Here is a 43929-nt window from a genome sequence, read left to right as displayed (position 1 = left end):
CCGCTGCCCGCTGCCCGCTGCCCGCTGCCCGCTGCGTTGCCGCTGGCCACTGCCCTTGCCTGCCCTCGCTGTTGTCCTCGGCGCTGCTGCTGCTCTCGCCGTTGGCTCGGCGCATGCGCCGCTTCGCCGCCGCTGCCTCAGTCGAGCGCAGGATCCCCTGACACCGGTGCGGGCGCCGGCGCCGGCACCGGATCGCGACCGAACACCCACGGGGCGAGGACGAGGTGCCAGCCGTCCGGGTCCTCGAAGAGGGTGGCGCCGCGGGTGGGCCAGTAGGGGTTGGCGGCGGCGACGGGGCGGTGGCCGCGTGAGGTGAGGTGGGCGACGGCGCGGTCGTGCGCGGCCGGGTCCGCCAGGTAGAGGACCAGTTGGTTCTCGGGGTGGGGCTCGGGGATGCGGGGTGGGGCGCCGTGCCGGGTGAGCTCCATGTGGACGGGGGTGCCGGGCAGTCCGAGGACGAGGCCGTCGTAGCCCGCGTGGCCGCGCCACTCCGCGAGGACGGGCAGGCCCAGGTCGTCGGCGTAGAAGGCGCGTACGGCGTCGAAGCGCGCGGTCGGGCGGGCGAACCGTACCGCGCCGACGGAGAGATGGTCCGGCCAGAGGGCGGCCGGACTGTCGGCAGGGAGGCGATCCGGTCGGCGGTCGGGGCGGGGCGGCGTGTCCATGTGCGGTCACGGTGCCAGGCCGGGAAGGGGGCGGCCTCCGTCCAGCGGACCGCCGCGTCTCGGCCATGGGGACCAGGACCCCCGCTCCCGCGACACCACCAAATATCTCTTTGACGGTCCCAGGCGCGTGCCGCACACTCCTCGCGTGACCACTGATCTGCCCGGCCCCGCCGACGGAACCCACCGCACCGTGCTGCGCACACTCCTGCGCCGGCGCGCCTTCCGCGGGCTCGCGCTCGGGCGCGCCCTCACGTTCTTCGGGAACGCGATGGCGCCCGTCGTCCTCGCCTTCGCGGTACTGGACGCGGGCGGCTCCGCGGTCGAGGTGGGGCTCGTCGTCGGCGCACGGTCGGTCAGCAACGTGGTGCTGCTCCTCCTCGGCGGGCTCCTCGCCGACCGGTTGCCCCGGGCGCTGGTGCTCCAGGGCGCGGCCCTCACTGCCGCGCTGGTGCAGGGCGGGGTGGGGCTCGCGGTCGTGACGGGTCGGGCACCCATGGGGGTGCTGGTGGCTCTCAGCGTGGTGCAGGGCGCGGTGGCGGCCGTCTCCGTACCGGCGTCGGCGGCGCTCATCCCGCGGACCGTGCCGGCCGGCCGACTCCGGCCGGCCAACGCGCTGTCCCGGATGGGGGTGAACGCGGGGATGATCGCCGGAACGTCGTCGGGCGGGCTGCTGGCCGCCGTGGCGGGCCCCGGCTGGGGCATGGCCCTCGACGGGGTGGCCTTCCTGGGAGCCGCCCTCGCCTACCGGGCGGCAGGGCGGGCGCTCACCCCGTCCCGGGCGGCCGACGGGCAGGGGAAGGGGAGCGCACAGGAGGCGGCCGTCGCGTCGGCGGGCCCGTGGCGGGAACTGCGCGAGGGCTGGTCCGAGCTCGTCTCCCGGCCCTGGGTGTGGGTGGTCGTGAGCCAGTTCTTCGTGGTGAACGCGGTGGCGGCCGGGGGCATCCAGGTGCTGGGGCCGACCGTCGCCGATGCGACGTTCGGCCGTACGGTGTGGGGGTTCGTGCTGGCCACCCAGATGGCTGGGGCGCTGGCCGGCGGACTGCTGGTGGCCCGCTCCCGGGCACGGCACGCCCTGCGGATCGGTGTCGCCGTCGTCGCGCTGGACGCGTTGCCGCTGCTCGCGCTGGCGCAACCGTCCGGTGTGGCGGTCCTGTTGGCGGCGATGTTCGTCAACGGGCTGGCCATCGAGCAGTTCGGGGTGGCCTGGGACCTCTCGTTGCAGGAGAACATCCCGCAGGAGAAGCTGGCCCGCGTCTACTCCTACGACGCGCTCGGCTCCACCCTCGCCCTCCCGCTGGGGGAGATGGCCGCCGGGCCGCTCGCCGAACGGTACGGGCCGCGCGCGACGTTGGTGGCCGGCACCGTGCTGGTCGCGCTGGTGACCGCCGGCGCCCTGTGCAGCCGCCAGGTGCGGAGCCTGACGACGGGGACGCCGCGTGCGGTGACCGGTGCGCCGGAGCCGTCGCCGTCCGGGCCCGCCGCGGAGGGGTCCGGTGCGGCGGGGACCGGTGCGGACGGGGCCGCGGCGCGGTGAGGGAAACTGGCCCGATGCCCTCTCCACCCCGCCGACGGCTCCGAACCGGTGCAGAGACCGGAGCCGGTGCACAGGCCGAACCCGAGCCCCGCCCCGGAGCGGAGGCCGCAAACGGGACCGGAAGCGGAACCGGTACCGCTTCGAGCACCGGCTCCGAGGTGTCCGGGGTGCCGGACGGGACCTCGGTCGCGGATCTGCGGGTGCTCGCCCATCCGCTGCGGTTGCGCCTGCTGTCCCTGCTGACGGGCCAGGCCCACAGCGCGGCCGAGGCGGCGCGGGTTCTCGGGCAGTCGCAGGCCAACGTCAGCTACCACCTGCGCCGGCTGCACCGGGCGGGGCTCGTCGAGGCGGCGGGGGAGGTCGCGGTGCGGGGCGGCAGGGCCAAGCGGTACCGGCACGATCCCGACAGCGGCGAACGGCTCGGTGGGGGCGCCCCGCAGGGGGTCGACGCCTACCTCTCGCTGGCCGGTGCCCTCGGTGAGGAGTTGCGGCGGCGCACGGCGCGGCGCGACACGTCCGTACGGGGAGAGATGACGGACGCCGAGGTCTGGTTGCCGCCGCAGGTGTGGGCCGAGGTGCGCGAGGGCGCCCGGGAGTTGAGTGAGGTGCTGCACCGTCAGGCCCTTCCGCCGGGGACGCGGGAGGCGGTCCGGGTCAGCGCGACCATGGTGCTGTTCGCGATGGAGAGCGACGACTCGGTCGTCGATTCGGCCGGCTCGGCCGACTGACGTCAGGGCATCGACGGCGGCGGTGCCGGAGGGGTCCGGCCCCCGGTGTGTCCTCAGATGTGGGGGCTCTGAGCAGGGTCTCATCACATCGGGTGAAACTTTGGCCGACCGTTGCGGCCAACAACCCTCTGTTGCCAAGCTGTTGCTGACCGTCAGCATTACGTTGTACGACCCAGCTCATGCTGGTCAGGCCGGAACGGGGAGGGCACGCGTGCCATTCGGTGAACAGCCCGCATATCTGCGTGTGGCGTCGGACCTCCGCAAGAAGATCACCGACGGCTCCCTCCCTCCGCACGCCCGCCTCCCCTCGCAGGCCCGCATCCGGGCGGAGTACGGCGTCTCCGACACGGTCGCACTGGAGGCCCGCAAGGTGTTGATGGCCGAGGGGCTGGTCGAGGGCCGCTCCGGCTCGGGCACCTACGTGCGTCCGCTGCCGTCGGCGCGCCGGGTCGCCCGCACGGGGTACCGGACGCTGGGGGAGTGCACCCCCTTCCGTCAGGAGCAGTCCGACGAGCTGGTGCAGGGCACCTGGGAGTCGCAGAGCGAACAGCAGGAGGCGTCCTGCGAGGTGGCCGAGCGGCTGTTCATCGAGGCGGGCGACAAGGTGATGCGTACCCGGTACGTCTTCCAGGTGGAGGGGGAGGCGGTGATGCTCTCCACCTCGTTCGAGCCGCTGGCGGTGACGGGGCGGACGCCGGTGATGCTGCCGGAGGAGGGCCCCTTGGGGGGCCGCGGTGTGGTGGAGCGGATGGCGGCGATCGACCTGGTGGTCGACAACGTCACCGAGGAGGTCGGCTCCCGGCCCGGCAGGGCGGAGGAGATGACGGCGCTGGGCGGAGTCCCCGGGCACGCGGTACTGGTGGTCGCCCGTACGTACTTCGCGGGTAAGCGGCCGGTGGAGACGGCGGACGTGGTGGTGCCGGCCGACCGCTTCAAGCTCTCCTACCACTTGCCGGTGAGGTGACGGGGTCACTGCCGCGGGTGCCCGTCCGGGCTCCTTCTCCCGTCCTTCTGTCGTCGCTGTCCGTCACCGTCAGGCGGTGCTCTCCCGGGGGTGCCGGGTCCGGGGAGGCGAACAGACGGCCGAAAATGTTGGCCCATTGTGCAAACCTGAATGCACTGAGTGAGGGCCCCGCGTAAGCTCCGGCATATGCGAAGTGCGAGCGGTGACAGCGAGGCGGTGCGGCCCTGGCAGCTCATACGCCAGGACTGCCACGGCAACCGCTACCGCGTCGGCAGCTACGCCACCCGGGCGGAGGCCGAGCACCTCGCGGAGCGGTTGGCGGAGCGGGGCGAGGGCTATCTGGTGGAGCACCACAGGGCCGACGAGCCCTAGCGCGCCGTCAGCAGGCGATCGGCCGACGGTCATGGGGATAATTGCCCCACCTTGACCGGTACCGCCCGGATCCCCAGCGCCGGGCCCGGCGACCGGCCGAGCCTGCCATCCGGATCCCGACCAGGGGCGTGGGCCGTGAGCACCGAAGGCGCCGACGGGGCGAGAAGGGCGACCTCGCTCCTGGACACTCTCCGCATCGGGATCGTCATGCTCGACGGGCGAGGCGCCGTCCTGCTGTGGAGCCCCACCACCGAGGACATCCTGGGCTGGTCCGCCGCGGAGATGATCGGGCGCCCCATCGAGGAGATCATCGAGAGCAGCGCCGACGAGCGCCTGGCACGCCGGGAAGCGCTGCGCCGCACGCACACCTGGCGCGGCAACCTGGCGATCCGGCACCGGAACGGGCAGTCCGTCGAGGTCGAGGGCCGCGGCGCGCTGCTGCGGGACACCGACCGCAACCGCTTCGTCCTCGCCAACATCATGGAGACCAGCCGGCTGCGCGCGGTCGAGCACGACCTGGCGGCGCTGGACGCGGTGTTCGCCTCCTCACCGCTGGGCATCGCCCTCTTCGACACCGACCGGCGCTTCGTCCGCTTCAACGACGCCCTGCTGCGGCTGACCGGCGCGCGGGACGGCCACCTGCACGGCCGCCGTGTCGGCGCCCTGCTGCCCGCCGCCGCGGCCGAGGAGGTCGAGCAGATCCAGGCCGGCGTGCTGGAGACGGGGCGCTCCGTCGTCGACGTCGTCCTCCCGGCGCCGGACGGGCGCGGCGTCCACTCCGTCTCGTTCGCGCGGCTCACCGACCGTGGCGGCCAGGTGCTCGGGGTGAGCTGCACCGTCGTGGACGTCACCGAGCGGCTGGAGGCGCTCAACAAGGCGGAGGCGGCGCGCGGACGGCTGGCGCTGCTGGACGATCTCGGAGTGGCGCTGGGCGACCGGCTCGACGTGCGGGCCATCGCGCAGTCGCTCGCCGCAGCCCTGGTGCCGCGCTTCGCCGACTACGCGACCGTCCTGCTGCGCGGCGAGGTCGCCGCAGGCGGAGACCTGCCCGAGCCGGTCATCCCCGTCGGTACGCCCCTCCACCAGCTCGGGTTCGCCTCCCGGCACACCGGGGAGGCGGTGGAGCGGCTGCTGCGGCTCGGCAGCGAGATCGTCCACGAGCGCGACTCGCTGCTCGGCCGGGCGCTGGACAGCGGCGAGGTCCAGCTCGCCGACTCGCCCGAGGAGATCCGGCGGATCACCCGGCCCGGCGACCCGAGGACCGCCGCCACTGTCGAGCTGGGCGTGCACTCGCTGATGGCCGTACCGCTGCGGGCCCGCGGCACCGGGCTCGGGCTGCTCCTGGTCAGCCGCACCGGCGACCGGGCGCCCTACGTGGACGACGACCGTGCGCTCGCCGTCGAGCTGGCCGAGCGCTCCGCCACCTTCCTCGACAACGCGCGCCTGTACGCGCGCGAGCGCGAGGGTGCGCTGATGCTCCAGCGCAGCCTGCTGCCCCAGCGGATCCCCGAGCCGCCCGGCGTCGTGCTGGCGTACCGCTACGTGCCCGGCAGCAGCGGCACGGAGGTGGGCGGCGACTGGTTCGACGTCATCCCGCTGCCCGGCGGGCGGGTCGCCTTCGTGGTGGGCGACGTGATGGGCCACGGGCTGCACTCGGCCGTCACCATGGGCCGGCTGCGCACCGCCGTACGGACCCTTGCCGGGCTCGATCTGCCGCCGGACGAACTGCTCGCCCGCGTCAGCACCGTCGGCGAGGACCTCTCCCACGGGCCGGACGAACCGCTGATGGCCACCTGTCTGTACGCCGTCTACGAGCCGGCACCCACCTCGGCGGGCAAGCGCTGCGGGGTGCTCACCCTGGCCAGCGCCGGGCACGTGCCGCCGCTGCTGGTCACGCCCGAGCAGGACGGCGGCTGCCGGGTGCGGCCCCTCGACCTCCCCTCCGGCACCCCGCTCGGCGTCGGCGGTCCCGCCCTCGGCGGAGGGTACGAACTGGCCGAGACGGAGGTGCTGGAGGGCAGCGTGCTCGTCCTCTACACCGACGGACTCGTCGAGAGCCGGGGCGAGGACATCACCGCGGGCATCGACCGGGTGTGCGGGCTGCTGGCCGGCCCCCGGCACCGCCGCACCGGGCCCGGCTCCGGCGGGCCCGGCGCGGGGTCCGACCAGGACTGCGGGTCCTTCGTATCGCCGGGCCCCGTCGAGGACACCGGCTGCGGCGGCATCGAGAACGCGTGCGACACCCTCATCGGGTCGCTGCGCGCGCAGGGCGGGCGGGTCAACGGCCAACTCAGTACCGGGGACGACGTGGCGCTGCTGATGGCACGGCTCGGCGGGCTGCCGGGCGACACCGCCGCCTCCTGGTCGTACACCGCGGAGAGCTACGCGGTGCGGCGCGCCCGTGAGGACGTACGGCAGACGCTGCGCGAATGGGGCATCGCCGATCTGGAGGACACCTGTGTCCTGCTGGTGAGCGAGTTGGTGACGAACGCGCTGCGGTACGCGCACGGTCCCGTCGGGGTGCGCATCGTGCGCGACACCGGGCGGGAGGGCCTCGCGCAGGAGCGGCTGCTGGTGGTGGAGGTCTCCGATCCGATGCCCGAGCCGCCGCGCGAGCGGGTGGTCACGGAGGAGCAGGAGGGCGGCCGGGGTATCCAGTTGGTGGCCATCCAGGCCCACCGCTGGGGCACCCGGCTCGGGCCCGAGGGCAAGACCGTGTGGTTCGAACTGCTGCTCCCCTGACGGCGCTTCACCGCGTTCGGCCCCGGTGGCGTGGGGTGATGCCGGAGGAGTACGCGGACGGCCTGCGGTTCGGGCAGCTCTCCTGGGGTTCGACACCCCTCCGGCTGGTTAGGAGACAGGGGTGGCCCTCGTGGACAGCGGGGGGTATGCGCATGGTGCCTCGTCGCGGCAAGGAGACTTGTTGTGGTGATCGGAAAGAGCGGGCTCCGGATTCCCCTCCGAGCTGCCAGACTGCTCGGACCGGAGGCGAGCACCGGCAGTGGAAGGGGCGGCATTGAGCGATATCCCGGTGGAGGCGGCCGGTAAGCAGGACGACGTACGTCGTGCCCTGGCGCTGCTGAACGCCGCAGGCGCGCGGATCGGCAACTCACTGGACCTGGAGACCACGGCGCGCGAACTGCTGGACGTGGCCGTGCCGCAGTTCTGCGACCTGGCGTCCGTCGATCTGTACGAGAGCGTGCTGGCGGGGGACGAGCCCCGCCCCGTCGGCCCCCCCGGCCCCGACGACGCGGACGGCTTCGGCGACACCGCCGCGGGCACCGGTACGGTCGTGCACCCCGCCACCGCAGGAGACACCGCCACAGGCGGGACCACCCCCACGGACACAGCCACCGCCTCCGGTACGGACGCCGCGGCCGCGGTGCCGGCACCCGCCCGCCGCACCGGGCTGCCCCGGCGGCGGCGCAGCCCGCTCGGGGCCCCCCGCGGCGAACTGCGCAGAGTGGCCTTCGCCAGCGCCGTCGCCGACGCCCCGTACGCCCTCGGCCTCCCGGAGGAGAGCGCCCGGGCGGAGGACGAGCGGAGCGCCGGCGCGGCCGGTGCCACCGGCTCCGCCCCCACGGGCGGCCCGCAGCCGGGACAGCCCGCCGAGGTCGGCTCCACCCACTGCTACGCCGAGCACTCCCCGTACGCCACCGCGCTGCGCACCGGGCGGGTGCAGAACATCGCGGGGCAGGACGGCAGCGTGCCCGCCCAGTTCGGTGCCGTCGTCCAGTCGACGCTCGCCGTCCCCATGGTGGCCCGCGACCGGGTGCTGGGACTGGCGCAGTTCTCCCGCGCCAAGGGCAGCGAACCGTTCGGCGAGCGCGACGGCGCGCTGGCCGCCGAACTGGCCGCCCGCGCGGCCGTCTGCATCGACAACGCCCGCCTTTACCGCAGGGAGCACGAGCGCGCCCTGATACTGCAGCGCAGCCTCCTGCCGCCGGGTGACCCGGAGGCGGCCGGGCTGGAGATCGCCTGCCGGTACCTGCCGGGCAACCCGGCCACCGAGGTGGGCGGCGACTGGTTCGACGTCATCGAACTGCCCGGGCACCGCACCGCCATCGTCGTCGGCGACGTGATGGGACGCGGGCTGCGCGCGGCCGTCGCCATGGGCGAACTCCGCACCGCCGTCCGCACGCTGGCGCTGACCGACATGGAGCCCGCCGAAGTCCTCGGCGCCCTCGACGAGATCGCCCGCGGCCTCGGTGACGCCCGCCGCCAGCAGCACACCCAGCGCGCCTACCGCGGTGCCGACGCCGACCTGTCCGAGGTCTACCTGGCCACCTGCATCTACGCCGTCTACGACCCCGTCTCGGGGCGCTGCACCTTCGCCAACGCCGGCCACCTGCCGCCCATCCTGCTGGAGCCGGGCGAGCCCGCGCTGCTGCTGGAGGTCCCCAAGGGGGTGCCGCTGGGGGTCGGCGGGGAACCGTTCGAGGAGGTGGAGGTCGAACTGCGCGAGGGCGCGATGCTCGCCCTCTACACCGACGGCCTGGTCGAGTCCCGCGATCACCCGCTGGACGAGGGCCTGGACCGCTTCCGTTCGGCCCTCACGGACGCCGCCGAGCCGTTGGAGGACGCCGCCGACCGGGTCCTGCGCACCCTCAACGTGCACCACGGCGAGGACGACATCGCGCTGCTGGTCGCCCGCGTGGAGGGGCTGGACGGCGCCCAGGTCGGCGACTGGACGCTGCCGCCCGAGCCGCGCTCGGTGGCCCGCGCCCGCGAACTGGCCCGCGAACAGCTCGCCGCCTGGGACCTGGACGCCCTGGGGGACACCACCGAACTGCTGGTGAGCGAACTGGTCACCAACGCGCTGCGGTACGGCGAGGGCAACATCCGCCTCCGCCTGCTGCTGGAGCGCACGCTGGTGTGCGAGGTGTGGGACGCCGGACAGGTGCAGCCGCGCCGCCGCCGCGCCCACGACACCGACGAGGGGGGCCGCGGTCTGCAACTGGTCGACCTGCTCAGCACCGGCTGGGGCAGCCGCCGGGTGCCCTCCGGCAAGGCCGTGTGGTTCCAGCTCCCCCGCCCCGAGTCCGGTGCCGTGGCCCCGGACCCCACCGAGGCCCTGCTCAATCTCTTCTGAGAGCTGTTTCGGGGGCGTGCCCGCCCGGGCGGCCCACCGGAGCCGGCCGTCGGCTTCCTCGCGGCGCCGCGCGGGGAGCTGACGGCCCCGGCCCCGGAGCGGTTGCCCGGGGCCGGACGGGACGTCATCCCTGGCGTCGGCGGATCTTGTTGCCGAGCCAGACCAGCGGGTCGTACTTGCGGTCGGCGGCCCGCTCCTTGAGGGGGATGAGCGCGTTGTCGGTGATGCGGATGTGCTCCGGGCACACCTCGGTGCAGCACTTGGTGATGTTGCAGTAGCCGAGCCCGTGCTCGTCCTGCGCGGTGGCCTTGCGGTCCAGCCCCTCCCGGTCGGCTGCGTCCAGCGGGTGCATGTCCAACTCGGCGACCCGCATCAGGAAGCGCGGCCCGGCGAAGGCCGCCTTGTTCTCCTCGTGGTCGCGGACCACATGGCAGGTGTCCTGGCACAGGAAGCACTCGATGCACTTGCGGAACTCCTGCGAGCGCCCGACGTCCTCCTGCTGCATCCGGTACTCGCCGGGCCCCAGGTCCTGCGGCGGGACGAAGGCGGGCACCTCCCGGGCCTTGCGGTAGTTGAAGCCGACGTCGGTGACCAGGTCCCGCACCACGGGGAAGGCCCGCAGCGGGGTCACGGTGATGGTCTCGGCGCGGTCGAAGACCGACATGCGGGTCATGCACAGCAGCCGCGGCCGCCCGTTGATCTCGGCGCTGCACGAGCCGCACTTGCCCGCCTTGCAGTTCCAGCGGACCGCCAGGTCGGGTGCCTGGGTGGCCTGGAGGCGGTGGATGATGTCGAGGACGACCTCGCCCTCGTTGACCTCGACGGTGAAGTCCTCCAGACCGCCGCCGTCCACATCGCCGCGCCAGACCTTGAAGTGCGCGTCGTAGCTCGTCGTGTCCGGTGCGGTAGTCACTCGCTCGTCAGCTCCTCGTCGGTCAGGTACTTGATCAACTCCTCCTTCTCGAACAGCTCAAGGAGGTCCTTGCGGATCGGCGGCATCTCGCGGCGGCGCAGGCTGATCCGGTCGGCGCGGCCGGCCTCGTCCTGGGCGGCCAGCGTGCAGACGAGGTTGGCGCGGCGCCACTCGCGGTCCATCTCGGGGTGGTCGTCGCGGGTGTGCCCGCCGCGCGACTCGGTCCGGTTGAGCGCGGCGCGGGCCACGCACTCGCTGACCAGCAGCATGTTGCGCAGGTCCAGCGCCAGGTGCCAGCCGGGGTTGAACTGGCGGTGCCCTTCCACCTGGAGGCGGCGCGCCCTCTCCCGCAGTTCGGCGAGGCGTTCGAGGGCCTCGCTCATCTCCTCCTCGCGCCGGATGATGCCGACCAGGTCGTTCATGGACTGCTGGAGCGCCTGGTGGACGGCGTACGGGTTCTCCCCGGCCCGCTCCTGGCCGGAGCCCGCGTGGTCCGCCTCGTCCGCCGCCTGTGTCCCGAAGGGGAGCACCGCCTCGGCCGCCGCCGCGTCGATCTGCGCGGCGTCGACCGTGGGGCGCTTCTCCGCGCACGCCCGCGCGTACTCCGCGGCGTGCAGGCCCGCCCGGCGGCCGAAGACCAGCAGGTCGGACAGCGAGTTGCCGCCCAGCCGGTTGGAGCCGTGCATACCGCCCGCCACCTCGCCGGCCGCGAACAGCCCCGGCACCCCGTGTGCCGCCGCGGTGTCCGAGTCGACGTCGACGCCGCCCATCACGTAGTGGCAGGTGGGCCCGACCTCCATCGGCTCGGCCGTGATGTCCACGTCCGCCAGCTCGCGGAACTGGTGGTGCATCGAGGGCAGCCGCCGCTTGATCGTCTCCGCGGGCATGCGGGTGGACACGTCCAGGAAGACGCCGCCGTGCGGGGAGCCGCGCCCCGCCTTCACCTCGGCGTTGATGGCGCGGGCCACCTCGTCGCGGGGCAGCAGCTCGGGCGGGCGGCGGTGGTTGTCGGGGTCCTCGTACCAGCCGTCGGCCTCCTGCTCGGACTCGGCGTACTGCTCCTTGAAGACGGCCGGTACGTAGTCGAACATGAACCGCTTGCCCTCGGAGTTGCGCAGCACCCCGCCGTCGCCGCGCACCGACTCGGTGACCAGGATCCCCTTCACCGACGGCGGCCAGACCATCCCGGTGGGGTGGAACTGCACGAACTCCATGTTGATCAGCGAGGCGCCGGCCAGCAGCGCCAGCGCGTGCCCGTCACCGGTGTACTCCCAGGAGTTGGAGGTCACCTTGAACGACTTGCCGATGCCGCCGGTCGCCAGCACCACCGCCGGTGCCTCCAGCACGAAGAAGCGGCCGCTCTCGCGCTCGTAGCAGAACGCGCCGCTCACTCTGCCGCCACCGTCGCCGCTGTCGCCGCCGTCCCCGCCGTTCACGTCTTTCAGGACCCGCGTGACGGTGCACTCCTGGAAGACTTTGATGCGCGCCTCGTAGTCGCCGCTCTCCTTGAAGTCCTCCTGCTGGAGGGAGACGACCTTCTGCTGGAGCGTACGGATCAGCTCCAGCCCCGTGCGGTCGCCGACGTGGGCCAGGCGCGGGTACTCGTGGCCGCCGAAGTTGCGCTGCGAGATCCGCCCGTCCTTCGTACGGTCGAACAGGGCGCCCCAGGTCTCCAGCTCCCACACCCTCTCCGGGGCCTCGCGGGCGTGGAGCTCGGCCATGCGCCACTGGTTCAGGAACTTGCCGCCGCGCATGGTGTCGCGGAAGTGGACCTGCCAGTTGTCGCCCTCGTTGACGTTGCCCATGCTGGCGGCGATCCCGCCCTCGGCCATCACCGTGTGGGCCTTGCCGAAGAGGGACTTGCAGATCACCGCGGTGCGCAGCCCCTGTTCGCGGGCCTCGATCGCGGCGCGCAGACCTGCTCCGCCCGCACCGATGATGACGACGTCCCACTGCTGGCGTTCGACGTGTGCCATGTCGCTGATTTCCCTCTCAGATCCTCAGAAGAAGCGCGGGTCGCTGAAGGCGCCGGTGGCCAGCAGATAGACGTAGAAGTCCGCGAGCGCCACGCTGATCAACGAGGCCCAGGCGAGCAGCATGTGCCGCTCGTTGAGCTTTCCGACCCAGCCCCACATGCGGTAGCGCACCGGGTGCCGGGAGAAGTGCCGCAGCCTGCCGCCCACGATGTGGCGGCAGGAGTGGCACGAGAGGGTGTACGCCCAGATCAGCACGATGTTGACGAGGAAGACCAGGGTGCCCAGGCCCATGTGCCCCCACGCGTACTCCTCGTTGCGGAAGCCGAGCAGGGTGTCCCAGGTGAGCACGAGCGCGACGAGCAGCGCCGCGTAGAAGAAGTAGCGGTGGATGTTCTGCAGGATCAGGGGGAAGCGCGTCTCACCGGTGTACTTCTTGTGCGGCTCGGCCACCGCACAGGCCGGGGGAGAGGCCCAGAACCCGCGGTAGTAGGCCTTGCGGTAGTAGTAGCAGGTGAGCCGGAAGCCCAGCGGGAAGATCAGGATGAGCAGCGCCGGTGAGAGCCCCCACCACTCGCCGAACAGCGCCCAGTTGGGCCCGCCCCGCATCGTCGTGCAGTTGTCCGCCAGGCAGGGTGAGTAGAACGGCGAGACGTAGGGCGCGTGGTAGTAGTCGGTGTTCGCGAACGCGCGCCACGTGGAGTAGACGACGAACGCCAGCAGCCCGGCGGCGGTCGCCGCGGGGGCGAGCCACCAGCGGTCCTTGCGCAGATGGGGCGCGGCGATGTCCGCGCGGGTGCTGGAGCGCACCCCGGTGGCTCGGGGGCCCGCGAGGGGGCGGGGCCCCGTGTTCTGTTGGGGTTCGGTGCCAGTGGCCAACGGAATCTCCGGAAGAGACGACAGGGGTCAGGGCGGCAAGGGCCTGCCGTGGTGGACTCGCAGTATCCACCGCATCACGGTGCGTGCCGGTCGCGCGCCCCGAGCCCCTCGTCGTCGACGTCCGTCCACAGGCCCGGGTCGTAGGGCTGGTCGGAGATCGTCACCATCCCGGCATGCGGCTCGACGGCCTGCCGCGGCGCGGTGGCTCTCAGCAGGGAGAGCGACTCCTTCAGGTGCTCGGTGTCGCTGCGCACCCGCCGGATCTCCAGTCCGCTCCCGAGGTGCGTCTCCAGTCGGCTGACACAGCGGGCGAGATCGTCCAGACAGCGCTGAGCGGCCGTCAGATCGTCGTGCAGAGACATGAGTTGCCCACCTCCGCAGGGTGGCGGTCGGCTGTGGTCCATGCGCCTGGTGAGTGTTGCGCGTCACACTCCCCGTTGTGAAGAGTGCGGCACGCCTTTCCGTCCGTACGAGTCACACCTGGGGGAACGCCACCTTGACCCGTACGGGTCGAAGCCTTCCTGTGCCGGGCGCGCGGATCGCCCGCACTGCGGGGCCGCCGGGATCGCGAGCAGCCCCCGTCGGCTGGCCGGCCACGGAGGGTGAGGGTCGGCCATGAGGCGGGGGGCTGCCGGGATCCGCCCGGCAGGACGAGTTCTGTGTGTGCCCCGGCCCGGCCCGGCCAGTCCCGCCCCGCCGTGACTCGTCCCGTTCCGGCCTGTCCTGTCCCGGTCCCTCTCTCGGGGAGTGGCCGCCGGCGGCGCGTGCCGTCCCCCGTGCTCCGCACGGGTGGCATGCGGGGGTCCATGTGCGGGGGTCGGGGGTGTCGGGGGTTTGGGCGGCCGGAGAGTGGGGCGAAAAGATGTGATGAACCGCAAAAACCGCCGAAAGAGGATGTAGCGGGCGCGCGGTCAGCCCCGGAGGTTTCAAGCATGCGAGCCGTCCCAGCCGAGTCAGCGCGGCCCCCGAGGCCGTCACAGCCAGTGGAGCCCCTCCGCCAGCGGCCCGGGGGCCAGGACACCCGTGGCCGCCGGAGCCGCGGCGGGGCCCGGCGATGGGTCGCCGCCGCGGTCGCCGGGGTGCTGCTGCCCCTGCCGCTCGCCGCGTGCGGCGCGGGCTCGGACGGGGAGGACGGCGAGGCCGGGTCGGGTATCGGCAAGCACTCGGCGGACGCCAACGGCGACGTCCACGGCACCGACCGGCAGCAGGTCTCCTCCGGCGGCACCGTGCGCTGGGCGGTGGACGCCGCTCCCACCACCTTCAACGTCTTCCAGCCGGACGCCAACGAGGCCACCAAACGGGCCGCCGGGGCGGCGCTGCCCACGCTCTTCGCCCTGGACGAGCACGGGAAGCCGCAGGTGGACACCGACTTCCTCGGCAGCGCCGAGGTCACCGGGACCGAGCCGCGCCAGACGGTCGTCTACAAGCTCAACCCGAAGGCGCGCTGGAGCGACGGCCGCCGCATCTCGGCGGCCGACTTCCAGGCCCAGTGGAAGGCGCTGCGCGGCAAGGACAACGCGTACTGGACGGCGCGGAACGCCGGATACGACCGGATCAGGTCGGTCGCCCGCGGGGACGGCGCGGACGAGGTGAAGGTGGTCTTCGCCAAGCCGTACGCGGACTGGCGCTCGCTGTTCACCCCGCTCTACCCGGCACAGGCGATGAGCAGCCCGCACGCCTTCAACGACGGCTCCCGCACCGGCCTGGCCGCCTCCGCGGGACCGTTCCAGGTCGCCAAGGCGGGCAAGGACCGCGCCCGCACCGTCCTGACGCGCAACCCCCGCTGGTGGGGCGGGCGCGCGAAGCTGGACCGCCTCGTGCTGACGGCGGTGCCCCGCGACAAGCGGGCCGAGGCGCTGACCGCGGGACAGGTGGACGTCGCCGACATCAGCGGCTCCGCGGCGAAGCGGATCGGCACCGCGAACGGACTCGGCGGCCCCGGGCAGCCCGGCGGGAAGCGCGCGGGCAAGTCCGACAAGCAGCAGGCCGAGCTGCGCGAGGCACGCCGCCGCAAGGCCCGTAAGGAGCTGGGCGCGGCGACGGCCAAGCAGCTGGGCTCCTACGAGGTGCGCCGCGCGCTCGATCCCGCCTACACCCAGCTCGCCCTCAACGGCTCCCGCGGGCCGCTGGCCGACGAGCGGGTGCGCCGCGCGGTGGCCCGCGCCCTGGACCGCGGCAAGCTGGCCGAGCAGGCGCTGAAGGACACCGGGCTGCCCCACGACGCGCTCGGCAGCCATCTGCGGATGACCAACCAGGACGGCTACCAGGACAACAGCGCCGCGTCGGGCGGGAAGGACGTCGACTCCGCGCAGTCCCTGCTGGCCGACGCCGGGTGGAAGAACGGCGGCTCCCTCGTCCAGGGCGAGGGCAAGCAGGGCGGCGGCAAGCCCCCGCAGGGGCAGGGCGCGAAGTCCGGCGAGGGCGCCGGGGCCCACGGGGGCGGGGGCACCAGGAGCGAGGGCAGTGACGGGAACAGGGAGGACGAGGGGCAGGGCGGGCCCGCGGAGCCACCCGCCGCCGGGCCCCCGCAGGCGGGGGCCCGCGCGCCCTACCGGGCCGAGGCCGAAGCCTCCGTCGCCAGGCTGTCGGCGGCGCAGATCGCCCAGGTCGTCGACAAGCCGCTGAGCCTGACCGCCTCCACCACCACCCAGCGCGGCGCCCTGCTCACCCAGGCCGCGCACGCGCGCCTGGCGGAGGCGGAGCAGTCCGGCTCCGAGCTGAAGCTGAGCCGGGCGAAGGCGGCGCTCAAGACGGCGGAGAAGGTGCAGGCCACCGCGGCGGAGATGCGGGCGCTGAGGGCGGACCCGGCCGGTGCGGTCCGCAGCAAGGGCGGCAAGCCCCTCGCACTGCGGTTCGTCCTGCCCCAGGGCGAGGGCTCTGCACAGTTGCGGTCCACCGGTGAGCGCATCGCGCGGATGCTGGACGAGGTCGGCATCCGTACGCAGATCAAGGAAGTGCCCGGCGACAGCTTCTTCAAGGACCACGTCGCCACCGGCGACTACGACCTGGCGCTGTACTCGTGGCCGGCGACGGCGTTCCCCGCGACCGAGGCGAGGCCGATCTTCGCCAAACCGCGGCCCGCCTCCGACGGCTCGCTGCTGGTCGAGCAGAACTACGCGCGGGTGGGTACCGACCAGATCGACCAGCTCTTCGAGCAGGCCGCCGGAGAGCTGGACGACGGGAAGCGCAGGGAGCTGATGGAGAAGGCGGACTCCCGGATCTGGGCGGTCGCCGGCGCCCTGCCGCTCTACCAGCGTCCGCAGCAGGTGGCGGTCAAGCGGAACCTGGCCAACGTGGGCGCCTTCGGCTTCAGCACCCCCCGCTACCAGGACATCGGCTACCGCGGCTGACCGGACCGGCACCGCAGGCCCACCCCGCGCGCAGCGCCGGACGGGAGCCCCGCAGCGGCCCCGTCCGGCGCTCGGCGTCGCGGCCCGTACCATGGTTGACGAGGCCGCGGCGAGCCGAGCCCGGCGTCAGGGCCCGCAGCCCGGCCCTCACCAGGGCTGGGGAGCGCCCGGCCGGTGGCCGGGGAGCGCCCGATCCGTCAACCCGGGAGACACCTCGCAGTGCCCACGCGCCACGACATCCGCAACGTCGCCATCGTCGCCCACGTCGACCACGGCAAGACGACTCTCGTCGACGCCATGCTCCGGCAGTCCGGAGCCTTCGCGGCCCACCAGCTCGAATCCGTCGACGACCGGGTGATGGACTCCAACGACCTGGAGCGCGAGAAGGGCATCACCATTCTCGCGAAGAACACCGCGGTCCGGTACCACCCCAAGGACGGCGGCGATCCCGTCACCATCAACATCATCGACACCCCCGGCCACGCCGACTTCGGTGGCGAGGTCGAGCGCGGGCTGTCGATGGTGGACGCCGTCGTGCTGCTCGTCGACGCCTCCGAGGGCCCCCTGCCGCAGACGCGCTTCGTGCTGCGCAAGGCGCTCCAGGCGCGGCTTCCGGTCATCCTCTGCGTCAACAAGACCGACCGGTCCGACGCCCGTATCTCCGAGGTCGTGGACGAGACCTACGACCTCTTCCTCGACCTGGACGCGGACGAGGAGCAGATCGAGTTCCCGATCGTCTACGCCTGCGCACGCGACGGCATCGCCTCGCTGACGCAGCCGGCCGACGGCACGGTGCCCGCGGACAGCGACAGCGTGGAGCCGTTCTTCACTACGCTGCTGGAGACGGTGCCCGCGCCCGCCTACGAGGAGAACGCGCCGCTCCAGGCGCACGTCACCAACCTCGACGCCGACAACTTCCTCGGCCGGATCGCGCTGCTGCGCGTGGAGGCGGGCGAGCTGAAGAAGGGCCAGACCGTGGCCTGGATGAAGCGCGACGGCTCCGTGCAGAACGTGCGGATCACCGAGCTGATGATGACCGAGGCGCTGACCCGCAAACCGGCCGAGAAGGCGGGCCCCGGCGACATCTGCGCGGTGGCCGGCATCCCGGACATCATGATCGGTGAGACGCTCGCCGACCCGGAGAACCCGGTCGCGCTGCCGCTGATCACCGTGGACGAGCCCGCGATCTCCATGACGATCGGCACCAACAACTCGCCGCTGGTCGGCAAGGGCGGCAAGGGTCACAAGGTCACCGCGCGGCTGGTGAAGGACCGGCTGGACCGCGAGCTGATCGGTAACGTCTCGCTGCGCGTGCTGCCTACCGAGCGCCCCGACACCTGGGAGGTGCAGGGCCGCGGCGAGCTGGCGCTGGCCATCCTGGTCGAGACGATGCGCCGGGAGGGCTTCGAGCTGACCGTGGGCAAGCCGGAGGTCGTCACCCGCGAGATCGACGGCAAGACGCACGAGCCGGTCGAGCGCATGACGATCGACGCCCCGGAGGAGCACCTGGGCGCGATCACCCAGCTCATGGCCGCCCGCAAGGGCCGCATGGAGACCATGACCAACCACGGATCCGGCTGGGTGCGGATGGAGTGGCTGGTCCCGGCGCGCGGCCTGATCGGCTTCCGCACCGAGTTCCTGACCGAGACCCGGGGCACCGGTATCGCGCACTCGATCTTCGAGGGGCACGAGCCGTGGTTCGGCGAGCTGCGTACGCGGCGCAGCGGGTCGCTCGTCGCGGACCGGGCGGGCAAGGCGACGCCGTTCGCGATGATGAACCTCCAGGAGCGCGGCACCATCTTCATCGAGCCCGGCACCGAGGTGTACGAGGGCATGCTGGTCGGCGAGAACTCCCGTTCCGACGACATGGATGTCAACATCACCAAGGAAAAGAAGATGACCAACATGCGCGCGGCCTCCGCCGACACGACGGAGAACCTGGTGCCGCCGCGGAAGCTGTCGCTGGAGCAGTCCCTGGAGTTCTGCCGCGAGGACGAGTGCATCGAGGTGACCCCGGAGACGGTACGGATCCGCAAGGTCAACCTCGACATGAAGGAGCGGGCCCGCGCAGCGGCGCGCGCCAAGCGGTGACGGAGCGTCGTCGTTCCGCCCGTCCGTGACACGGCCGGGCGTGAGACAGGGGGCGGTACCCGCCGGGGTGCCGCCCCCTGGGTGTTCTCCTCTGTCCGGATAACGGGTGTGCAACCCGGTTTTCTGCCCGTATTGACCGCATTCCCACCGCGCTTCTCATCGGTTAACGGACAAGCGGATGTAGGTGTAATCAAACCGAGACTCTTCACATCTGGTCCACACGGGGGGTGAGGGCGGATAGTGAGTGCATCAAGCTCGGGTACAAGGGTCACGCACCGTCATGTGGGCGCCGACTCAGCGAGCGTGGGGGCGTGTTGCGACGGTTCGGCGTGTTCGTCGGCCAGGCACCGCCCCCTCTCCCTTGGTGAACGACTCTGAGGAGGTCGCTCCATGCGTGGTGCGAAGACGATGCAGTGGTCCGCTTTGGCGGCGTCCGTGGCGCTGGCCGCCACGGCGTGCGGTGGCGGCTCGGGTGACAGCGGCAATGCGGCGGGGAAGCCTGCGGGGTACGTCTCGATCGACGTCACCGAGCCGCAGAAACCTCTGGTGCCGGGCAACACCAACGAGACGCAGGGCGCCTACGTCATCAACTCCCTCTTCACCGGCCTGGTGAAGTACGACTCCAAGGGCAAGCTGCAGAACGCGAACGCCGAGTCGGTCACCTCCGAGGACTCCAAGACCTGGACGGTCAAGCTCAAGAAGGGCTGGAAGTTCCACAACGGCGAGGACGTGACGGCGCAGTCGTACGTCGACGCGTGGAACTGGGTCGCCAACATCAAGAACAACCAGCAGAACAGCTTCTGGTTCGACGACATCAAGGGCTACGAGGACGTCCACCCGGACAAGGGCGACGCCAAGAGCGAGAAGATGTCGGGGCTGAAGGTCAAGGACGACCACACCTTCACCATCGAGCTCAAGCACCCGGTCTCCTACTTCAAGCAGAAGCTCGGCTACTACACCTGGGCCCCGCTGCCCAAGGCCTTCTACAAGGACCCCAAGAAGTTCGGCCAGAAGCCGGTCGGCAACGGCCCGTACACCTTCCAGAAGTGGACCCACAAGAAGCTCATCCAGGTCAAGGCCTGGAAGGGCTACAAGGGCTACAACAAGGCCAAGAACAAGGGCCTCCAGTTCAAGAACTACTCCGGCTACGAGGGCGCCTACCAGGACGTGCTCTCCCACACGCTGGACATCAGCCCCCAGGTCGCGCCGAAGGACCTGCCCAAGCGCAAGAGCGACTTCGGTGGCCGCGCGATCGACCAGCCGTTCGCGGCGACGCAGACCATCACGCCGGCGTTCTACTCGAAGTCCTTCAAGGACGTCGACCCGAAGGTGCTGCAGGGCCTGTCGATGGCGATCGACCGCAAGACGATCACCAAGACCGTGCTCAACGGCACCCGCGTCCCGGCGACCGGCTTCATGCCGCCGATGGTGAAGGGCTACCAGAAGCTCGACACCGACATCTTCGACTACAACCCGAAGAAGGCGAAGAAGCTCATCAAGGAAGGCGGCGGCGTTCCGGACAACAAGGTCTCGATCCAGTTCAACGCCGACGGCGGCCACAAGGAGTGGGTGACCGCGGTGTGCGGCTCGATCCGCAAGGCCACCGGCGTCAAGTGCGTGGGCGACTCCAAGCCGGACTTCCAGACGGACCTGGACGCCCGTGACGCCAAGCAGGTCAAGTCCTTCTACCGCGGCGGCTGGGTGGCCGACTACCCGCTGAACGTCAACTTCCTCAAGGAGCTGTACAAGACGGGCGCCCAGACGAACTACGGCTACTTCTCCGACAAGGAGATCGACGGCCTGTTCGACAAGGGCGACAAGGCCAAGGACCTCGGCAGCACCGTCAAGACCTACCAGGAGGCCGAGCGCAAGCTCGTGGACAAGATGCCCTCCATCCCGATGTGGGACTACGCGGCCAACGTCGTCCACACCGACGGTGTCGACAACGTCAAGGTCAACTACAAGGGCGACGTCGAGCTCTCGGACGTCACCGTCAAGTAAGCCCGCGCGCCCGCGTTCCCCGGACCGCCGCCCCGCCCTTCGGGCGGCGGTCCGGGGCGCGAGTTCCGTAGATTCGTAACGGAGGCACTATGGGGCGCTATGTCGCGCGGCGACTGCTCCAGATGATCCCGGTCTTCATCGGGTCGACCCTGCTGATCTTCTGCATGATGTTCGCGCTCCCCGGAGACCCGGTGCGCGCCCTGTGGGGCGAGCAGTCCGCTGACCCGGCGCAGATGGCGGCGATGAAGCACAAGCTCGGCCTCGACCTGCCGCTGTGGCACCAGTACTGGAACTACCTCACCGGCCTGTTCCAGGGCGACTTCGGTACCCAGATCGCCAGCCAGCGGCCGGTGGCCGACGTGATCGCGCAGGCGTTCCCGGTGACCATCCGGCTGACCCTCTTCGCGTTCGTCTTCACCGTCGTCGCCGGCATCCTGCTCGGTCTCCTCTCGGGGCTGCGGGCGGACAAGATGTTCGACCGGGTGGTGCTGTTCTTCACCCTGCTGCTGATCTCGGTGCCCAGCTTCGTGCTCGGCTTCCTCTTCCAGTACCTGTTCGCCTTCCAGCTCGGCTGGGTCACCCCCACCGTGCAGGACTCGGAGAGTCTGGGGCAGTTGCTGCTGCCGGCGGTGGTGCTCGCCGCCCTGTCGCTGGCGTACGTCACCCGGCTGACCCGGACGTCCGTGGCGGAGAACCTGCGAGCCGACTACATCCGCACCGCGATCGCCAAGGGACTGCCGCGCCGCCGGGTGGTCGGCGTCCACCTGCTGCGCAACTCGCTCATCCCCGTGGTGACCTTCCTCGGCACCGACATCGGCTCGCTGATGGCGGGCGCCGTCGTCACCGAAGGCATCTTCAACGTTCCGGGCGTCGGCAACGCCGTCTACGAGGCGCTCAACCGGCGCGAGGGCTCGACGGTCGTCGGCATCGTCACGCTGATCGTCATCGTCTACCTCGTCGCAAGCCTGCTCGTCGACCTGCTTTACGCGGTCCTGGACCCGAGGATCCGTTATGACTGAGACCCTGAACGTGCCCTCGGCAGCGCCCGCGGGGCTCCCGGACCCCTCGGGCAAGGACGCGAAGAACACCGGCGACGCCAAGGCCCGCAGCCTGTGGAACGACGCGTGGCACGACCTGCGCCGCAAGCCGCTGTTCCTCGTCTCGGCGGTGCTGATCGCGGTGCTGGTCCTCATGGTGGCCTTCCCCGGGCTGTTCACCTCGGCCTCGCCCACCGCAGCCGACCTGACGCAGCACTACCAGGGAGAGCCGCACTACTCGCACCTGTTCGCGGAGGACTGGTTCGGCTACGACGGACAGGGCCGTTCCGTGTGGGCCCGCATGGTCTACGGCGCGCGCGCCTCCGTGCTCGTCGGCGTGCTGGTGACGCTCTTCGTGACGGTGCTGGGCGGCATCGTCGGACTGGTCGCCGGCTACTTCGGCGGCTGGATGGACAGCCTCCTGTCCCGGATCACCGACATCTTCCAGGGCATCCCGTTCCTGCTGGGCTCCATGGTCGTGCTGACCACCTTCGCCGAGCGCAGCGTGTGGGTCGTCATCGCGGCGCTGCTCTTCCTGGGGTGGACCCAGATCGCCCGCGTCGCCCGCGGTGCGGTGATCACCGTCAAGCAGAGCGACTACGTGCACGCGGCGCAGTCCCTGGGCGCGAGTACGCGGCGCATCATGTTCCGGCACATCGTGCCGAACGCGCTGGCGCCGGTCATCGTCGTCGCCACCACCGCGCTCGGCGGATACATCGCAGCGGAGGCCACGCTCTCCTACCTGGGCATCGGCCTGGCCGACCCGACGGTGTCCTGGGGCATCGACGTCTCCGCCGGCAAGGACTCCCTGCGCACGGCCCCCCATGCGCTCATTTCCCCCGCTGTCATGGTTTCCCTGACCGTGCTGGCGTTCATCATGCTCGGCGATGCGGTCCGCAACGCCCTCGATCCCAAGAGCCGTTGAGGGAGGCGCGCCCCACATGACCCTGCTCGAAGTGCGGGACCTGCACGTCGATTTCCACACCCGGGACGGCATCGTCAAGGCCGTCAACGGCGTGAACTACAGCGTCGAGCCGGGCGAGACCCTCGCCGTGCTCGGCGAGTCCGGCTCCGGCAAGTCGGTGACCGCGCAGGCGGTCATGGGCATCCTCGACATGCCGCCCGGACGCATCCCCAAGGGGGAGATCCTCTTCCACGGCCAGGACATGCTCACCATGTCCAAGGAGGAGCGCCGCAAGATCCGCGGCGCGCGCATCTCGATGATCTTCCAGGACGCGCTCTCCTCCCTCAACCCGGTGCTGACCGTGGGATACCAGCTCGCGGAGATGTTCCGCGTGCACCAGGGCGCCTCCCGCAAGGAGGCCAAGGCCAAGGCCGTCGAGCTGATGGACCGGGTGAAGATCCCCGCCGCCAAGGCCCGGGTGGGGGACTATCCGCACCAGTTCAGCGGCGGCATGCGGCAGCGCATCATGATCGCGATGGCGCTGGCGCTGGAGCCGGATCTGATCATCGCGGACGAGCCGACGACGGCGCTGGACGTCACGGTGCAGGCCCAGGTGATGGAGCTGCTGTCGGATCTGCAGCGGGAGTACGACATGGGGCTCATCCTGATCACCCATGACCTGGGCGTGGTGGCGGACGTGGCGGACAAGATCGCCGTGATGTACGCGGGCCGCATCGTGGAGACGGCTCCGGTCAAGGAGCTGTACAGGGCGCCGGCCCACCCGTACACCAAGGGCCTGCTCGACTCCATCCCCCGGCTGGATCAGAAGGGCAAGGAGCTCTACGCGATCCAGGGCCTGCCGCCCAACATGGCCAAGGTGCCCGACGGCTGCGCCTTCCATCCGCGCTGCCCGGTGGCCCGGGACGTCTGCCGCAGCGAACTGCCGCCGCTCGCCGAGGTCGGCGAGGGCCGCGGCAGCGCGTGCCACTTCTGGAAGGAGACCATCGATGGCTGAGCAGGCCGAGCAGGCTGCACGGCGCGAGCCGATCCTGGAGGTGCGGGACCTGGTCAAGCACTTCCCGCTGACCCAGGGGGTCGTCCTCAAGCGGCAGGTGGGCGCGGTCAAGGCCGTCGACGGCATCTCCTTCGACCTCTACCCGGGCGAGACGCTGGGCATCGTCGGCGAGTCGGGCTGCGGCAAGTCGACCGTGGCCAAGCTGTTGATGAACCTCGAAACCCCGACGTCGGGGACGATCCGCTACAAGGGCGAGGACATCACCAAGCTGTCCGGCCGTGCGTTGAAGGCGGTGCGGCGGAACATCCAGATGGTGTTCCAGGACCCGTACACGTCGTTGAACCCCCGGATGACGGTGGGCGACATCATCGGGGAGCCCTTCGACATCCACCCGGAGGTGGCGCCGAAGGGGGACCGGCGGCGCAAGGTGCAGGAACTGCTGGACGTGGTGGGACTGAACCCCGAGTACGTGAACCGGTATCCGCACCAGTTCAGCGGGGGTCAGCGCCAGCGGATCGGGATCGCGCGGGGGCTGGCGTTGCGGCCGGAGATCATCGTGGCGGACGAGCCGGTCTCGGCGCTGGACGTCTCGGTGCAGGCGCAGGTCGTCAACCTGATGGAACGCCTCCAGGACGAGTTCGGCCTCTCCTACATGTTCATCGCGCACGACCTGTCCATCGTGCGGCACATCTCCGACCGGGTCGGCGTAATGTACCTGGGCAAGATGGCGGAGATCGGCTCCGACCAGGAGATCTACGAGCATCCGACGCATCCCTACACGCAGGCGCTGCTCTCGGCGGTGCCGGTGCCCGACCCGGAGGCGGAGGGCCGACGGGAGCGGATCGTGCTGGAGGGCGACGTGCCCTCGCCGGCCAACCCGCCCTCCGGCTGCCGGTTCCGCACCCGCTGCTGGAAGGCGGAGGCACGCTGCGCTCAGGAGGTGCCCCTGCTGGCGGTGCCCTCGGTGTACGAGGGCTCGGACGGGGGAGTGGCCCACCCGTCGGCCTGCCACTTCGCCCAGGAGCGCAGCGCGGTCGTCGCGGCCTGAGCCTGCCCGCGGGCGTGGCGGGGAGCCCGCGGGCAGGTGGGGCCGGTTCCGCCGAACGGGTTCCGGGCCGGCGGGGCCGGGCACGGCAGCCAGGCATATGGTGACAAAAGGTGTTAAGTGGGTCGGAGTCGGACTCGGACCCACCGCGCACCCAGGAGGCACCCATGCGTGGAGCCACCCGCGTCACCATGACCAGGAGAGCGCTCGCCGCTGCCGGGGCGGTCGCCCTCACGGCCACTGCCTGCGGTGGCGGGTCCAGCGCCGGCGGCGCCGGTGGTGGGGCGCAGGACGGGGTGGTCCGCGCCTTCTGGACCGACCCGGAGCACCCGGTCGAGCCCGCGAACACCAACGAGGTGCAGGGCGGCAAGGTCCTCGACATGATCATGCGGGGGCTGAAGAAGTACGACCCGGCCACGGGTGAGGCCGAGAACGCCGTCGCCAAGTCGATCACCACAAACGACCAGCGCAACTTCACCATCAAGCTGAAGAAGGGCTGGAAGTTCTCCGACGGCACGCCCGTGACGGCGCAGTCGTTCGTGGACGCGTGGAACTACGGCGCGCTGGTGACCAACAAGCAGGTCAACTCCTACTTCTTCCAGTACATCGACGGCTACGACGACGTCCACCCGGAGAAGGGGAAACCCGCGGCGAAGAAGCTGTCCGGGCTGAAGGTGAAGAACGACCACGCCTTCACCGTGCGGCTCAACCAGAAGTTCTCCCTCTGGCCGCAGACGCTCGGATACAGCGCCTACGCGCCGCTGCCGAAATCCTTCTTCACCGACCACGACGGCTGGTTGAAGAAACCCGTCGGAAACGGCCCCTACAAGGTGGACTCCTACACCCGCGGCCAGTCGATGCAGCTGTCCCGCAACACCCACTACAAAGGTGCCGACAAGCCGCAGAACAAGGGCGTCGAACTGCGGGTCTACACCGACCAGAACACCGGCTACACCGACCTTCAGGCCGGCAACCTCGACGTCGTCGACGAGCTTCCGGCCGGGCAGCTCAAGAACGCCAAGCGGGACCTGAAGGGGCGCTACATCAACCAGCCCGCCGGTATCACCCAGGCGGTCTCCTTCCCGATGTACGACAAGAAGTGGCAGACCGACAAGGCGGCGCTGGTGCGGCGCGGGCTGTCCAAGGCGGTCAACCGGAAAGAGGTGACCGAGGAGATCTACCACGGCACCCGGGAGCCGGCCACGGACCTGACCTCGCCGGTGCTGAAGAAGGCCGGCGGCTACCGGCCCGGGTTGTGCGGCAGCGACTGCGAGTACGACCCCAAGGAGGCCAGGAAGCTCATCCAGCAGGGCGGCGGTCTGCCCGGCGGGAAGATCACGCTGACCTCGAACGTGGACACCGGCTCCCACCGGCAGTGGATGGAAGCCGTGTGCAACAGCATCAACCGCACCCTGGACAAGAACAACGCCTGCACCGTCAATCCGGTGCCGACGTTCAGCGAGTTCCGCTCAGACATCAGCGACAAGAAGATGACGGGCATGTTCCGTACGGGGTGGCAGATGGACTACCCGCTGATCCAGAACTTCATCCAGCCCATGTACTACACCGACGCCTCCTCCAACGACTCCGGCTTCTCCGACCCCCAGGTCGACAAGCTCATCGACAAGGCCAACGCGGCCTCCGGGCAGAAGCAGGCGGTCGGCCTCTTCCAGCAGGCGGAGCAGCAGATCCTGAAGAAGTTCCCGTCGATCCCGCTGTGGTACCAGAACGGCAACGCCGGATATTCCGAGCGGGTGAGCAACGTGAAACTCAATCCCTTCTCCGTGCCGGTCTTCACCGACATCAAGGTCAAGTGAGCCGGCGTGGGGCGCTACGTCATCCGACGACTGCTCCAGATGGTCCCGGTCTTCATCGGGACGACCTTTCTCATCTTCCTGATGGTCTACACCGTCGGGGACCCGGTGAACGCCATGTTCGGGGACCGGGCCCCCGACCCGGCGACGGCGGCCCAACTGCGCGCCCAGTTCAACCTCGACAAGCCCGTCTGGCAGCAGTACGGGCTCTACATGGGCAAGATCTTCACCGGTGACTTCGGGAACGCCTTCAACGGGCAACCGGTGACGGAGCTGATGCGGACCGCCTTTCCGCTCACCGTCCGGCTCGCGATCGTCGCCATCGTCTTCGAGATCGTCATCGGGCTCGTGCTCGGCGTGCTCACCGGCCTGCGGCGCGGCCGGCCCGTCGATTCCGGGGTGCTGATGCTGACGCTGCTCGTCATCTCCGTTCCGACGTTCGTGACCGGCACCGTCTTCCAGTACCTGCTCGGGGTCCGCTGGGGCCTGATCGCCCCCGCCGTCTCCCCGGCGGCGCCCGTGGGGGAGCTGCTGCTGCCCGGTCTGGTGCTCGCCCTGGTCTCGCTGGCCTACGTCACGCGGCTGACCCGCACGTCCATCGCGGAGAACGGCCGCGCCGACTACGTCAGGACCGCCGTCGCCAAAGGGCTGGCGCGCCGCCGGGTGACCGTGCGGCACCTGCTGCGCAACTCGCTGATCCCCGTGGTCACCTTCCTCGGCACCGACGTGGGCAACCTGATGGCGGGCGCGCTGGTGACCGAGCGGATCTTCAACATCCACGGCGTCGGCTTCCAACTGTGGCAGGGCATCGTCCGGCAGAACTCGCCGACCGTGGTCGGCTTCGTGACCGTCCTCGTCATCGTCTTCCTCCTCGCGAACCTGCTCGTCGACCTGTTGTACGCCGTGCTCGACCCGAGGATCCGCTATGCGTGACGCACCCCCGCGCCCCGACGCCGCCGGCCGCCGGAGGGCCGCACGGTGAGCGGGACGTCGGCATTCGAGGGGCCGCGCCAGGGTATGGAGGCGGTCGACGTCGCAGGCGGGGGCGCCGAGGGCGCCCAGTCGCCGACCCCACCGGGCGGTCCCTCCCGGGAGCGGAGCCGCAGCCTGTGGTCCGACGCCTGGCACGATCTGCGCCGCAACCCGGTCTTCCTGATCGCCGGCCTGCTCATCGCGTTCCTGGTGCTGATCTCCGTCTGGCCCAGCCTGATCGCCTCCCAGGACCCGCTCTCCTGCCGGCTCGGCCGCTCGCTGGAACCGTCCTCGGCCGGGCACTGGTTCGGCTTCGACACCCAGGGCTGCGACGTGTACACGCGGGTGGTGTACGGCGCCCGCACCTCGGTGACCGTCGGCGTCTGCGCCACGCTGGGGGTGGCCGTGGTGGGGAGCGTCCTCGGCGGGCTCGCCGGCTTCTTCGGCGGGATGGGGGACGCGCTCCTCTCCCGGCTGACCGACATCTTCTTCGGCATCCCGATGATCCTCGGCGGCCTGGTGTTCCTGTCCATGACCGGGAGCCGCTCGGTATGGACGGTGGTGTCGTTCATCGTGCTGCTCGGCTGGCCGCAGGTGGCCCGCATCGCGCGCGGCTCGGTGATCACGGTCAAGCAGAACGACTACGTCCTGGCGGCCCGCGCGCTGGGTGCGGGGAACGCGCGGATGATGGTGCGGCACATCCTGCCGAACGCGGTCGCCCCCGTGATCGTGACCGCGACCATCGCGCTGGGCACCTACATCTCGCTGGAGGCCACGCTCAGCTTCCTCGGCGTCGGGCTCCAGCCGCCCACCGTCTCCTGGGGAGCCGACATCTCGGCAGCGTCCCAGGGCATGCAGTTCCGCAACGCGCCGCACATCCTGCTGTACCCGGCCGCCGCGCTCAGCCTCACCGTGCTGGCCTTCATCATGCTCGGCGATGCGGTGCGCGACGCCCTCGACCCGAAGCTGAGGTGAGCACCCGTGGGCCTGCTCGAAGTGCGCGACCTCCAGGTGGAGTTCCACACCCGGGACGGGGTGGCCCAGGCCGTAGGCGGTGTCAGCTTCGCCGTCGAGGCGGGGGAGACCCTGGCCGTGCTCGGCGAGTCGGGGTCGGGCAAGTCGGTGACGGCGCAGGCGGTCATGGGCATCCTCGACACGCCACCGGGGCGGATCACCGGCGGTGAGGTCGTCTTCCAGGGGCAGGACCTGCTGACCCTGGGCCGCGAGGAACGGCGGCGGATCCGCGGCGCCAGGATGGCGATGATCTTCCAGGACGCGCTCTCCTCCCTCAACCCGGTGCTGACGGTGGGATACCAGCTCGCGGAGATGTTCCGCGTGCACCAGGGCGTCTCCCGCAAGGCGGCCAGGGCCAGGGCGGTGGAGCTGATGGAACGCGTCCGCATCCCGGCGGCGCGGCAGCGGGTGGGGGACTATCCGCACCAGTTCAGCGGCGGCATGCGGCAGCGCATCATGATCGCGATGGCGCTGGCGCTGGAGCCGGATCTGATCATCGCGGACGAGCCGACGACGGCGCTGGACGTCACGGTGCAGGCCCAGGTGATGGAGCTGCTGTCGGATCTGCAGCGGGAGTACGACATGGGGCTCATCCTGATCACCCATGACCTGGGCGTGGTGGCGGACGTGGCGGACAGGATCGCGGTGATGTACGCGGGCCGCATCGTGGAGACGGCCCCGGTCAAGGAGCTGTACAAGGCGCCGGCCCACCCGTACACCAAGGGCCTGCTCGACTCCATCCCCCGCCTCGACCAGAAGGGCGGGCAGCTCGACGTCATCCGGGGCATGCCGCCCAACCTGTTGCAGATCCCGCCGGGTTGCGCCTACAACCCGCGCTGCCCCATGGCGCGCGCCACCTGCCGCACCGACGAGCCGCCGCTGTACGAGGTCTCCGGCCGGCGGGCCAGCGCCTGCCACTTCTGGGAGGAGATGTGCGATGCACGGTGAGGGGTCGAGCCGCAAGGTGGCCAGGGAGGAGCTCATCCAGGCGCGCAAGCTGCTGGCCACCTCGCGCGCCGAGCGGGCGTTCGCGGCGGACGAGCCGATCCTCCAGGTGCGGGACCTGGTCAAGCACTTCCCGCTGACCCAGGGGGTCGTCCTCAAGCGGCAGGTGGGCGCGGTCAAGGCCGTCGACGGGGTCTCCTTCGACCTGCGGAAGGGGGAGACGCTGGGCATCGTCGGCGAGTCGGGCTGCGGCAAGTCGACCGTGGCCAAGCTCGTCACCCACCTGGAGCGGCCGACGTCGGGCAGCATCCACTACAAGGGCAACGACGTCACCCGGGCCTCGGGCCGTGCGTTGAAGGCGGTGCGGCGGAACATCCAGATGGTGTTCCAGGACCCGTACACGTCGTTGAATCCGCGGATGACGGTGGGCGACATCGTCGGGGAGCCCTTCGACATCCACCCGGAGGTGGCGCCGAAGGGGGACCGGCGGCGCAGGGTGCAGGAACTGCTGGACGTGGTGGGACTGGATCCGGAGTACGTGAACCGGTATCCGCACCAGTTCAGCGGGGGTCAGCGCCAGCGGATCGGGATCGCGCGTGGGCTGGCGCTGCGGCCGGAGATCATCGTGGCGGACGAGCCGGTCTCGGCGCTGGACGTCTCGGTGCAGGCGCAGGTCGTCAACCTGATGGAACGCCTCCAGGACGAGTTCGAGCTCTCCTACGTCTTCATCGCGCACGACCTGTCCATCGTGCGGCACATCTCCGACCGGATCGGGGTCATGTATCTCGGCAAGCTCGTCGAGATCGGTACGGAGACCGAGATCTACGAGCATCCGACGCACCCCTACACGCAGGCGCTGCTCTCGGCGGTGCCGGTGCCCGACCCGGAGGCGGAGGGTCGGCGGGAGCGGATCGTGCTGGAGGGCGACGTGCCCTCGCCGGCCAACCCGCCCTCCGGCTGCCACTTCCGCACCCGCTGCTGGAAGGCGGAGCCGCGCTGCGCTCAGGAGGAGCCGCCGCTCGCCGTCCCGGAGAACTACGCCGGGACCCGGCCCGAGGAACCCGTCCACCACCCGTCGGCCTGCCACTTCGCGGCCGAGCGCGCCGCGGTGGTACGGCCCGCGGAGGCGTGAGGGCCACCGGGGCGCGGGAGCGTGCGGGTCATCCGGCCTGCGGGGGCAATCCGTAGGGGACCGGGTCGGCCGCGGGGCAGGGCCCGGGTTGCGGGGTGTGCCGGCGGCCGTATGCCAGCGCCAGCAGCACGGCGGCGCCCGCCACGGTCTCGAAGATGTCGGTGAGCACGTGGAGCTGGTATTCGATGCCCAGGTCGCCGAAGCGCTCCAGCACCTCGCTCTTGATGTCGAAGGCGAGGGCGAACGCGCCGATCGCCAGCAGGGGCGCGGCCACGATCAGCCCGAGGGGACGGGCGAAGGGGGCGTCCGCCAGCGCCGTGACCCCGGCGACCAGGGAGAGAAGGACGACGGCCCACACGACCCAGCCGCTGGGGGAGTCCAGCAGCCGCAGGATGGAGCGCTCCCCGGTGAGGGTCCTCTCGTAGCGGTCCCAGCCGAACTGCTGCATCGTGCGTATCTCCCACGCGACGAGCACCGATGCGACGGCGCCCAGAGCGACGAAGGCGGCCACGGCGCCGCCCCGCGTGGGCCTGGCCGGCGGCGGCTGCGCGGTGGCGTGCTGCCGGGCGCCTTCACCGTGGCCGTCCGTGTCCTGGGCGGCCGAGGCGGGACGCCGCCCGACGCAGGCGGTGACGACCAGGACGGCGCCGGCGACGACGGTCCCGATGGTGCTGAAGAGCACCGAGCTGAGCAGGTCGTCGGGGACGCCCTGCATCCAGTCGGCGTTCAGGTTCCACAGTCCGGGAGCGCGCAGCACGATCGTGAGCACTCCGGTGCAGGTGAGTATCGCCGCGGACGAGGAGGAGCGGTATGCGGCGGAGGCGGCGACGGCGTACGTCAGCAGCAGCGTCGGCTCCAGGAAGGAGGTGACCCACACCCCGTCCTCGGCGCGGGCCGGCAGCCCGGCCCAGTTCCACCACACGTCGACGACGTCGTAGGCCTTGGTGAAGTCCCGGATGATCCAGCCGAGGCTGACCAGCGCGAGCGCGGACAGCAGCAGCGATCCGAAGATGCGCGCTCCGCGCGCGAGCGTCCTGTCCCGGCCCATGGCTCGGCCCCCCGTGTCGTGCGTGTCGCAACCTTGTGGACCTTCCCGTGTCTACTCGCGTGCCCCGTCCGGCAACAAGCGCGCGGCGTGGCCGTGCGCGGTGCGGTGGCGGGGCACGCGTGTTCGCACGATGTCCACCGTACGTGCCCGGGAGCGCCACGGGACCGCCCCCGTACGGACGTCAGGGACGCACCGTAGTTCGGAACGGTTGCTTCGGATATCGAGAAGAAGTCGGCCGTGTTGCGAGAGCATTAAGGAAATTCCTCACCTTTTTTGCTCCTATGTCTGCCTGCCTGTTGCGGTGTCAAGCACGTTGCGACCTCGATCTGCGCAACGTTCGCTCAAGAAAGCCCCCGGCCGCCGGGAGCCTCGTCAACACCCCTTGACTGGCAGGTAATTGGCTTGCGAAAGTCCGGCTCGACCCACCCGCATCACGCCCCAACGATTCGGGTTCCGGCGAGTCCTTGAGCGCGGGAGCACACACGCGATGACGAGTCCTTCCCAGGCCGCTGCGGTCGGAGCCGACACCCCTGGTCCCGACACGGAAGCGGGCCCGAGTTCTACGCGAGTTGCCCAGGACGGCGACCTCGCGGGCCGGTCGCCCGGCCGGCTCATGTGGATCCGCTTCAAGCGGGACCGCACGGGCGTGATCTCGGCGTGTGTCGTGCTCGCCTTCTTCCTGATCGCCGCGCTGGCGCCGGTGATCTCCTGGCTGTACGGCAAGGACCCCTACACCCGCTACGGCGAGCTCGATCCCACGCTGCTGAACGACAACTCCTACCCGGTGAAGCCCAACGGCGGCATCGACGGCGACTTCTGGTTCGGGCTGGAGCCGGGGCTCGGCCGGGACGTGTTCATGCAGCTGGTCTACGGGATCCGCACCTCGCTCTCGCTCGCCCTGGTGGTCACCCTCCTGTCGATGATCACCGCCATCGTCATCGGCGTCGCGGGCGGTTACTTCGGCGGGAAGGTCGACTACTTCCTGGGCCGGATCACCGACCTGATGATGTCCTTCCCCAACCAGCTGTTCTTCGTGGCCTTCACCCCGGTGGTCGGCGCCCTGCTCGTGGACCCGCAGGACGAGATGCCCACCTGGCTCCGCTCCTGCGTGATCATCTACGTGATGTGGCTGCTCGGCTGGATGACGCTGGCGCGACTGCTGCGCGGCCAGACCCTCTCCCTGCGGGAGCGGGAGTTCGTCGAGGCGGCACGGGTCGCGGGGACGCCGCCGGGCCGGATCGTCCGCAAGGAGCTGCTGCCGAACCTGGTCACGCCGATCCTGGTGCAGTCCACCTACATGCTGCCGAACAACGTCACCGCCATCGCGGGGCTCTCCTTCCTCGGCGTCGGGCTGATCGACCCCACCCCGGACTGGGGCCGGATGTTCGCGAAGGGCGCCGAGGTCTACCAGAGCGACATCACCTACATGTTCTTCCCGGGCGGCGCGATGGTGATCTTCATCCTCGCGTTCAACCTGCTCGGAGACTCGGTCAGGGACGCGTTCGACCCGAAGTCGGGCCGATGAGGGCCAGGCGCGACCGAGTGGTGGGGGGTGCTGCCACCCCGTACGGCATCAGTCAGGCAGCGACGGACAACCGACAGGCAGGTGCAGACACCACCATGAGCAGAGTGAGCATACGCACAGCGCGTGCGTCCCTCGCGGCACTGGCCGCCGGCGCGCTGTTCCTCACCGGCTGCAGCAGCGGCGGAGGCGGTGGGGACAGCGAGGACGCCAAGGCCAAGAAGCAGGGCGCCGACGTCTCCTACAGCTTCGCCGACGAGGCGGCCTCCAAGGGTCCGGCGCCCGAGGTGAAGGGCGGCCGCAAGGGCGGCACCCTCAAGGTCCTCCAGCGTGACAGCTACGCGCACCTGGACCCCGCCCAGATCTACGTCAGCGACGAGGGCTCCCTCGCCACGCTGATCCACCGCGGTCTGACCACCTACAAGCGCTCCAGCGGCGACAAGTACGACGTCGTCGGCGACCTGGCCACCGACAGCGGCAAGAAGTCGGACGGCGGCAAGACCTGGACCTACACGCTCAAGGACGGCATCAAGTTCGAGGACGGCTCCGCCATCACCTCGAAGGACGTGCGGCACTCCATCGAGCGGATGTTCGCCCCCTTCATCACCGAGGGTCCCACCTTCATCCAGCAGTGGCTGGCCGACACGGGCGGCACCGACTACCGCAAGCTGCTCAAGGACGGCCCCTTCAAGGGCAAGCACCTGCCGGACAGCGTCCTGGAGACGCCGGACGACAAGACGGTCATCTTCCACTTCAAGCAGCCGCAGGCAGAACTGCCCTACGCGCTTGCCATGCAGGGCTACTCCGTGGTGTCGGAGAAGAAGGACACCAAGGAGAAGTACGACAAGACCCCGCTGTGCACCGGCCCGTACAAGATCGCCTCGTTCAAGTCGGGCAAGAGCATGAAGCTCGTCCGCAACCCCGAGTGGGACCCCAAGACCGACCCGAAGCGGCACCAGTACCCGGACGCCTTCAACATCCAGTTCGGTGTCTCCTTCGAGGACTCCACCAAGCGGCTGATGTCCGACGCGGGTGAGAACCAGACGGCCACCAGCTTCACCAACAGCGTCGACGCCTCCAGCATGCAGAAGGTGCGCAGCGACCCGGGAATCAAGAAGCGCTCCCTCTCGGGCTACCAGTCGTACGTCAGCTACATGAACATCAACGTGGACCGGATCAAGGACAAGAAGGTCCGCCAGGCCATCGCCTACGCGATGCCCAACCAGTCGATCGTCTCCGCGTTCGGCGGCGCGGGCGGCGGCGAGATGGCCGGCAACTACGTCAGCCCGACGCTGGTGGGCCAGAAGCCGAGCGATCCGTTCGGCAAGCTGAAGAAGCCGCAGGGCGACGTGAAGAAGGCGGCCAAGCTCCTGAAGGAGTCCGGCAAGAAGGGCATGAAGCTCACCTTCGCCTTCCAGAACGCGCCCGAGTGGCAGCAGTTCTCCGTCGCCGCGACCCAGAACCTCCAGAAGGCCGGGTTCAACGTCCAGAAGAAGGACATCATCGCGGACACGTACTACGACCAGATCGGCAAGATCAAGAACAACTACGACATCTACCACAACTCGTGGGGTGCCGACTGGCCGAGCGGCTCGACCGTCGTTCCGAACCTGTTCGACGGCCGTCAGGTCCAGGACGGTGCGGCGAACTACTCGCACCACAAGAACCCCAAGTTCGAGAAGGAGATGGACCGGATTCGCAAGATGACGAACCCGGACCAGGCCGCCAAGGAGTGGATGAAGCTCGCGGACAAGATCCTCGTCGAGGACGTTCCCGCGGTGCCCATGCACTACTACAAGACGATCCAGCTCTCCGGGTCGAAGGTCGGCGGCGGCTACTTCGACGAACAGCTGCACGACATCCAGCCGACGTCGCTGTACGTCAAGAAGTGACGCCCTTGCGGCGCTGACCTCCGCCGCCCGGCCGGTCCGGCCGGGCGGCGGAGCCCAGGGCGCCATCCGCTGCCCCTCCCGCACGTCTCGATCCCGCTGTCGCACGAGAGCTGCTCTCCGTCATGCTGCGATTTCTTCTCCGCCGGTCGCTCGGCGCCCTGGTGATCCTGCTGATCATCAGCGCCGTCACCTTCTTCCTCTTCTACGCCGTCCCCCGGGACCCGGCGATGCTGGCCTGCGGCAAGAACTGCACGCCGGACGCGCTCGCGGTCATCCGCAAGAACATGGGGATCGACGAGCCGGTACCGGTCCAGTACTGGCATTTCATGATCGGCATCGTCGCCGGGCGTGACTTCGCCGCCGGCCCGTGCCCGGCGCCCTGTTTCGGCTACTCCTTCGCCAACCAGGACCCGGTCTGGCAGACCATCCTGGACCGGTTCCCCACCACCGTCTCGCTGACCGTCGGCGGCGCCGTGGTGTTCCTGTTCATCGGCCTGGGCGCCGGCATGATCGCCGCCTGGAAGAAGGGCACCCTGCTCGACAAGGTGTTCAGCTCCCTGTCGCTGGTGCTCTCTTCCATGCAGATCTACTTCATCGGTCCGCTCGTCCTGGCGCTGGTGGTCTACAACCTGCAACTGCTCGACCAGCCCCAGTACGTGCCGCTGACCGAGGATCCGGTCGGCTGGTTCACGGGGCTGTTGATCCCCTGGCTGGTCGTGCAGATCATCTTCACCGCGAACTACACCCGTCTGTCCCGCTCGTCGATGATCGAGCAGCTCCAGGAGGACCACGTCAAAGCCGCGCGGGCCAAGGGGATGTCGGGGAAGTACGTCTTCTTCCGCTACGCCTGGCGGGGCTCGCTCATCCCCATCGTCACCATCTTCGGCGTGGACCTGGGCTCCCTGTTCGGCGGCGCGATGATCACCGAGTGGACGTTCTCGCTCCCGGGCCTGGGCACGCTCGCGGTCAACTCCGTGAAGAACACCGACCTGCCCATGGTGATGGGCGTGATGCTCTTCGCGGCGACCTTCATCATCCTGTTCAACATCATCGTGGACGCCGCCTACGCGTTCATCGACCCGCGCGTGCGGCTGTCCTAGGAGAAGTACGGCCATGACCACCCTGACCAAGGAAGCGGACGTCCCCGCCCCCCGCGACGCGGACGACGCGGACGCCTTCCTCTCGGTGCGCGACCTGTACGTGCACTTCGACACCGAGGACGGCACCGTCAAGGCCGTCGACGGGCTCTCCTTCGACGTCGAGCGCGGTCGCACCCTCGGCATCGTCGGCGAGTCCGGCTCCGGCAAGTCCGTCACCAACCTGTCGATCCTCGGGCTGCACAACCCGCGCACGACCGACGTCTCGGGCAAGATCCTGCTGGACGGCCAGGAGCTGACCGGCGCCCGCGAGCGGACGCTGGAGTCGCTGCGCGGCAACAAGATGGCGATGATCTTCCAGGACGCGCTGACCGCGCTGTCGCCGTACTACACGATCGGGCGGCAGATCGCCGAGCCGTACCGCAAGCACATGGGGGTCTCCCGGCGCGAGGCGCACCTGCGGGCCGTCGAGATGCTCGACAAGGTGGGCATCCCGAACGCGAAGACGCGGGTGAACGACTACCCGCACCAGTTCTCCGGCGGCATGCGGCAGCGCGCGATGATCGCCATGGCGCTGGTGTGCGACCCGGACCTGCTGATCGCCGACGAGCCCACCACCGCCCTCGACGTGACCGTCCAGGCGCAGATCCTCGACCTGCTCAAGGACCTCCAGCAGGAGTTCGGCTCCGCGATCGTCTTCATCACCCACGACCTCGGCGTCATCGCCAACGTCGCCGACGACATCCTGGTGATGTACGGCGGGCGGGCCGTGGAGCGGGGCAGTGTCGAGGAGGTGCTGCGCAGCCCTCAACATCCCTACACCTGGGGCCTGCTGACCTCCATGCCGCGGCTGACCGGCGACGTGAACGAGGAGCTCTCGCCGATCCACGGCACTCCGCCCAGTCTGCTGGCCCCGCCGCCGGGCTGCCCCTTCCATCCGCGCTGCGCCTTCCAGGACGAGGTCGGCGGCGCGTCCTGCACCGCCGACCGGCCGACGCTGCCGCACGGGCGCGGCGCCGCCTGCCACCTGACGGCGGAGCAGAAGCGCACGTTCTTCATCGAGCAGATCAAGCCCAGGCTGAGCTAGGACAGGCAGAGGGAGAACCGGACCAATGAGCGATGACCTCACCCTGACCGAGCCGGACGCGGGCGCTCCACGGGAGGCGGGGCCCGCCCGTACGGGCGAGCCGCTGCTGAAGGCGGAGAACCTGGCCAAACACTTCCCGATCATGGGGGGCTTCCCCTTCAAACGGAAGGTGGGGGAGGTCCAGGCCGTCTCCGGTGTCGATCTGCACGTCCACGCGGGGGAGAGCTTCGGCCTGGTCGGCGAGTCGGGCTGCGGCAAGTCGACCACGGGGCGGCTGCTGACCCGGCTGCTGGAGCCCACCGGCGGCACGATCACCTACGCGGGCCAGGAGATCACCCACGCCACCCGCAAGCAGCTGGCGCCGATCCGCTCCGAGATCCAGATGATCTTCCAGGATCCGTACTCGTCGCTCAACCCGCGGCACACGGTCGGCACCATCATCGGCGGCCCGATGGAGGTCAACGGCATCAACCCGCCCGGCGGCCGGGAGAAGCGGATCCGGGAGCTGCTGGAGACCGTCGGTCTCAACCCCGAGCACTACAACCGCTTCCCGCACGAGTTCTCCGGCGGCCAGCGCCAGCGCATCGGCGTCGCCCGGGCCCTGGCGCTGGAGCCGAAGCTGATCGTGGCCGACGAGCCGGTCTCCGCGCTGGACGTCTCCATCCAGGCGCAGGTGGTCAACCTGCTCCAGCAGGTGCAGCGGGAGATGGGCATCGCGTTCGTCTTCATCGCCCACGACCTGGCGATCGTGCGGCACTTCTCCGAGCGGGTGGCCGTGATGTACCTGGGCAAGGTCGTCGAGGTGGGGGAGCGGGAGGCGATCTACAACCGCCCCCGCCACCCGTACACCCACGCGCTGCTGTCGGCCGTGCCGGAGGCCGTCCTGCTGGAGGCGGAGGAGGCGGGGGCGGACCGGGAGCGCATCCGGCTGGCGGGCGACGTGCCCTCGCCGATCAACCCGCCCTCGGGCTGCCGCTTCCGCACCCGCTGCTGGAAGGCGCAGGACAAGTGCGCCACCCAGGAGCCGCCGCTGGTCCAGATCCCCGGCAACACCGCGGGACACCTGACGGCCTGTCATTTCCCGGAGGAGCCGACCACCGAGGCCCGCGGCGAGGACATCGTGCTCGACAAGGCGCTGCGTCAGATGGAGGAGGGCCCGGAGGAGCCGGCCAGGACGCACTGAGGCGGAGTCCCCGGGCGGCTCCGCCCTCCGCCCTCCTGCCTCCTGAGCCGCCTCAGCCGCCGATCCCCAGGGACCGCTTCAGGAACCCGACCTGGAGCAGCAGCAGGTTCTCCGCCACCGTGGCGTCGCTCGCCATGTGCGTCACGCCGGAGAGCGGCAGCACCTCGTGGGGCCGCCCGGCTGCCAGCAGGCCGGAGGAGAGCCGCAGGGCGTGGGCGACCACGACGTTGTCGTCGGCCAGACCATGGATGATCATCATCGGGCGGTGCGGCCCGTCCTCGGCCACACCGGACAGCCCCTCGTCGGTGAGCAGCGAGTTGGTCGCGTAGACCTCGGGGTCGGCCTGCGGGGTTCCGCAGTACCGCTCCGTGTAGTGGGTGTCGTAGAGCCGCCAGTCGGTCACCGGGGCACCGGCGATGCCCGCGTGGAAGACGTCGGGCCGCCGCAGCACGGCCAGCGCCGCCAGGTAGCCGCCGTAGGACCAGCCGCGGATGCCGACCCGGGAGGTGTCGAGCGGGAAGTCGGCGGCGAGCGCGTGCAGCGCCTCCACCTGGTCGTCCAGCGTGACGGGGGCGAGCCGGCGGGCGACGGCCTTCTCCCAGCAGGGGCTGTGCCCCGGGGTGCCCCGCCCGTCCGCGGTGACGACGGCGAAGCCCTGGTCGGCGAACCACTGGGCGGTCAGGTGCGCGTTGTGGGCGGCGACGACGCGCTGCCCGTGGGGCCCGCCGTAGGGGTCCATCAGCACCGGCAGCGGACCGTCCCCTTCCCGGTAGCCGGTGGGCAGGACGACGGCAGCGGGGATGCGCCGCGCACCGGCCAGCAGCAGGCGGGGCGCCGTGGCCAGCACGGGCTGCTCCGCGTACGAGTCGAGGGTGCCGAGCCGCGTCCCGTCGTCCTGCCGCAGCAGCGTGACCCGCGCTCCGGCCCTGTCCAGGGTCGCGGTCGAGAGCACCACGACCCCGCCGCCGCGCACCGCGGAGGCCAGATGGGGCTCGTCCGTGTCCGCGAGCCGCACCGGGGCGCCGCCCGCCAACGGGACGCGGTAGACGCCGATCTCGCCCGGCGCCGCCCGGCGCGAGGGGTCGCCGCCGTCCCCCGCTGAGGCGGTGAACAGGACGTCGTCGGCGCCGATGTCCAGCACCGCCCGGACGTGGAGTGCGGCGTCCGTGAGCCGCCGTGCGCCCGCCATGAGCACCCGTGCGCTCTTCTCGTCCGCCGCGTCCCGAGGCCCCTCGTCCACGATCCGCACGAGGCTGCCGTCGGGGGCCCATGCCGGGACCCCGCCGAAGAGTTCCAGCCAGATTCGATCTTCCTCGGTGAGTGTGACGGACGTCTCTCCCGTCGCGACGTCCACGCTCAGGTACGCCGCCTCACGCTGGTCACGGCTGTGGACGAGCAGCAGCGGCGGACCGGCGGCCGACCAGTGGACGCGGGCCAGGTACGGGTAGCGCCCGCGGTCCCAGCGCACCTCGTTGCGCGTACCGCCGAGCCCGAGCAGATGCAGCGTGACCTCGGCGTTGGGCGTCCCGGCCGCCGGGTAGGCGACGCGGGCGGGCGTGTCCTGCGGGTTGGCCGGGTCGGCGATGGACCAGCGGCGCACGGGGGCGTCGTCGGCGCGGGCGACCAGCAGCGCGTCGGAGTCGGGCGACCACCAGTGGCCGCGGGTGCGGGACATCTCCTCGGCGGCGACGAACTCCGCCAGTCCCCAGGTGACCGACGCGGTCTCCGGCCGGGCCAGCGCCCGGTCCTGCTCGCCGGAGGCCGCCACGACCCGCAGCGCACCGCCCGCCACGTACGCGACGTGCTGTCCGTCGGGCGACGGGCGGGGGTCGACGACCGGGTGCGGCGTGGTCAGTTCGCGCGCCTGCCCGGTCAGCAGATCGGTGACGAACAGCCGCCCCGAGAGAGCGAAAGCGGCCGTCCGCACGCACGTGTCGGTGGCATATCCGACCACTCCGGCCGTGCCCTCGCGGCTCCTCTCCCGCCGCGCGCGCTCCTCCGCGGACAACTCCTCGGCCGCTCCGCCCAGCAGCGCCGCCGGATCGGCGGCGATACGCTCCTCGCCGCTGACCAGGTCCCGCACCTGGAGGACGTGGGCCAGGTCGGAGCCGTCACCGGAGCGCAGGAAGACGACGCGTGAGCCGTCCGGGGCCACGGTGAAGGACCGGGGAGCGCCGAGTGTGAATCTGTGGGTACGGGCGTGCTGCTGGGGGAAAGTCGTAGCCATGCGGCTGACCGTACTGCGCAGGGCCCGCAGGTGATCCCCGCCGGGGGCCGCCGGGGGCCGGTGCCCGGCGCGCCGGGTGGCCGGCGGCCGCTGCCGCCGGGAGGATCGTCAGGTCGTCTGCGGTTGGCTGGAACTGAATATGCGCCCCTCGTCTGCTCCCGTGCACCGAGCCGTGCGGTCGCCCGGATAATTATGATCCGTTGCGCATGGCGGGTGCTGGGTATGAAGCCGGTGGCTCCTCCGTGCCGGAGGCGCGCTGCCGTGTCCGTGTGACCCGTTCGATCCCGAACCGACTGTGCGTACTTGGAGGTGAGCCGCCGTGGCACTCTCGATTTCGGCGGTGGTGCTGCTGGCGATCATCGTCATCCTGCTCGTCAGGAAATCCGGGCTCAAGGCCGGACACGCGGTGGTCTGCGTGCTGTTGGGTTTCTACCTCGCCAGTTCGTCGGTCGCTCCGACGATCAACGACCTGACCTCCAACGTCGCCGGCATGCTCGGCCAGCTCAAATTCTGAGAGCGGCGGTCGCGCCCCGGCCGCCCGTACCCCCGGCGGCCGTCCCGCCTGCCGCGGGCCCGCTCCGCCCCCTCGCTTCGCCGGGCGGCCGGGCGCCCGTCGTAGGCTCGGGGCATGACCGCTGCGTATCCCCCCAGGGCGGCTCCGGGGCCACCGGCCGCCGACCGGCGCCGCCTGCTGCTGGTGCACGCGCACCCGGACGACGAGTCGATCACCACCGGCGCCACCATGGCCGAGTACGCGGCGCGGGGCGCACACGTCACCCTCGTCACCTGCACCCTGGGTGAGGAGGGGGAGGTCGTCCCCGACGGGCTCGCCCATCTCGCGCCCGACCAGGACGACACCCTCGGACCGCACCGCATCGGTGAACTGGCCGCCGCCATGCGGGCGTTGGGCGTCACCGACCACCGCTTCCTCGGCGGCCCCGGCCGCTACCGCGACTCCGGCATGAGGGGCGCGGCGACCAACGACCGCCCCCACTGCCTCTGGCAGGCCGATCTGGACGAGGCCGCCCGGCTGCTCGCCGCCGTGATACGCGAGGTGCGGCCCCAGGTGGTCGTCACCTACGGCCCCGACGGCGGCTACGGCCACCCCGACCACATCAAGGCCCACCGCGTCACCATGCGCGCCGTCGAGCTCGCCGCCGACGAGGGCGGCCGGCTCGGCGGCGCGCCGCACCGGGTGCAGCGCGTCTACTGGAACGTCGTCCCCCGGCCCGTCCTCGACGAGGGCTTCGCCCGGCTGCACGCGGCAGCCGAGGACGGGGAGGTCTTCCCCTTCCCCGGCTTCCTGCACGACACCGGCTTCGCCCGCCCCGACGACGTCCCCGGCGTGGTCGACAGCGCCGACGAGGTCGACGTCACCGTCGACGCCCGCTCCCACCTCGCCGCCAAAGCGGCGGCCATGGCCGCCCACGAGACGCAGATCTCGGTACGTGAGACGTCCCGCGGCCCCTTCTTCGCCCTGTCCAACGGGCTCGGCCAGCCGCTGCTCGGCACCGAGTACTTCCAGCGCGCGGACCGCGGCCCCGGGGCTCCCCCCGCGGGCCTGACCGACCTGTTCGCGGAGGTGCAGGTATGAGCGCCACGTCTCCGACCACGCCACAGAGCGCCGAGTGGGGCCCTTGCCCGCGCGGGCAAGGGCCCCGGGCCGCGGTGTACGCGGCCCTCGCCGTTCTGGGACTGCTGACCGGTGCCGCCGGAACCCTCGTCCAGGGCGGCTGGTTCCCGCTCGGCCTGCTGCTGGGGCTCGCCGCCGCCGTCGGTCTTTTCTGGGGCGGCGCCAAGCTCTGCCGTACCAAGGCGGGTGCGGGTGTGCCCGGCGCCGCATGGGCGGTGGCGGTGCTGCTGATGACGACCTCGCGCCCCGAGGGCGACTTCCTGTTCGCCGCCGGCCTCCCCAGCTATGTCTACCTGTTCGGCGGCATGCTCGCGGCTGTGATGTGTACCACCATCGCCCTGCCCACGCCCCCCGTTCCCGGACGAAAGAACCGCTGAGAGGGGCGTACGAGGGGCGATTCGGTGGTCGCGGGGCCCGGACCCGGTGCCCCCAGTACAGTGGTGCGCGCCGGCGAGCCGCCTTCGGGCCAACGGGAAGACGGCGAATCCATCCGGGAGTACCTGCTTTGAGTCGTGAAACTGACAGTTCGTCCTCCGGGCCCACGCGGCGCGGCGGTTCGCCGTACCCCTCGGGGACGGAGCCGTACGGCACCCCGGGCCCCGGCGCGGACCAGGAGGACCGGGAAGCCGAACCGGCCGCCGGTTCCAAGCCGGACGAGCCGAAGACGGAGACGACGCTCACCACCCGCATCCGCATCAACATCCCCGGGTCGCGGCCCATCCCCCCTGTGGTGATGCGCACGCCGGTCGGCGACGAGAACGAGGCCGACAGGCCCGCAGCCGGGGGCGACAAGGGCATCGCCAAGGGCGACAGGCCCGGCACGCCGGGGACGGGGGCGGGCAAACGGGCGACCGGCGGCGCCGGTTCCGCTGCCGTGCCACCGCGGTCCGCACCGGGCAGCGGCGGCGGTGCCGCACCGGCTGCCCCGTCCGGCGCCCCCCGCCCGGCCGGCCCCGCCGGCGGGGCCGGCGGCAGCTCCGAGGCGTCCCCCGCCTCCGCAGGCGCCGGGGACTCCGGGGAGCAGGAGCAGTTCACCCAGCAGACCAGCGACTGGTTCTCCCCGCGCAAGCCGCCCCGCAGCGCGCCGCCCGGTGGCACCTCGGGCGGTCCCGCTGCGCCGGGAGCCGGGACGACGGGCGCCCACGGGATGCCGGGCCCCGGGGACACCCCGGCGCAGGGCACCCCGCAGGTGGGGCCCGCGGGTCCCACCACGGGCCCGGTCAGCGGGGACATGGCCGTCCCCCCGGCACCCGGGGCCACCCCCGGCCCCCTCGCCGCCCCCGCCGCGGGGCAGGGGTCCGGTACGGGTGGTCCGTTCGGGACCGGCCGGTTCCCTGCGCCCCAGGGGCCGTTCGGAGCGGGAACCGGAGCGGGAAGGGGCACGGACTCCGACCGGAGCGCCTCCGGGCCGGACGCCTTCGACAGCGGTGCGGGCGGCGGCGGCCACGGGCCGCGGGGCCAAGGTGCGCCCCCCTCCCGGGACTTCGGCACGACTGCCGCCGGCCCGGGCCAGGCTGCCACCGGCCACGACACGGGCTCCTTCGAGGCCGTCCCGGGCCACGACACGGGCTCCTTCGAGGCCGTCCCGGGCCACGACACGGGCTCCTTCGAGGCCGTCCCCGGTTACGACACCGGCTCCTTCGACGCCGTTCCCGGCCCGCACGACACGGGTTCCTACGAGGCGGTGCCCGGTTACGGCACGGGTGACGGCTCCCGGCCGGGCGGTGCGGCGACGGGACCGGCGGGCACGCCCCCGGCCGGAATTCCGGCCGTACCCGGTGCCGACGCCCCCGGGGCGCC

Annotated in this window: 34 protein-coding genes (1 of these 34 only partly in view); 27 read left to right on the top strand and 7 right to left on the bottom strand. The window is 71.1% G+C overall.

All coding sequences use genetic code 11. The features are described from left to right. Window positions 1–137 precede the first annotated feature (137 nt). Window positions 138–665 (bottom strand): VOC family protein, encoded by a 528-nt coding sequence (locus H297_RS40105; RefSeq protein WP_051351432.1) that lies wholly within the window; start codon window positions 663–665, stop codon window positions 138–140. 145 nt (window positions 666–810) lie between these two features. On the opposite strand from H297_RS40105, the gene H297_RS34125 reads away from it, so the two are divergent. The 6 genes from H297_RS34125 (at window position 811) to H297_RS0102850 (ending at window position 9355) form a co-directional block, all read left to right on the top strand. Further along, window positions 811–2199 (top strand): MFS transporter, encoded by a 1389-nt coding sequence (locus H297_RS34125; RefSeq protein WP_486589379.1) that lies wholly within the window; start codon window positions 811–813, stop codon window positions 2197–2199. A gap of 167 nt (window positions 2200–2366) precedes the next feature. Beyond that, entirely contained in the window at window positions 2367–2927 is a 561-nt protein-coding gene (locus H297_RS34120; protein WP_037792525.1) for a helix-turn-helix domain-containing protein, read from the top strand. 211 nt (window positions 2928–3138) lie between these two features. Then, complete coding sequence (locus H297_RS0102865; protein ID WP_027735824.1) at window positions 3139–3891, top strand: GntR family transcriptional regulator; 753 nt, start codon at window positions 3139–3141, stop codon at window positions 3889–3891. A 186-nt stretch (window positions 3892–4077) separates the two neighbouring features. Next, on the top strand, window positions 4078–4263 hold the full coding sequence (locus H297_RS0102860; RefSeq protein ID WP_027735823.1) for a hypothetical protein: 186 nt from the start codon (window positions 4078–4080) through the stop codon (window positions 4261–4263). Between the two features lie 135 nt (window positions 4264–4398). Next, window positions 4399–7005 carry a SpoIIE family protein phosphatase gene (locus H297_RS0102855; protein ID WP_037792523.1) on the top strand — a complete coding sequence of 869 codons (2607 nt, stop codon included), beginning with the start codon at window positions 4399–4401 and terminating at the stop codon, window positions 7003–7005. Between the two features lie 274 nt (window positions 7006–7279). Beyond that, complete coding sequence (locus tag H297_RS0102850) at window positions 7280–9355, top strand: ATP-binding SpoIIE family protein phosphatase (RefSeq protein ID WP_027735821.1); 2076 nt, start codon at window positions 7280–7282, stop codon at window positions 9353–9355. A gap of 124 nt (window positions 9356–9479) precedes the next feature. Here H297_RS0102850 and H297_RS0102845 read toward each other — a convergent pair whose 3' ends face one another. The 4 genes from H297_RS0102845 to H297_RS0102830 all read right to left on the bottom strand — a co-directional run bounded on the left by H297_RS0102845 (window position 9480) and on the right by H297_RS0102830 (window position 13482). Beyond that, a complete protein-coding gene (locus H297_RS0102845) occupies window positions 9480–10268 on the bottom strand; it encodes a succinate dehydrogenase/fumarate reductase iron-sulfur subunit (protein ID WP_027735820.1) in 789 nt (262 codons plus the stop codon). After that, window positions 10265–12244, bottom strand: coding sequence for a fumarate reductase/succinate dehydrogenase flavoprotein subunit (locus tag H297_RS0102840; protein ID WP_027735819.1), 1980 nt, complete (start codon window positions 12242–12244; stop codon window positions 10265–10267). The genes H297_RS0102845 and H297_RS0102840 overlap by 4 nt, the downstream gene beginning before the upstream one ends. Before the next feature lie 24 nt (window positions 12245–12268). Next, window positions 12269–13120 carry a hypothetical protein gene (locus tag H297_RS0102835; RefSeq protein ID WP_027735818.1) on the bottom strand — a complete coding sequence of 284 codons (852 nt, stop codon included), beginning with the start codon at window positions 13118–13120 and terminating at the stop codon, window positions 12269–12271. A gap of 74 nt (window positions 13121–13194) precedes the next feature. Beyond that, window positions 13195–13482, bottom strand: a complete 288-nt coding sequence (locus H297_RS0102830) for a hypothetical protein (RefSeq protein WP_027735817.1) — start codon at window positions 13480–13482, stop codon at window positions 13195–13197. A 621-nt stretch (window positions 13483–14103) separates the two neighbouring features. Between H297_RS0102830 and H297_RS34115 the strand changes: the two genes are divergently transcribed. The 12 genes from H297_RS34115 to H297_RS0102770 all read left to right on the top strand — a co-directional run bounded on the left by H297_RS34115 (window position 14104) and on the right by H297_RS0102770 (window position 30440). Continuing rightward, window positions 14104–16470 carry an ABC transporter family substrate-binding protein gene (locus tag H297_RS34115; RefSeq protein WP_051351431.1) on the top strand — a complete coding sequence of 789 codons (2367 nt, stop codon included), beginning with the start codon at window positions 14104–14106 and terminating at the stop codon, window positions 16468–16470. Between the two features lie 219 nt (window positions 16471–16689). Beyond that, window positions 16690–18561, top strand: coding sequence for a translational GTPase TypA (gene typA / locus H297_RS0102820; protein WP_027735816.1), 1872 nt, complete (start codon window positions 16690–16692; stop codon window positions 18559–18561). A 390-nt stretch (window positions 18562–18951) separates the two neighbouring features. Continuing rightward, a complete protein-coding gene (locus H297_RS0102815) occupies window positions 18952–20562 on the top strand; it encodes an ABC transporter substrate-binding protein (protein WP_027735815.1) in 1611 nt (536 codons plus the stop codon). Between the two features lie 89 nt (window positions 20563–20651). Then, the gene (locus H297_RS0102810) at window positions 20652–21581 is read left to right on the top strand and encodes an ABC transporter permease (RefSeq protein ID WP_027735814.1); all 930 of its coding nucleotides are present in this window, start codon (window positions 20652–20654) and stop codon (window positions 21579–21581) included. After that, entirely contained in the window at window positions 21574–22524 is a 951-nt protein-coding gene (locus H297_RS0102805; protein WP_027735813.1) for an ABC transporter permease, read from the top strand. Before H297_RS0102810 ends, H297_RS0102805 begins: the two co-directional genes overlap by 8 nt. After that, window positions 22487–23518, top strand: coding sequence for an ABC transporter ATP-binding protein (locus H297_RS0102800; RefSeq protein ID WP_037792520.1), 1032 nt, complete (start codon window positions 22487–22489; stop codon window positions 23516–23518). The genes H297_RS0102805 and H297_RS0102800 overlap by 38 nt, the downstream gene beginning before the upstream one ends. Beyond that, window positions 23511–24566 (top strand): dipeptide ABC transporter ATP-binding protein, encoded by a 1056-nt coding sequence (locus H297_RS0102795; protein ID WP_027735811.1) that lies wholly within the window; start codon window positions 23511–23513, stop codon window positions 24564–24566. The genes H297_RS0102800 and H297_RS0102795 overlap by 8 nt, the downstream gene beginning before the upstream one ends. Before the next feature lie 164 nt (window positions 24567–24730). Beyond that, window positions 24731–26380, top strand: a complete 1650-nt coding sequence (locus H297_RS0102790) for an ABC transporter substrate-binding protein (RefSeq protein WP_027735810.1) — start codon at window positions 24731–24733, stop codon at window positions 26378–26380. Between the two features lie 6 nt (window positions 26381–26386). Beyond that, entirely contained in the window at window positions 26387–27310 is a 924-nt protein-coding gene (locus tag H297_RS0102785) for an ABC transporter permease (RefSeq protein WP_027735809.1), read from the top strand. An 84-nt stretch (window positions 27311–27394) separates the two neighbouring features. Beyond that, the gene (locus tag H297_RS0102780) at window positions 27395–28324 is read left to right on the top strand and encodes an ABC transporter permease (RefSeq protein WP_051351430.1); all 930 of its coding nucleotides are present in this window, start codon (window positions 27395–27397) and stop codon (window positions 28322–28324) included. 6 nt (window positions 28325–28330) lie between these two features. After that, window positions 28331–29311 carry an ABC transporter ATP-binding protein gene (locus H297_RS0102775; RefSeq protein ID WP_027735807.1) on the top strand — a complete coding sequence of 327 codons (981 nt, stop codon included), beginning with the start codon at window positions 28331–28333 and terminating at the stop codon, window positions 29309–29311. After that, window positions 29301–30440 (top strand): dipeptide ABC transporter ATP-binding protein, encoded by a 1140-nt coding sequence (locus H297_RS0102770; protein WP_027735806.1) that lies wholly within the window; start codon window positions 29301–29303, stop codon window positions 30438–30440. The genes H297_RS0102775 and H297_RS0102770 overlap by 11 nt, the downstream gene beginning before the upstream one ends. A 28-nt stretch (window positions 30441–30468) precedes the next feature. On the opposite strand, the gene H297_RS34110 is transcribed toward H297_RS0102770, so the two are convergent. Beyond that, window positions 30469–31488, bottom strand: coding sequence for a hypothetical protein (locus H297_RS34110; protein WP_051351429.1), 1020 nt, complete (start codon window positions 31486–31488; stop codon window positions 30469–30471). Window positions 31489–31975: 487 nt separating this feature from the next. On the opposite strand from H297_RS34110, the gene H297_RS0102760 reads away from it, so the two are divergent. From H297_RS0102760 to H297_RS0102740, 5 genes are all read left to right on the top strand, one after another. Next, entirely contained in the window at window positions 31976–33013 is a 1038-nt protein-coding gene (locus H297_RS0102760; RefSeq protein WP_027735805.1) for an ABC transporter permease, read from the top strand. A gap of 95 nt (window positions 33014–33108) precedes the next feature. Beyond that, on the top strand, window positions 33109–34902 hold the full coding sequence (locus H297_RS0102755; protein ID WP_027735804.1) for an ABC transporter substrate-binding protein: 1794 nt from the start codon (window positions 33109–33111) through the stop codon (window positions 34900–34902). Window positions 34903–35024: 122 nt separating this feature from the next. Beyond that, window positions 35025–36002: an ABC transporter permease gene (locus H297_RS0102750; protein WP_027735803.1), complete on the top strand. Its 978-nt coding sequence runs from the start codon at window positions 35025–35027 to the stop codon at window positions 36000–36002. A gap of 13 nt (window positions 36003–36015) precedes the next feature. Then, the gene (locus tag H297_RS0102745; RefSeq protein ID WP_027735802.1) at window positions 36016–37086 is read left to right on the top strand and encodes an ABC transporter ATP-binding protein; all 1071 of its coding nucleotides are present in this window, start codon (window positions 36016–36018) and stop codon (window positions 37084–37086) included. A 25-nt stretch (window positions 37087–37111) separates the two neighbouring features. Further along, window positions 37112–38269, top strand: coding sequence for a dipeptide ABC transporter ATP-binding protein (locus H297_RS0102740; RefSeq protein ID WP_027735801.1), 1158 nt, complete (start codon window positions 37112–37114; stop codon window positions 38267–38269). A gap of 52 nt (window positions 38270–38321) precedes the next feature. On the opposite strand, the gene H297_RS0102735 is transcribed toward H297_RS0102740, so the two are convergent. Continuing rightward, entirely contained in the window at window positions 38322–40496 is a 2175-nt protein-coding gene (locus H297_RS0102735) for a prolyl oligopeptidase family serine peptidase (RefSeq protein WP_027735800.1), read from the bottom strand. Between the two features lie 319 nt (window positions 40497–40815). Between H297_RS0102735 and H297_RS0102730 the strand changes: the two genes are divergently transcribed. The 4 genes from H297_RS0102730 to H297_RS0102715 all read left to right on the top strand — a co-directional run. Beyond that, window positions 40816–41010 (top strand): hypothetical protein, encoded by a 195-nt coding sequence (locus H297_RS0102730; RefSeq protein WP_027735799.1) that lies wholly within the window; start codon window positions 40816–40818, stop codon window positions 41008–41010. A gap of 114 nt (window positions 41011–41124) precedes the next feature. Beyond that, on the top strand, window positions 41125–42090 hold the full coding sequence (mshB, locus tag H297_RS34105; protein ID WP_037792517.1) for an N-acetyl-1-D-myo-inositol-2-amino-2-deoxy-alpha-D-glucopyranoside deacetylase: 966 nt from the start codon (window positions 41125–41127) through the stop codon (window positions 42088–42090). Beyond that, on the top strand, window positions 42087–42506 hold the full coding sequence (locus H297_RS34100; protein ID WP_486589378.1) for a DUF6113 family protein: 420 nt from the start codon (window positions 42087–42089) through the stop codon (window positions 42504–42506). The genes mshB and H297_RS34100 overlap by 4 nt, the downstream gene beginning before the upstream one ends. Before the next feature lie 128 nt (window positions 42507–42634). Beyond that, a protein-coding gene (locus H297_RS0102715; protein WP_027735798.1) for a hypothetical protein crosses the window boundary here: on the top strand, window positions 42635–43929 show its 5' end (the start). The gene runs 1309 nt beyond the window's last position; only the first 1295 of its 2604 coding nucleotides appear in the window; its start codon is at window positions 42635–42637; its stop codon lies off the right edge, out of view.

Source organism: Streptomyces sp. CNT360 (assembly GCF_000424785.1).
This window is presented reverse-complemented; position numbering and strand designations above follow the sequence as displayed.

Excerpts from the sequence above, each read along its gene's own strand:
- H297_RS40105 (WP_051351432.1), bottom strand. The coding sequence starts at position 665 with ATGGACACGCCGCCCCGCCCCGACCGCCGACCGGATCGCCTCCCTGCC.
- H297_RS0102860 (WP_027735823.1), top strand. The coding sequence starts at position 4,078 with ATGCGAAGTGCGAGCGGTGACAGCGAGGCGGTGCGGCCCTGGCAGCTC.
- H297_RS0102840 (WP_027735819.1), bottom strand. The coding sequence starts at position 12,244 with ATGGCACACGTCGAACGCCAGCAGTGGGACGTCGTCATCATCGGTGCG.
- H297_RS0102830 (WP_027735817.1), bottom strand. The coding sequence starts at position 13,482 with ATGTCTCTGCACGACGATCTGACGGCCGCTCAGCGCTGTCTGGACGAT.
- H297_RS0102815 (WP_027735815.1), top strand. The coding sequence starts at position 18,952 with ATGCGTGGTGCGAAGACGATGCAGTGGTCCGCTTTGGCGGCGTCCGTG.
- H297_RS0102810 (WP_027735814.1), top strand. The coding sequence starts at position 20,652 with ATGGGGCGCTATGTCGCGCGGCGACTGCTCCAGATGATCCCGGTCTTC.
- H297_RS0102805 (WP_027735813.1), top strand. The coding sequence starts at position 21,574 with ATGACTGAGACCCTGAACGTGCCCTCGGCAGCGCCCGCGGGGCTCCCG.
- H297_RS0102800 (WP_037792520.1), top strand. The coding sequence starts at position 22,487 with ATGCGGTCCGCAACGCCCTCGATCCCAAGAGCCGTTGAGGGAGGCGCG.
- H297_RS0102795 (WP_027735811.1), top strand. The coding sequence starts at position 23,511 with ATGGCTGAGCAGGCCGAGCAGGCTGCACGGCGCGAGCCGATCCTGGAG.
- H297_RS0102790 (WP_027735810.1), top strand. The coding sequence starts at position 24,731 with ATGCGTGGAGCCACCCGCGTCACCATGACCAGGAGAGCGCTCGCCGCT.
- H297_RS0102780 (WP_051351430.1), top strand. The coding sequence starts at position 27,395 with ATGGAGGCGGTCGACGTCGCAGGCGGGGGCGCCGAGGGCGCCCAGTCG.
- H297_RS0102770 (WP_027735806.1), top strand. The coding sequence starts at position 29,301 with ATGCACGGTGAGGGGTCGAGCCGCAAGGTGGCCAGGGAGGAGCTCATC.
- H297_RS34110 (WP_051351429.1), bottom strand. The coding sequence starts at position 31,488 with ATGGGCCGGGACAGGACGCTCGCGCGCGGAGCGCGCATCTTCGGATCG.
- H297_RS0102760 (WP_027735805.1), top strand. The coding sequence starts at position 31,976 with ATGACGAGTCCTTCCCAGGCCGCTGCGGTCGGAGCCGACACCCCTGGT.
- H297_RS0102755 (WP_027735804.1), top strand. The coding sequence starts at position 33,109 with ATGAGCAGAGTGAGCATACGCACAGCGCGTGCGTCCCTCGCGGCACTG.
- H297_RS0102750 (WP_027735803.1), top strand. The coding sequence starts at position 35,025 with ATGCTGCGATTTCTTCTCCGCCGGTCGCTCGGCGCCCTGGTGATCCTG.
- H297_RS0102745 (WP_027735802.1), top strand. The coding sequence starts at position 36,016 with ATGACCACCCTGACCAAGGAAGCGGACGTCCCCGCCCCCCGCGACGCG.
- H297_RS0102740 (WP_027735801.1), top strand. The coding sequence starts at position 37,112 with ATGAGCGATGACCTCACCCTGACCGAGCCGGACGCGGGCGCTCCACGG.
- H297_RS0102735 (WP_027735800.1), bottom strand. The coding sequence starts at position 40,496 with ATGGCTACGACTTTCCCCCAGCAGCACGCCCGTACCCACAGATTCACA.
- mshB (WP_037792517.1), top strand. The coding sequence starts at position 41,125 with ATGACCGCTGCGTATCCCCCCAGGGCGGCTCCGGGGCCACCGGCCGCC.
- H297_RS34100 (WP_486589378.1), top strand. The coding sequence starts at position 42,087 with ATGAGCGCCACGTCTCCGACCACGCCACAGAGCGCCGAGTGGGGCCCT.